The sequence below is a fragment of the Pseudomonas sp. 43mfcvi1.1 genome (genome assembly GCF_900115935.1).
In the GTDB taxonomy this organism is placed as follows: Bacteria; Pseudomonadota; Gammaproteobacteria; order Pseudomonadales; family Pseudomonadaceae; genus Aquipseudomonas; species Aquipseudomonas bijieensis.
The window spans coordinates 227010-284680 of record NZ_UETT01000004.1; the positions used below are offsets into that span (position 1 = coordinate 227010).

24 protein-coding genes (2 of these 24 cut by a window edge) are annotated in these 57671 nt (G+C 63.5%); 17 read left to right on the top strand and 7 right to left on the bottom strand.

All coding sequences use genetic code 11. The annotated features are described in order from the left end of the window. From DTP52_RS09770 to DTP52_RS09795, 6 genes are all read left to right on the top strand, one after another. Positions 1-1046, top strand: the 3' portion of a protein-coding gene (locus DTP52_RS09770; RefSeq protein WP_109753165.1) for a TauD/TfdA family dioxygenase. 1 nt of this gene lie to the left of the window's left edge; 1046 of the gene's 1047 nt are visible here — the last part of the coding sequence; its start codon straddles the left edge of the window (only 2 of its three bases are visible, at positions 1-2); its stop codon occupies positions 1044-1046. 111 nt (positions 1047-1157) lie between these two features. After that, positions 1158-4220 carry an amino acid adenylation domain-containing protein gene (locus DTP52_RS09775; RefSeq protein ID WP_109753166.1) on the top strand — a complete coding sequence of 1021 codons (3063 nt, stop codon included), beginning with the start codon at positions 1158-1160 and terminating at the stop codon, positions 4218-4220. 58 nt (positions 4221-4278) lie between these two features. Further along, complete coding sequence (locus DTP52_RS09780) at positions 4279-18225, top strand: non-ribosomal peptide synthase/polyketide synthase (RefSeq protein WP_109753167.1); 13947 nt, start codon at positions 4279-4281, stop codon at positions 18223-18225. Between the two features lie 93 nt (positions 18226-18318). Then, positions 18319-28524 carry a non-ribosomal peptide synthetase gene (locus DTP52_RS09785; RefSeq protein ID WP_109753383.1) on the top strand — a complete coding sequence of 3402 codons (10206 nt, stop codon included), beginning with the start codon at positions 18319-18321 and terminating at the stop codon, positions 28522-28524. Then, entirely contained in the window at positions 28521-32357 is a 3837-nt protein-coding gene (locus tag DTP52_RS09790; protein ID WP_109753168.1) for a non-ribosomal peptide synthetase, read from the top strand. The genes DTP52_RS09785 and DTP52_RS09790 overlap by 4 nt, the downstream gene beginning before the upstream one ends. A gap of 1 nt (position 32358) precedes the next feature. Then, positions 32359-34008, top strand: a complete 1650-nt coding sequence (locus DTP52_RS09795) for a cyclic peptide export ABC transporter (RefSeq protein ID WP_109753169.1) — start codon at positions 32359-32361, stop codon at positions 34006-34008. A gap of 178 nt (positions 34009-34186) precedes the next feature. Here DTP52_RS09795 and fhuF read toward each other — a convergent pair whose 3' ends face one another. Next, positions 34187-34876, bottom strand: a complete 690-nt coding sequence (gene fhuF, locus DTP52_RS09805; protein ID WP_109753171.1) for a siderophore-iron reductase FhuF — start codon at positions 34874-34876, stop codon at positions 34187-34189. 199 nt (positions 34877-35075) lie between these two features. Here fhuF and DTP52_RS09810 point away from each other — a divergent pair, with 199 nt between their 5' ends. The 4 genes from DTP52_RS09810 to DTP52_RS09825 all read left to right on the top strand — a co-directional run bounded on the left by DTP52_RS09810 (position 35076) and on the right by DTP52_RS09825 (position 40648). Beyond that, entirely contained in the window at positions 35076-36779 is a 1704-nt protein-coding gene (locus tag DTP52_RS09810) for an ABC transporter ATP-binding protein/permease (protein WP_109753172.1), read from the top strand. A 235-nt stretch (positions 36780-37014) separates the two neighbouring features. Then, a complete protein-coding gene (locus tag DTP52_RS09815) occupies positions 37015-38877 on the top strand; it encodes an ATP-binding protein (RefSeq protein ID WP_109753173.1) in 1863 nt (620 codons plus the stop codon). Between the two features lie 89 nt (positions 38878-38966). Then, positions 38967-40199, top strand: coding sequence for a porin (locus DTP52_RS09820; RefSeq protein WP_109753174.1), 1233 nt, complete (start codon positions 38967-38969; stop codon positions 40197-40199). Positions 40200-40210: 11 nt separating this feature from the next. Then, a complete protein-coding gene (locus tag DTP52_RS09825; RefSeq protein ID WP_109753175.1) occupies positions 40211-40648 on the top strand; it encodes a substrate-binding domain-containing protein in 438 nt (145 codons plus the stop codon). Positions 40649-40682: 34 nt separating this feature from the next. Here DTP52_RS09825 and DTP52_RS09830 read toward each other — a convergent pair whose 3' ends face one another. Continuing rightward, complete coding sequence (locus DTP52_RS09830) at positions 40683-43037, bottom strand: bifunctional diguanylate cyclase/phosphodiesterase (RefSeq protein WP_109753176.1); 2355 nt, start codon at positions 43035-43037, stop codon at positions 40683-40685. A gap of 559 nt (positions 43038-43596) precedes the next feature. Then, entirely contained in the window at positions 43597-44289 is a 693-nt protein-coding gene (locus DTP52_RS09835; RefSeq protein WP_109753177.1) for a type 1 glutamine amidotransferase domain-containing protein, read from the bottom strand. Positions 44290-44694: 405 nt separating this feature from the next. Here DTP52_RS09835 and DTP52_RS09840 point away from each other — a divergent pair, with 405 nt between their 5' ends. The 4 genes from DTP52_RS09840 to DTP52_RS09855 all read left to right on the top strand — a co-directional run bounded on the left by DTP52_RS09840 (position 44695) and on the right by DTP52_RS09855 (position 48576). Then, positions 44695-45693, top strand: a complete 999-nt coding sequence (locus DTP52_RS09840; RefSeq protein ID WP_256594249.1) for a response regulator — start codon at positions 44695-44697, stop codon at positions 45691-45693. 3 nt (positions 45694-45696) lie between these two features. After that, positions 45697-46656: a diguanylate cyclase gene (locus DTP52_RS09845; RefSeq protein ID WP_109753179.1), complete on the top strand. Its 960-nt coding sequence runs from the start codon at positions 45697-45699 to the stop codon at positions 46654-46656. An 18-nt stretch (positions 46657-46674) separates the two neighbouring features. Beyond that, entirely contained in the window at positions 46675-47205 is a 531-nt protein-coding gene (locus tag DTP52_RS09850) for a cupin domain-containing protein (RefSeq protein WP_109753180.1), read from the top strand. Positions 47206-47349: 144 nt separating this feature from the next. Continuing rightward, the gene (locus DTP52_RS09855) at positions 47350-48576 is read left to right on the top strand and encodes a zinc-dependent alcohol dehydrogenase (RefSeq protein ID WP_109753181.1); all 1227 of its coding nucleotides are present in this window, start codon (positions 47350-47352) and stop codon (positions 48574-48576) included. Between the two features lie 86 nt (positions 48577-48662). On the opposite strand, the gene treA is transcribed toward DTP52_RS09855, so the two are convergent. Next, positions 48663-50288 carry an alpha,alpha-trehalase TreA gene (gene treA / locus DTP52_RS09860; protein ID WP_109753182.1) on the bottom strand — a complete coding sequence of 542 codons (1626 nt, stop codon included), beginning with the start codon at positions 50286-50288 and terminating at the stop codon, positions 48663-48665. A 612-nt stretch (positions 50289-50900) separates the two neighbouring features. Between treA and DTP52_RS09865 the strand changes: the two genes are divergently transcribed. The 3 genes from DTP52_RS09865 to DTP52_RS09875 all read left to right on the top strand — a co-directional run bounded on the left by DTP52_RS09865 (position 50901) and on the right by DTP52_RS09875 (position 54250). Continuing rightward, a complete protein-coding gene (locus DTP52_RS09865) occupies positions 50901-51911 on the top strand; it encodes a zinc-binding alcohol dehydrogenase family protein (protein ID WP_109753183.1) in 1011 nt (336 codons plus the stop codon). Positions 51912-51925: 14 nt separating this feature from the next. Further along, positions 51926-53452 carry a UxaA family hydrolase gene (locus DTP52_RS09870; protein ID WP_109753184.1) on the top strand — a complete coding sequence of 509 codons (1527 nt, stop codon included), beginning with the start codon at positions 51926-51928 and terminating at the stop codon, positions 53450-53452. An 84-nt stretch (positions 53453-53536) separates the two neighbouring features. Next, positions 53537-54250: a FadR/GntR family transcriptional regulator gene (locus DTP52_RS09875; protein WP_109753384.1), complete on the top strand. Its 714-nt coding sequence runs from the start codon at positions 53537-53539 to the stop codon at positions 54248-54250. Positions 54251-54513: 263 nt separating this feature from the next. Here the strand turns inward: DTP52_RS09875 and uxuA are convergent, their stop codons facing one another. The 3 genes in view from uxuA to DTP52_RS09890 are tightly spaced (at most 17 nt apart) and all read right to left on the bottom strand, a layout consistent with a single transcriptional unit that may run on beyond the window. Then, a complete protein-coding gene (gene uxuA / locus DTP52_RS09880) occupies positions 54514-55689 on the bottom strand; it encodes a mannonate dehydratase (RefSeq protein WP_109753185.1) in 1176 nt (391 codons plus the stop codon). A gap of 16 nt (positions 55690-55705) precedes the next feature. Continuing rightward, positions 55706-57160: a mannitol dehydrogenase family protein gene (locus tag DTP52_RS09885; protein WP_109753186.1), complete on the bottom strand. Its 1455-nt coding sequence runs from the start codon at positions 57158-57160 to the stop codon at positions 55706-55708. Between the two features lie 17 nt (positions 57161-57177). Further along, positions 57178-57671: the 3' portion of an MFS transporter gene (locus DTP52_RS09890; protein ID WP_109753187.1), read on the bottom strand. 799 nt of this gene lie beyond the right edge of the window; 494 of the gene's 1293 nt are visible here — the last part of the coding sequence; its start codon lies off the right edge, out of view; its stop codon occupies positions 57178-57180.

A 57671-nucleotide genomic window follows, 5' to 3' on the forward strand; every position in this document is an offset into this window, starting at 1 on the left:
TGTCTATCGTGCCCCCATCGCCACGCGCCCTCGGCGCCGTGCGTCGCAAAGCCATGAGCGTCTCGGAACAACAGTTGGTGACCGAGCGCCTGCTCAGCCCGGACCACGCCCTGCCCCTGGTGATCGAGCCGGCGGTCAGTGGCGTCGACCTGGTCGCCTGGGCCGCCCGGGAACGCCAGTCGCTGGAAAAGAAACTGCTGGAGTACGGCGCCCTGCTGTTTCGCGGCTTCAACGTCGCGTCCGTCGAACAGTTCGACCAGGTGATCGCCGCCCTCTCCCCCGGCGCGCTGGAATACATGTTCCGCGCCTCGCCCCGGACACGGGTCGGCGGCAACATCTACACCTCGACCGACTACCCGGCCGACCAGATGATTTTCCCCCACAACGAACACTCCTATTCGCCGCGCTTCCCGCTGCGGCTGTTCTTCTACTGCCAACTGCCGTCCGAGACAGGTGGTGAAACACCGATTGGTTCGACCCGCGCCGTGAAGGCCAGGATCAGCCCGCAGATCGAAGCGCGGTTCCGGGAAAAAGGCGTGCTGTACGTTCGCAACTACGGCGACGGTTTCGGCCTGCCGTGGCAGACCGTGTTCCAGTCCGAAGACCGCCGCGAAGTGGAGGCCTACTGCGCCAGCGTCGGCATCGAAGTGGAATGGAAAGACAACAATCGCCTGCGCACCCGCCAACGCGGGCCGGCCGTGGTGCGCCACCCGCGCACCGGCGAAGAGGTCTGGTTCAACCACGCGACGTTCTTCCACATCAGCACCCTGCCCGAACGCATCCGCGATTCGCTGCAAAGCAACTTCAACGACCTCGACCTGCCCACCAACACCTTTTATGGCGATGGCGAACCGATCGAGCCGCACGTACTGCAATCGCTGCGTGCGGCCTACCTCGACTCGCTGGTGCGTTTCAGTTGGCAACAGGGGGACGTGTTGTTCATCGACAACATGCTCGCCGTGCACGGTCGCGAACCCTTTACCGGCAAGCGCGCCATCATGACCGGCATGGCTGAAGCCCTGCTGTCGAGCGACGTTGCCGTCTGACATTCAACGGGTCCACCCGCCGTTCACAGGAGGCTTGCCTGACACGTGTCCAGCAAGCCCCGGCGTCTGTGCGGTGATCCAGGCTCAAGCCCTTTTCCAGTCGAGATGAACATGAGCGGACTTCAAGGTTTTCGTATTTCACCGCAACAGGCATCGGTTTACCCCCACATCAACGGCGCGGCGGAGCACCCGTTCAGCTGTCATTTGCAATGGTCGCTGTCGCAACCGCTGGACGTCGACGCATTGAACAACCGCTTGCAAGCCCTGGTGGCCGGCAGCGAAATCCTGCGCACGCGACTGATGCCCGTACTCGGCCTGCGCGACCCGGTGCAGGTGATTGACGAAGCCGGCTCACTGGCGGTGAACCTGCAGGACCTGCGCCAGCACAGCCGCGCCGACCAGGACGCCGCGCTGACTCGGCTCGCCGATCAGCCCCGTGACTGGACAACCCCTCTGTGCGTGACCCTGGTGCGCCTGTCCGATGAGCAAGCAATCCTGGACCTGGCGGCGGCCAGCAGCCACTTCGACCTCGCCAGCCTGAAATGGCTGGCCGGTGCACTGCTGCAGGACACTCCCACGGACCTGTCCGAAACCCTGCAGTACGCCGATTACGCCGAATGGCGCTGGAGCCTGGTCGAGGAGGCGCCGGACCATCCGGGCGTGAGTTTCTGGAAACCTTCGGGCGAAACCGAAGCGGCCACCTTGCAGTTACCGCTCGAATCGGCCCTCGATGGCGGATTTGCGCCCGTCCGACTGGACCTGAGACTGTCGACCGACCTCGCCCGTCACCCGGCCCTGACCCCGGACCTGCTGCTGGCTGCATGGGCAGCGGTGCTGGGCCGACTGGCCGGCCAGCAACAGGTGCCACTCGCCCTGATCCATGAAAGTCGCGGTGCGGAACTGGCGGATACCCTGGGCCTGTTCGAGCAGTGCCTGCCCGTGAACATCGAACTGGATGCCCAGGCGACCCTGCTGGAGCAAAGCACGCAAGTGGCCGCCACCCTGGAGCGAGCAATCGGCTGGCAAGACTATTACACCGGCCACCTCAACGCCGACTATGCCTTTGCCTGGCGTTTGGGCGATGCCCGGGAGCGCCATGCCAGCGCGGTGATGAACCCGTTGAAGGCGTGCCTGAACGTGCGCCAGTTGCCCGACAGCCTGCACGCGCAGTTGATCTACGATCGCCATGCCCTCAGTGCCGACGCGGCGGGTTGCCTCGCCGAGCAATGGCTGCAACTGCTGCAAGGCGCCCTGGCGGAACCGCAACGGGCCTGGGCCCAACTGCCCCTGGGTGGAGCGCTGCAATCGCAGCTGATCGGCACCAATGCGAACGTGCCCTCCATCGAACCGCTGACACTGGTGGAGTTGATCGCCCGTCAGGTTCGCCAACAGCCGGACGCCATCGCTCTCAGCGGCAAGGACGGCGACCTGAGCTACAGCCGCCTCGACGCCTGCGCCACGCTGTTGGCCCATCGCCTGGTCGCTGCCGGCATTGGCCCCGGAGTGCCCGTCGGCATCCTGTTCGCCCGCAGCAACGCGGCCATTGTCGCCATGCTCGCCGTCTTGAAAGCCGGTGGCGCCTACGTGCCAATCGACCCGACCTACCCGGCCGACCGCCGCGCCTACATGCTCGCCGACAGCGCCATTGCCCACATCGTGGTCAGCGCCGAACTGGCCGACAGCGTGCCGGCCAGCCTGCAACGCTTCGTGCTGGATGACCTGGCAACGCCGGACCTCGGCGATTTGCCGACACTGCCGTTGCCAGACGCGAACGACCTCGCCTACTTGATCTACACCTCGGGCTCGACCGGTGCGCCGAAAGCCGTGGAAATCAGCCACGGCGCCCTGAGCTTCTCGACTCAGGTGCGCATGGCCGCCTATGCGACGCCAGTGCGCGCCTACCTGCTGCTGTCGTCGTTTGCCTTCGACAGTTCGGTCGCCGGGATTTTCTGGACCCTGGCCCAAGGCGCACGCCTGGTATTGCCCGCCCCGGGTGAAGAGCTGGAGATGTCTCGCCTGGCCCAGTTGATTACCCAGCATCAGGTCAGCCATGGTCTGTCGCTGCCGTCGCTCTACCAGGCCCTGCTCGATCAGTTGCAACGCAGTGGCGGAGCCGACAGCCTCGCCTGCTGGATCGTCGCCGGCGAAGCCTGTCCGCCGTCGCTGATCGCGCAACACAGCAAGGCCCTGCCCCACGCCCGGCTGGTGAACGAATACGGCCCCACGGAAGCCACCGTCTGGGCCACCTATGAGGTGTTGGAGCCCAACCGGAACGTCAGCATCGGTCGTCCGATCGCCGGCATGGACCTGCGCCTGCTGAACGAATTCGACACCGCCTGCGGCATCGGCGAGCCGGGAGAAATCATCCTCGCCGGCCCGACCCTGGCCCGCGGCTACCGCAACAAGCCCGAAGAAACCGCCAAGGCCTTCGTCACCCTGGTCGACGGTACTCGTGCCTACCGCACCGGCGACCTGGCGTGCTGGCTGGCCGACGGACGCCTGGCGTTCCTGGGGCGCAAGGACCATCAGGTCAAGGTCCGCGGCTACCGCATCGAGCTGGGCGAAATCGAACGCCAGTTGTGCAGCCACAGCGACGTGCGCGAAGCCGCGGTGATCGTCCAGGAACAGGCCGCCGGCAAGCGCCTGCTCGCCTACATCCTGGCCGCTCATGGCTACGCACCGGACTCCGAGGCGATCAAGCGCTTCCTCGGCGAGCGCCTGCCGTCATACATGGTGCCGGCCCTGGTGCTGACCCTGGCGAGCTTCCCGCGCACGCCCAACGGCAAGCTCGACACTCGCCAGTTGCCCGATCCGGACCAGTTCGATGAAAGCGCCCATGTGGCGCCGCGCAATGCCATGGAGACCACCCTGCAAGCCATCGTCGCCAAGGTCTTGAAGCTCTCGACCGTGAGCGTCACCGACAACTTTTTCGCCATCGGCGGCGACTCGATCCTGAGCCTGCAAGTGGTGGCCCAGGCCCATGAGCAAGGCATCGCACTCTCGGCCAAGCAAGTCTTCGAACGCCAGACCATCGCCGCCATGGCCGAGGTCGCGCAACCGCTGGCCCCGAACGCCGCCGAGCCGCAAGCCGACAGCACCGAGTTCAGCGCCTCGGGCCTGTCCGATGACGAAATGCAAGCGTTGCTGGCCGAACTGGACGAGGCCGACCTGTGAACGGCTCCTCCCGTCGCCACGCCATCACCGCTGCCCCTTTTTACGCAGGACGCTTTCAATGACCACCGAAAAAACCGCCGGTAACCCGATCGAAGACATTTATCCGCTATCGCCGCTGCAACAAGGGATGCTATTCCACTCCTTGCTGCACGAAGACTCCGGCGTGTACCTGATGCAGGATCGCTACCGCATCGGCGGGGCCATCGATGAAGGGGCGTTCCTCGAATCGTGGCGCCAGGTGGTGGCGCTGCACCCTTCCCTGCGCGCCAGTTTCCAATGGAAAAGCCAGAAGCAACCGGTGCAGGTGATCCATCGCCAGGTCAAGGTGCCGCTGGACACCCTCGACCTGCGCGGGCTCGCCCCCCATGAGCAGGAAGCGCGAATCCGCACGCTGCTGGAAGACGAGCAGAAAGTCGGCTTCAACCTGTCCAAGCCACCGCTGATTCGCTTCCGGCTGGTGCGCCTGGCCGATGAATCCTACGAGTTCATTCGCAGCTTCCACCACATCCTGATGGACGCCTGGTGCATTTCCCTGGTGACCGTGGACTTCCTCAAAGTCTACGAAGCACTGTGCAACGACCGCACGCCGGAACTGAAAAGCCCTCGGCCATTTCGCGATTACATCCAGTGGCTACAACGCCAGGACGCAGGCAAGGCCGAGCAATTCTGGCGCGGCCAGTTGCAAGGCCTCAACGCCCCCACGCCACTGACCGTGGACAACGGCGTGACCCGCGACCGCTACACCGATGCAGTGCTGGTGGACGACCAACTGATTCACCTCGACGCGCAGGAAACCCAAGCGCTGGCAGCGTTCTGCCGCAGTCGCCGGATCACCCCGAACACGTTTTTCCAAGGTGTCTGGTCGTTGCTGCTGTCGCGCTACAGCGGGCAGCGGGACGTGGTCTTCGGCGTCACCGTGGCCGGGCGTCCGGCCGACCTGACCGGCGTCGCGGAAATGATCGGCCTGTTCATCAACACCTTGCCGCTGCGGGTTTCGGTGGACCCGAACGCCGCGCTCGGCAATTGGCTGGGCGACCTGCAAAAGCTCAACGTCGACATGCGCGACTTCGAGCACACGCCGTTGACCGATATCCAGGGCTGGAGCGATTTCCCCCGGGGCGAAACCCTGTTCGACAGCATCCTGGTGTTCGAAAACGCCCCCATCGACGAACAGATTCTCGAAGGCGGTTTCCAGTTCAGCCTCGAAGGCATGGACCACAGCGTGCATACCCACTACGGCTTGACCGTGGTGATCCTGCCGGGCGAACAGCTGGGCATCCGCGTGTCCTATGACCGCGAACGTTTCGCGGCCGCCACCGTGCAGCGCCTGCTGGGCCATATCGCCAGCCTGGTACGCAGCATGCTCGCCGCCCCCGACGCGCCGTTGGCCAGCTTCGAGCTGCTGGCCGCCGAGGAACGCCAGCAGTTGCTGGGCGAGTGGGCGCTCAACCCCCACGCTTTCCCGCTGGATCAAAGCTACGCCGAGCTGTTTGCCGCCCAGGTGGCCCAGCGCGGCGAACAGGTCGCCGCGATCTGCGCTGGTGAGTCGTTGACCTACGCCGAGCTGGACCTGCGTTCCACGCGCCTGGCCCACGCCCTGCGCGAAGCTGGCGCCGCTGAAGATCAACTGGTGGCGCTGGTCGCCCCCCGTGGCCTGGCGTTGTTGACCATGATGCTGGCCGTGTTCAAGGCCGGCGCGGCGATGCTGCCCCTTGAAGTCAATCACCCGCCCGAGCGCCTGCGGGAAATCCTCGGGCTGTCCGGCGCGCCGTTGCTGGTCGCCAGCGAAGCTTGCAGCGGCCTGCTCGATCAGCTGCTCAGCGGCCTCGACCAGGCGCCCGAGGCGCTGTTCGCCGAAGCCTGCTGGACATCCGGCAACAACGCGCCACTGCCGGTGCTCGCGGGCCCGCACAGCCTGGCCTACGTACTGTTCACCTCGGGTTCGACCGGCACGCCCAAGGGCGTGATGATCGAACAGCGCGGCATGCTCAACAATATCTTCGGCAAGGTGCCGGCCCTGGGACTCAGCGCCACCGACCGGATTCCCCAGACCGCGTCGGTGGCGTTCGACATTTCGGTGTGGCAGTTCCTCGCCGCGCCGGTGCTCGGCGCCACCGTGCACATTCTTGCGGATGAAGTCGCCCACGACCCGCAGCGCCTGTTGCAAGTGCTTGCCAGCGAGCGCCTGAACGTACTGGAAATCGTCCCGAGCCTGATGCGTACCTTGCTCGCGCTGTGCCCATGCGATTTGCAATTGCCGGACTTGCGCTGGGTCCTGCCCACCGGTGAAGCCCTGCCGCCGACCGTGGCCCGGGACTGGTTCGCGCGCTTCCCCGACATCGCCCTGATGAACGCCTACGGGCCGGCCGAATGCGCCGACGACGTGGCCTTCCAGCCCATTTTCGAAGCACCGGGGGCCGAGGTCAGCCACATGCCCATCGGCCAGCCGACCGCCAACAACCGCCTGTATGTGCTGGACGAGGCCCTGCGCCCGGTGCCGGTTGGCGTGGCCGGGGAAATCTGTGTCGGTGGCGTCGGCGTCGGCCGCGGTTACCTGCACGACCCGCAGCGCACCGTTGAGGCGTTTATCGACCATCCTCAACTCGAAGGTCGCCTGTACCGCACCGGCGACCTGGGACGCTGGCGTGCCGACGGGGTGATCGAGTACCTGGGCCGGCGCGACCAGCAGGTGAAACTGCGCGGGCATCGGATCGAACTGACGGAAATCGAACACCGTCTCGCCCAGCACCCGAACGTCCGCGAGGCCGCCGTCCTGCTGCGGGAAAACACCGTCGGCGAAGCCTGGCTGGTGGCGTACTGGTCGGCCCATGACCAGGCCCTGGACAGCGACGGCCTGAGCGAACACCTGCGCACCCAACTGCCGCCATACATGGTGCCGGCGGCCTTCGTCTGCCTGGACAAACTGCCCCTGAACAATAACGGCAAGGTCGACCGCAAGGCCCTCGCCGCCCGCGAGCTGGACTGGCAGGCCGACACCCAGCAGAGCATCGCCCCGCGCAACGCGCTGGAAACCACGGTGGCGTCCATCTGGGCCGAGGTCCTGGGGCGCGACACGGTGGGCGTGGAAGACAACTTTTTCACCCTCGGCGGGCACTCGCTGCTGGCGACCCAGATCGTTGCCCGCCTGCGCACCCAGTTCAAGCTCGACCTGCCGTTGCGGGTGCTGTTCGAACAGCCGACCGTGGCCTTGCTGGCCGAAGCCATCGGCGCACGCCAGGCCGAGGCCGCCGCCCCGCAAGCCAGCGCGACCAGCGTGCCCAAGGCCCAGCCACGTCCGCCGCTGCTGCCGTTGTCGTTCTCGCAACAACGCCTGTGGTTCATCGAGCAACTGACGCCGGGCACCACCCTGTTCAACATCCCGTTCGCCCTGCACCTCAAGGGTGAACTCAATGTCGAGGCGCTGCACGCCAGCCTGAACGATCTGCTGGTGCGCCATGAAATCCTGCGCACCGGCATCCACAGCGTCGACGGCGTGCCGTGCCAGCGTATCAGCCCAGCCCTGGACATCGCGCTGCCTTTCGAAGACTTGTCGGGCCTGACCGCCACCGCCCTCGCCGGCGCGCAGTTCAATGCCCTGCAAGACACCTTCGAGCAACCGTTCGACCTGACCTGCCCACCGCTGCTGCGTGCGCGTTTGCTGCGCTTGGCGCCGGGCGAGCACGTACTCGGCATCGCCCTGCATCACCTGGTCTCGGACGCCTGGTCGGCCACCATCGCCCTGCGCGAACTGGCCCTGGGTTATGAAGCCCGTTGCAACGGTGCCGCCGCCGAACTGCCGGCCCTGCCGCTGCAATACGCCGACTTCGCCCTCTGGCAGCGCGAACACCTGCAAGGCGCCGAACTCAAGCGCCAGCTCGATTACTGGACCACCACCCTGGACCGCCGCGACAGCGACGCCAGCCCGCTGCTGGCCTTGCCCACCGACCATCCACGGCCATCGGTGCAAAGCTACCGCGCCGGGATCGTGCAGCGTGAACTCAGCGCCGACCTCAGCACCCGGGTGCAAGCCTTTGCCAGTCGCCTCGGCACCACGCCGTTCACCGTCCTGTTCGCCGGTTTTGCCGTGTTGATGCACCGTTTGAGCGGCGATGCCACGGTGCTGGTCGGCACCCCGGTCACCCACCGTGAACAGCCGGGCACCGAAGGACTGCTGGGCATCTTGCTGAACAACCTGGCGATCCGCGCCGACTTCGAGCCGCAAGCCGGCTTCACCGCCCTGGTCAAACAAGTGGCTGAGCGCCTGCGCAATGGCCTGCTGCATCAGGACCTGCCGTTCGAACAATTGGTGGACAGCCTGCAACTGCCACGCAGCCTCAGCCATGCGCCGCTGTACCAGGTGATGGTCGCCCAACAACTGGCCATGGAATCGCGATTGCGCTTCCCCGGGCTGGAATTCGAAGCGCTGGACACGCCGCTGCGCCACTCTGAATGCGATCTGGACCTGCACGTGCTGTGCCCGGCCAATGCGCCGATCCAACTGGAGCTGATGTTCGCCCTCGACCTGTTCGTCGCCGACAGCGCCCGCCAGACCCTCGCCCGCCTGGAGCATTTGCTCGAACACATGCTCGCCGAGCCACAGCGTCCGGTCGCCGCCTTGCCACTGCTGATGGACGCGGAGTGGCAACGCACCGTGGTCGAGTGGAACCGCACCGAGATGGCGGTGCCGACGCACCTGACCTTCGCCCAGTTGTTCGAACAACAGGCCGAGCGCACCCCGGAACGTGACGCCCTGTGTTTCGAAGGCCGCAGCCTGAGCTACGGCGAACTGAACCGGCGCGCCAACCAGGTGGCGCACTACCTGCGCAGCCGTGGCGTCGCTGCCAACCGCCCGGTGGCGCTGTGTGTCGAGCGCTCGCTGGAACTGCTGGTCGGCCTGCTGGGCATTCTCAAGTCCGGTGGCGCCTATGTGCCGCTGGACCCGACCTATCCGGTGGATCGCCTGGCGTACATGCTCGAAGACGCGCAACCGGCGCTGTTCCTCGGCCAGCAAGGCCTGTTGGAACAACTGGGGGCGGGCCTGCCACGCCTGCGCCTGGACAGCGACGCCGCTCTGTTCGCCAACCAACCGGACAGCAACCCGACTCCACTGGCCGGGCCGCAAGACCTGGCCTACATCATGTACACCTCCGGCTCGACCGGTAAGCCCAAGGGTACCCTGGTGACCAACGGCTCGGTGGTCAACCTGGCCTGGGCGCGTATCCATGGCTTGTATCGCCGCTACACCGACCAGCCGATGCGCACCAGCTTCAACTACTCGTTCGCCTTCGACAGTTCGGTGGCCGAGCTGATCCTGTTGCTCGACGGTCACAGCCTGTACCTGACCCCGGAAGAGGTGCGCTACGACCCCGAGGCCCTCGCCGGATTCTTCCGCGACACCCGCCTGGAAGCCTTCGAGTGCACCCCGGCGCAGCTCAAGGCCCTGCTCGAAAGCGACGGCGTTCGCCGTGGCGAGGTGTACCTGCCGCGCTTCGTGCTGTTCGGTGGCGACGCGGTGGACGCGCAACTGTGGCAACGCCTGCCGTCGATTACCGGCAGCCGCTTCTTCAACACCTACGGCCCGACCGAATGCACGGTGGACGCTACCGGTTGCGCGGTGGATGACTTCCCGCTGCGGCCGATCATCGGCCGCCCCATCGCCAACGTACGCACCTACGTGCTCGATGCCTTCCTCAACCCGATGCCGGTGGGCGTCCCGGGGGAGCTGCACATCGGCGGTGCCGGCGTGACCCTGGGCTACCTCAACCGCGCCGAGCAGACCGCGAAGGTGTTCATCGAAGACCCGTTCTCATCCGTGGCAGGCGCGCGGATGTACAAGTCCGGCGACCTGGTGCGCTGGTTGCCCGACGGCCAGCTCGAATACCTGGGCCGTATGGATCATCAAGTGAAGATCCGTGGCTTCCGCGTCGAGCTGGGGGAAATAGAAACCCTGATCGGCGCCCAACCAGGCGTGCGCCAGGCCGTGGTGCTGGCTCGTGAAGACGTGCCCGGCGACAAGCGTCTGGTGGCCTACGTGACATGCGACCAGCAGGCCGACATCCACGCCTGGCGCAAAGCCATTGGCGCCGCCCTGCCCGACTACATGGTGCCCTCGGCATTCGTGCTGCTCGATGAGCTGCCGCTGACCGACAACGGCAAACTCAACCGCAAGGCCTTGCCGGCCCCGGACATCCAAGCCGCGCCAGACGCCCTGGACCCACCTCGCAGCGCCGCCGAACAGCAACTGGCCGCCCTATGGGCCGAGTTGCTGAACCTGCCGTCGGCGCAAATCGGCCGTGACAGCCATTTCTTCTACCTCGGCGGCCACTCGCTACTGGCGGCCACGCTGTTTGCCCGCCTGCGCCAACAGTTCGCTAGCGTGCCGCCGTTGCGAGCAGTGTTCGAACACCCGACCCTCGAAGCCCTGGCCGCGCTGCTGGGTGATCCGCTGCAAGCCCCGGCGGCAACCTTCGTCCCGGCGGCACGTCCGGCGCGCCTGCCGCTGTCGTTCGAACAGCAACGCTTGTGGTTCCTCGAACAACTGAGCACTGGCGGTGGCGAGTACAACGTGGTCAGCGCCGTGCAGTTGGACGGCGAACTCAATGTCCAGGCCCTGCAAACGGCCCTGAACAGCGTGGTCCAGCGCCACGAAATCCTGCGCAGCCGCATCGTGCGCGATACCGATGGCGAGTTGCGCTTGGTGGTCGAACCGCAGGTCGATCTCACTCTGCGAGTTACAGTGTTGGAGGCGAGCAGCGACGCGCAGTGGCAGCAACTGACCGACACAGCGATCCACGCGGAAACCGGCCGCCGTTTCGACCTCGCCGCCGACGTGCCCGTCCGTGCCACGTTGTTGCAACGCCGCGACGGCATCCAGTCGCTGTTGTTGCTCAGCGTGCACCACTGCGCTATCGATGACGCCTCCAGCCAGAACCTGCTGGATGAACTGCGTCGGTTCTACACCGCCCAGTGCCAGGGCACCCCGGTGGCGGTGCCAGAGCTGGCGCTGCAATACCCCGATTACGCCCTCTGGCAGCGCGAACCCAGCCAACAGACCGCGTTCAGCAGTCAGCTGCAATACTGGCGCGACCAACTGGAAGACGGCGACTACCTGCTGGACCTGCCGACCGAACAGGGCCGTCCAAACCAGCTCGCCCCAGCGGCGGGCGCGGTGCAATTGCAGTTGCCGCCAGAGCTGGGGGAACGCCTGCGGCAGTTCGCCCAGCAACGCGGTGCCACTCTGTACATGCTCATGCTCGGTGCGGCGCAATTGCTCTTGGGACGCTACGCCAACCAGCGCGACGTGCGAATCGGCAGCCCGGTGGCCCAGCGGCCATTCGCCGAGCTGCAACCGCTGATCGGCTGCTTCGTCAACACCGTGGTCATGCGTGCAGACCTTGATCCGACGCTGGATTTCGAAGGTTTGCTGGGCCAGGTGCGCAACCGTGTGCTGGATGCCCAGCAGCATCAGGATGTGCCGTTCGACCAGGTCGTGGAGCACTTGAAGCCTTCACGCAGCCTCGGCCAGACGCCGCTGTTCCAAGTGCTGTTCGCCATGCAGAATGCCGATTCGTCGAGCCAGCCATGGCCGCAGTTGCAGGTCAGCGAACGCGCCGTGACCGCCCAGGCCACCAAGTACGACCTGAACTGGGAAGTGCACGACGGCGAGGTGCTGTCGGTGTTGCTGGAATACCGCGCCGCGCTGTTCAGTGAAACCACGGCCCAGCGTTGGCTGGAACAATGGCAACAACTGCTGGAAACCATGCTCGATGCGCCACAGACCCGCCTCGGGGATTGGACACCGTTGCCGGCGGCCGAGCGTCAGCGTCAGTTGGTCGAATGGAACGCCACTGAACGTCACTACAGCGGCCCGACCAACCTGCACACCGCCCTGAGCCAGCAAGCAGCCCTGAGCCCCAACGCCCCGGCGCTGGTGTTCGAAGGCCAGCGCCTGACTTATGCCGAGCTGGACCAGCGGGCACAAACCGTTGCCCGGGCCCTGCGCGCAGCCGGCGTGGGCACCGACAGCATCGTGCCGGTGTGCATGGAACGTTCCGTGGAGATGGTCGTGGCCTTGCTCGGCATCGTCCATGCCGGCGCCGCCTGGCTGCCGCTGGATCCGGAACTGCCTGCTCAACGCTTGGCCTTCCTGATCGAAGACGCCGACGCCAAGGTCACCTTGACCCAGGCGCAGTGGCTGTCGCGCCTGCCGGCCGGGCATCAAGCCTGGACGCTGGATGCATTGCCAAACGCTGAAGTGGGAGAACCGATCAGCGTCGAGGCCAACGACCTGGCCTACGTGCTCTACACCTCCGGTTCCACCGGCCAGCCCAAAGGCGTGATGAACGAACACGGCGCCTTGATGAACCGCCTGCACTGGATGCAGGACGCCTTCCCGATTGGCCCGAACGACCGTGTATTGCAGAAAACCCCATACAGCTTCGACGTGTCGGTGTGGGAGTTCTTCTGGCCGCTGATCACTGGCGCGACCATGGTGGTCGCCCGTCCGGACGGGCATCGCGACCCGGCCTACCTCAGCCAGTTGATCCAGCAGGAGCAGGTCACGACCTTGCACTTCGTGCCGTCGATGCTGCGTGCGTTTGTCGAGGAACCGAGCCTGGTCAATTGCCACAGCCTGCGCCAGGTGTTCGCCAGCGGTGAAGCCTTGCCGGTGGACCTGGTGCGGCGCTTCATGGGCCAACACCCGGCAGCCCTGGTCAACCTGTACGGCCCGACCGAAGCGGCCATCGACGTCTCGGTCTGGCGTTGCTCCGCCGACGACGTGATCGTGCCGATCGGCAAGCCCATCGCCAACCTGCGCCTGTACATCCTCGACGAAGCCCTGCAACCGCTGCCGATCGGCAGCATCGGCGAGCTGTACATCGGCGGCGTCGGCGTGGCCCGGGGTTATCTGAAGCGTCCGGACCTGACCGAGGAACGCTTCCTCGCCAGCCCGTTCGTGGCCGGTGACCGCCTGTACCGCACTGGCGACCGTTGCCGCTTCCTGGCCGATGGCAACATCGAGTACCTGGGGCGTCTCGACCATCAAGTGAAGTTGCGTGGACAACGCATCGAGCTGGGGGAAATCGACGCTGCGCTGCTGGCCCAGGCCGGTGTGCGCGACGCCGCCACCTTGTTGCTCGACCAGCGCCTGGTAAGTTTCTGGTGCGGTGACGCCGATGAAGCGACCCTGCGTGCCGACTTGAGTGACAGCCTGCCCGCGCACATGCAGCCAAGCCTGTTCGTGCAGCTCGACCGCCTGCCGCTCAACAGCAACGGCAAGCTCGACCGCAAGGTACTGGCCGCCACGCCGCTGCCCCAGAGCCAAAGCGACCAGCCGCGCACCGCGCCGCGCAATGTCACTGAAACCGTGCTCTGCGAACTGTTCAGCGAAGTACTGGACTGTTCGCAAGTCGGCATCGAGGACAACTTTTTCCAACTCGGCGGCCATTCCTTGCTGGCTACCCGCCTGGTCAGCCGGGTCCGTGAACGTCTTGGGATTTCCCTGCCCTTGCCGCTGGTGTTCGCCCAACCGACGGTAGCGGCCCTGGCCGAACATCTGCGCGCGGCCCTGCCCGGTGAATCGATCAGCGCGCAACCGCGCCCGGCGCAATTGCCCCTGGGTCTGGCCCAGCGTCGGTTCTGGATGCTCAGTCGTCTGGTACCGGAGTCTCGCGAGTACCACATGCCATTCGCCCTGACCTTGCGCGGCGAGCTACAGGTCCAGGTCTTGCGCGACGCCTTTGAACAGGTCAGCCAACGCCACCTGGTGCTGCGCAGCCGGATTGTCGAAGTCGACGGCGAGCCACAACTGCTGATCGACGACCATGGTCCGGCGCTCGCGGTCACTGGCGTCGCGACCCAGGACTGGGCAACCACCTGCGCCAACGCTCAGGACGAACTGATGACATCGTTCGACCTGGCCGCCGCCGCGCCTTGGCGTGCGCACCTGCTGCAACGCCAGGGCAGCGACGAAAACCTGTTGTTGGTGTGCCTGCATCACAGCGCCACCGACGGCTGGGCCATGCAGTTGCTCATCGATGAACTGACCCAGGCCTACGCCGCCGGCCTCAACGGGCAATCGCCCGCCTGGACGCCGCTGGAGATCGACTACGTCGATTTCGCCCTCTGGCAACAGCACCCGGACACCCAGGCCCGACGCAGTGACAGCCTGGACTATTGGAAAAACCACCTGGGCCAGGACGACTACCAGCTCGACCTGCCCCTCGATCATCCACGCGGCGCCGAAGCGGACCGGCGCGCCCGGCAACTGACCGTTCGCCTCGGCACCCCGCGCGCCGAAGCCATCCGGCAGTTCGCCCGTCAGCGCGGCACGACCAGCTATGTGGTGCTGGTCACCGCCTTGAGCGCGCTGCTGGCCCGCTACAGCGGCCAGCGGGAAATCCGCCTCGGCACCCCGGCGGACCAACGTGACCATGCGCAAACCCAGACGTTGCTGGCCTGCCTGGTCAACACCCTGGTGATCCGCAGCGACGTCGACCAACGGGCCCCGGCCGAGCGATTGCTCGCCAGCCTCGAAGCCGATCTGCGCGCCGCCCAGGCCCACGCCGATCTACCCTTCGCCACCCTGGTCGGTGCCGTCGCGCAAAACCGCGACCTGAACCGTACGCCCCTGTTCCAGGTGTTGTTCTCCCTCAACTATGGCCGCGTCGACAGCAGCCAATGGCCGGGGCTGAACGTCGAAGAGCAGATGCTGCCGGTGATCGACGCCAAGTTCGAACAGAGCTGGGAAGTCCAGGACGACGGCAGCGACATGACCCTGGCGCTGGAGTACCAATCGGCGCTGTTCGACGAAACGACGATGCAACGCTGGATCGCCCAGTGGTGCGCGCTGCTCGACGCCCTGGTAGCGGCACCGGAGCGCACCCTGGTCGAACTGTTCCCGCAACAGCAGGACCAACAGCAACTGGATCGCTGGAACGCCACTGAACGTCACTACAGCGGCCCGACCAACCTGCACACCGCCCTGAGCCAGCAAGCAGCCCTGAGCCCCAACGCCCCGGCGCTGGTGTTCGAAGGCCAGCGCCTGAGTTATGCCGAGCTGGACCAGCGGGCACAAACCGTTGCCCGGGCCTTGCGCGCAGTCGGCGTGGGCACCGACAGCATCGTGCCGGTGTGCATGGAGCGCTCGGTGGAGATGGTCGTGGCCTTGCTCGGCATCGTCCATGCCGGCGCCGCCTGGCTGCCGCTGGATCCGGAACTGCCTGCCAAACGCCTGGCCTTCCTGATCGAAGACGCCGACGCCAAGGTCACCTTGACCCAGGCGCAGTGGCTGTCGCGCCTGCCCGTTGGGCATCAAGCCTGGACGCTGGATGCATTGCCAAACGCTGAAGTGGGAGAACCGATCAGCGTCGAGGCCAACGACCTGGCCTACGTGCTCTACACCTCCGGTTCCACCGGTCAGCCCAAAGGCGTGATGAACGAACACGGCGCCTTGATGAACCGCCTGCACTGGATGCAGGACGCCTTCCCGATTGGCCCGAACGACCGAGTGCTGCAAAAGACCCCGTACAGCTTCGACGTCTCGGTGTGGGAGTTCTTCTGGCCGCTGATCACTGGCGCGACCCTGGTGGTCGCCCGTCCGGACGGGCATCGCGACCCGGCCTACCTCAGCCAGTTGATCCAGCAGGAGCAGGTCACGACCTTGCACTTCGTGCCGTCGATGCTCCGTGCGTTTGTCGAAGAGCCGAGCCTGGTCAATTGCCACAGCCTGCGCCAGGTCTTCGCCAGCGGCGAAGCCTTGCCGGTGGACCTGGTGCGGCGCTTCATGGGCCAACACCCGGCAGCCCTGGTCAACCTGTACGGCCCGACCGAAGCAGCCATCGACGTCTCGGTCTGGCGTTGCTCGGCCAACGACGTGATCGTGCCGATCGGCAAGCCCATCGCCAACCTGCGCCTGTACATCCTCGACGAGGCCCTGCAACCGCTGCCGATTGGCAGCATCGGCGAACTGTACATCGGCGGCGTCGGCGTGGCCCGGGGTTATCTGAAACGTCCGGACCTGACCGAGGAACGCTTCCTCGCCAGCCCGTTCGTGGCCGGTGACCGCCTGTACCGCACTGGCGACCGTTGCCGCTTCCTGGCCGATGGCAACATCGAGTACCTGGGACGTCTCGACCATCAGGTGAAGTTGCGCGGACAGCGGATCGAGCTGGGGGAAATCGACTCGGCCCTGCTGAACCTGCCGGCCATCACCGGTGCCTGCACCCTCGTCATCGACAATCGCCTGGTGGCGTTCTACAGCAGTAGCACCGCGCAGTCGGACCTCGACACCCAGCTCGCGGCCGAACTACCGGCGTACATGGTGCCAGCGGTGTGGGTGCAAGTCCCGGCCCTGCCCCTGAGCACCAACGGCAAGATCGACCGCAAGGCCTTGGCTGCCTTGCCCCTGCCGAACACCCAGAAAGACTACGCGGCACCGCGCAATGACCTGGAACGCCTGCTCTGCCAGCTGTTTGGCGAACTGCTCGGCGAAACCTTGACCGGCGGCCGTGAAGTCGGCACCTCGGACAGTTTCTTCGCCCTGGGCGGTGACTCGATCCTTGGCCTGAAACTGATCTCGCGTTTGCGTGAACAGGGCTATTCGCTCACGCCACGGGATCTGTTCCGCTCGCCGACCCCGGCGGCCCTGGCCCACGTGACCACGGCGCTGCTGACCCAGGCCGAACAAGGCGAGGTGACCGGGCCGATGCCGCTGATGCCATTGCACCAGTGGTTCTTCGACCAGCAACAGGTCCACGCCGCACATTGGAACCAATCGGTGCTGGCCGACAGTGACCGCCGCCTGGAACCGGCCATCGTGCAAGCCACGCTGGATCGGCTGGTGGCCCACCACGACGCCCTGCGCCTGCGTTTCACCGACGTCGACGGCCGATGGCAAGCCCACATCGCGCCGGTGGCACCGGCCCAACTGACCTGCTGCGAGCACCCGGAACAGCTGCTACACGTCGCACAAAGCCTGGACCTGCAACACGGCCCGCTGTTCGCCGCGGCCCTGCTGGAAGGCACACCGCAGCGCCTGTACCTGGTGGCTCATCACCTGGTGGTCGATGCGGTGTCCTGGACGCCGTTGCTGGAAGACTTCCAACAGCTGTACGCCGCACTGGAGCGTGGCGAAAGCCCGACGTTGCCGGCAAAAACCACCGCCTATCGGCAATGGGCCGAGCACCTGCAAGCCCATGGTGCCAAGGTCGCTGCCGAGCATCGCTACTGGAGTGCCCAGACCGGCGCGAACCAGCCGCCAATGGCCATCGTCGCTGAGCGCCAGACACTGTCGGCCCGCTGGGATGCCAGCCGCACGCACCAATGGCTGACCGAGTCCCATGCCGCATACCGCACGCAACCGGAAGAACTGCTGATCGCCGCCCTCGCCGCAACCCTGACCGAGGTCGAACAGCGCAGTGACATCGTGGTGGACCTGGAGCGCCACGGGCGTGACGCACCGTTTGCCGGACTGGACGTCGGCCGTACCGTCGGCTGGTTCACCACGCTTTACCCACTGCGCGTGAATGCCAGCGGCGGCGCCGGCGATCAGGTGCGCAACGCCAAGCAAGCCTTGCGTGACGTACCCGGCCTGGGCCTGGGCTACGGCTTGCTGCGCCAGCGCGGCGAGTTGCCGGCCAGCCATGGTGATGTGCTGTTCAACTACCTGGGGCATGAGCAAACGCCAGAGGGCTGGTTGCGCGCCAGCAGCCTGACCCCGCCGCCGGACGTGGCCCCGCAGAACCGAGTGACCCATGCCCGTGAAGTGGTGGCCTGGCTGGAGGACGGCGTGTTGCGTGTCGAATGGCACAGCGTCACGCCGAATGCCGACAGCCATTTGCCCGCGCGCCTGCTGGAACGTTTGCAGGCGCTGGTCGAACACTGCCTCGACCCACAGGCCGGTGCGCTGATGCCCGCTGACTTCCCGCTGGCCAAGGCGCTGAACCAGAAGTCCCTGGACAAACTGCTGGGCAAGCTCAAGACCAAACCCAATTCCCAAAGCTAGCGAGCGACGCGGCGCCCGCACAGGTCTGAGACCGGCGCGGCGCCTTGATCGACTCACTTGAGTTTTCAAGACTTTGAAATGGACCAAGCAAGCATGAACAACATCGAAGACATCTACTCCCTTTCGCCGACCCAGCACGGCCTGTTGTTCCACAGCGTCTATGAACCGGATTCGCGGGTCTATTACCAGCAATTGAGCCTGGACATGAACGGCCCGCTGCAACTGAGCGCGTTTCGCGGCGCCTGGCAGGCGTTGATGCAGCGCCATGCGGTGCTGCGCAGTGCTTTTCTCTGGGAAGAACTGGACGATGCCTATCAGGTGGTGCAACAGGAAGTGCCATTGCCCCTGACCGAACTGGACTGGCAGGACCGCGCCGAGCCCCAGGCCGCGCTGGAACAGTTGGCGCTGGAACAACGGGCGCAACCCCTGGAGCTCAATGACTCGCCGCTGATGCGCGTGTGCCTGGTACGCCTGGCCCCCGAGCGCTGGCACCTGATCTGGACCTTCCATCACATTCTCATGGACGGCTGGAGCGTCGGCATCGCCGTCCAGGAGTGGCTGGCGCTGTACTACGAACAAGCCCATGGCCGCCCTGCCAACCTGGCACCGACCCGTCCTTACCGGGACTACATCGCCTGGCTGGCGGAACAGGACATGGCCGCCACCGAAGGCTTCTGGCGCGAGCAGTTGCAGGACGTGAGTGAGCCGACCCCACTGCCCACCTTCGCCGTACGCCAGCCAGCCCCGGCAGGGGCACCGTTCGCCGAACGGGAAAGCCTGCTGACGGCCAGCGAAACCGAGCAACTGGCGCACTTCGCCCGCCAGCATGACCTGACCCTCAACACGCTGATCCAGGGCGCCTGGGCATTGCTGCTGGGCCAACATGCCGGGCGTGACGACGTGGTCTATGGCGTCACCGTCGCCGGCCGTCCGGAGAACCTGGCGGCGGTGGACAGCACCGTCGGCCTGTTCATCAACACCTTGCCGCTGCGCGTGCAATGGGCTGACGAACCGACGCTGGTGGACTGGCTGCAACGCTTGCAGCAAGCCAACAGCGATGTGCGCCACCACGCCTACCTGCCGCTGGGCAAGCTCAAGTCAATGACCCGCATCGCCGCGGAACAGGCGCTGTTCGACTCGATCCTGGTGTTCGAGAACTTCCCGGTCACCGATGCGCTCAACCAGGACACCGGTGGCTTGAGCTTCAGTGCCCCGAGCAACGACCAGCAGGTCGACGGCATTACCCACACCCAAGGCCGCAACCACTTCCCGCTGTCGCTGATCGTGGTGCCGGACAAACAACTGCACTACCTGATCAGCTACGACCGCAGTCGCTTCAGCGATGCCGAGGTCGCGGTGCTGTCGGCACAATTGCGCGCCATCCTGTTGGCCATGACGGCACAAGCGCAGTGCCGGGTCAGCGAGCTGGAGTGGCTGAGCCCTGAAGAACGCCAACAACTGCTCGTGCAGGGTCGCGGCGTGCAACTGCCGGTGCCCGCTGCCTGCCTGCACCAACGCTTCGAACAACAGGTGGCCGCGCACCCGGAACAATTGGCAGTCCAGGACCGCCAGGTCGCCCTGACCTACCGGGAACTGGACCAGCAGGCCAACCGCCTCAGCCAGTATTTGCGTACCCAAGGCATCGGCCACGACAGCGTCGTGGCCCTGGCCCTGGAACGCAGCGCCGAGTTCGTGGTTGCCCTGCTGGCCACCCTCAAGGCCGGCGCCGCCTATCTGCCGCTGGACCTCAAGCAACCCGCCGGACGCCTGGCCGACGTGCTGGTGGACAGCCGCGCCGCACTGCTGATCGGCGCCGCCGCCTCGCCCCTGCTCAAAGGCCTGGCCGAGCACACGCCGACGCTGTGGCTGGCGGAACAGGCCGACGCCATCGCCTCCCAGCCAGACACGCCACCGGCCGTGGCCCACAGCCCGACTGACGCCGCCTATGTGATCTACACCTCGGGCTCCACCGGCACTCCCAAGGGTGTAGTGGTCGAGCACCAGTCCATCGTCGATTACCTGACGGCGGTGCACGCGGTGCTCAACCCACCGCTGGCGGCCCGCTACGGCTTGCTGTCCAGCATCGCCGCCGACCTGGGCCACACCCAACTGTTCGGTGCCCTGTGCAGCGGCGCCAGCCTGTTGCTGGTGGATGAAGACAGCGGTTTCAGCCCCCTGGCACTGGCCGAACTCTTCGACCAACACCCAGTGGATGTGCTGAAGATCACCCCAAGCCACCTGGCCGGCCTGTTGCAGGCGCTGCCCGATGCCCGCCTGCTGCCTCGCGCCCTGCTGGTCTTCGGTGGCGACGCCCTCAGCCCGGCGCTGTTGGAGCAGATCAACCGCCTGGCCCCCGGGCTGCGAGTGTTCAACCACTATGGGCCGAGCGAAGCGACGGTCGGGGCGATTGCCACCGAGCTGCCCGCCGGCCTGCGCAGCATTGCCCTCGGCCGCCCGCTGCCCAACCGCCAACTGCAAGTGGTGGATGCCAAGGGTCGCCTGGTGCCCACCGGTGTATCCGGTGAGCTGCTGATCAATGGCGCCCTGGCCCGAGGCTACCTGCACCGCCCGGACCTGACCGCCGAACGCTTCCACCTCGACGCCGATCAGCAACGCTGGTACCGCACCGGCGACCGCGTGCGCTGGCAAGTGGACGGTCAATTGGCATTCCTCGGCCGGGTCGACAGCCAGGTCAAGATCCGTGGCAACCGCCTGGAGCTGGGCGAAGTCGAGGCGCAGCTCAAGCGCCTGTCGCCACTGATCGAACAGGCGCTGGTCCGTGCCGTGGAACTGGACGGCAGCCTGCGCCTGGTGGCCTACCTGGTCGCCAGCCAATCGCTGTCCGCCACGAAACTGCGTAACGACCTCGCTGCGCGAGTGCCGGACTACATGGTGCCGGCGCACTTCATCACCCTCGACGAACTGCCCCTGACCCGCAACGGCAAGGTCGATGTACAGCGCTTGCCGCTGCCGCAAAAACCCACGGACGACAGCGCCACCCACGTGGCCCCGCGCAATGAGGTCGAAGCGCAGTTGGCCGCTATCTGGCAGGAGGTCCTGAAGCTTGAACGTGTCGGCGTGCATGACAACTTCTTCGCCCTGGGCGGCGACTCGATCATCAACTTGCAGATCATCGCCCGCGCCAACCAGCAGGGGCTGAAACTCACCCCGCGTCAGCTCTTCGAGAACCGCACCATTGCCGACATCGCCCGGGTGCTGGGCGCCGATGCCAACCAAGGCGTCGCGCAAGCCATTGCCGATGGCTATGACCTGCCGCTGGCCGCCGGGCAACTGGCGCGCCTGCAACAAGGACCGCTGCACGCGACTTGGCGTTGCGTGGCGCTGACCCAGGCCATCGACAGCGAACTGCTGACCCAGGCTATCGTCGCCTTGCAGCAACACCATCAGGCCCTGCGCCTGGCGCTCAAGGCCCTGCCGGAGGGCGAGTGGCAGCAACGGGTACTGGTCGCGGCCAAGGCCCCGGTCATCACCATCGAAAAACTTGCAACCTGGGCCCCGGCGCAACTGCAAGCCCTGGCCCAGGCCGGTGTCGATGGACTGGACTTGGATGCAGGCCAAACCCTGCACGCCAGCCTGCTGGAAGTGGACGGCAAGTATTCCCTGCTGCTGGCCGCTCATCCGCTGTGCCTGGACGAAGCGTCCTGGTCGCTGCTGCTGACGGACCTCAACCTGGCCCTGGCGCAGTTGCGCTATCAACGCCCGGTGCGCCTGTCCTACACCGGTGGCGATTTCACCCAATGGACGCGGCACCAGCAGGCCCATGCCCAGGGCGACGCCCTGGATGACGCCTGGGAGCACTGGCTGCAATACGCTGGCCTGGAACCGCTGCAACTGCCTGCCGGCCAACAGCCGGCCAGCATGATCGAGCAGGCCCTGCCGGCCACCACCTCGGGCGAGCTCAAGCGCCTGGGCGAGGTGCTGCAACTGGACTGGCACAGCCTGTTGGCCGCGGCCGTGGCCGAACAATGCCGTGAGCTGTGCGGCGATGGCCTGGTCGCGCTGAGCGTGCACGGCGCCCGTCCGAACGCCGAACGCTTGCCGGTCACTGCGCCGATTGCCGTCGCCGACCTCGACCCGGCGCGCATCGTGGGGCCTCTGGAATTGGCGGTGCCGTACTTCCTCCAGCCCGCAGGCGACAGCCTGCTGCAACGCTTGCAGGCACTGGCCACGCAGATGCGCGCCTATCCGCAGCACGGCGTCGACTACGGTGCCCTGCGCTACCTGTCGGACAATACCTACCTGCAAGAACCGCTGCGCGAGCTGCCGGCGGCAGCGGTCGCCATTCGTTGGCTGGGCAACCTCGACAGCCACCGCGAAGAACGCGGCATCCTGGCCCAGGTCGAGGCCGCAAGCCCATCGCCGACGTCGACTTGCCCGCTGACCCTGGACGCCTGGTGGCAGGACGATTGCCTGTACCTGCGCAGCCAGGGCGCCCTCGCCGCCGACTGGGCACCGCGCCTGGCCCAACGCCTGAACGACCTCGCCGGGCTCGCTAGCGCAACCGACCTGCGGCCTGCCAGCCAAGCGTTCCCGCTGTGCCACAAGCAAGCGGCGACCCTGGCGGCCGAACCGCTGGACTGGTTGAACATCGAAGACGTTTACCCGTTGTCGTCGATGCAACAGGGCATGCTCCTGCACACCCTGTTGCAACCCCACAGCGGCATCTACCTGATGCAACAGCGCTACAGCTGGGACGGGGTATTGCAACGCCCGGCGATGGAAGCCGCATGGCAGCTGTTCCTCCAGCGCCATCCAATGATGCGCACCGCGTTCTGGTGGCAGGACGACCACGAGCCGCTGCAATGCGTGTATCGCCAGACTCACCAAGCGTTCGACTGGCAGGACCTGCGCCATCTCGACGAGGAGCAGCAGCGCCTGGCGATGGACCAGGCCCTCGAAGCACAGCGCCTGCAAGGTTTCGACATGGCCTGCGCGCCATTGACCCACCTGCGGGTGTTCCAACTCGATGAGCGACGCTTCGCCGTGGTGCGCAGCTTCCATCACATCCTGACTGACGCCTGGTGCTTCGGCCTGCTGATGGAAGATCTGCTGGCGATCTACCAGGCCATCGTCCGCCAGGAGCCGGTGGCCCGTCCGCGCCTGCGCTCGTTCCGCGGCTACATGAGCTGGCTGGAACGCCATGACATGGCCGCCGCACACGCGTTCTGGCAGGCCGAGATGGCCGGTTTCAGCGAGCCGACGCCGTTGCATGTGGACAGCCCCGTGGCCCGTCCGGAGCAGGCACCGGAACAGGTGGGTGACTTCGACCAGACCCTGAGCATCGCCCAGACCCAGCGTCTGCAGCAGCTCTGCCAGCAATACCAACTGACCCCCAACACGTGGATCCAGGGTGCCTGGGCGCTGTTGCTGTCGCGCTACAGCGGCAATCGCGATGTGCTGTTCGGCGTGACCGTCGCCGGCCGCCCGACGGACCTCGCCGGTGTAGAGGAAATGGTCGGCCTGTTCATCAACAGCTTGCCCCTGCGCATCGATGTCGACCCCGAAGCGCCAGTGGCCGATTGGCTGCAGGCGCTGCTGTCCCACAACGCACAGCTGCGCGAACACGAAAGTGCCTCGCTGGTGGACATCCAGCGTTGCAGCCAGGTGCCGCGCGGCCAGCAGCTGTTCGACAGCCTGGTGGTGTTCGAGAACGCGCCGCTGGACATCAGCAGCGTGCAACTGGATGCCTTCAGCATCGACATCTACGAAGACCGGGTGCACACCAACTTCCCGATGACGGTGGTGTTGTACCCCGGCGACCGCCTGGGCATTCGCCTGTCCTACGACAGCCAGCGCTTCAGCACTGATACCGTGCAGCGCATGCTCGGGCATTTGGTGCAGCTGCTTTCGGGCATGCTGGAAACGCCCCAGGCGCCCCTGGGCAGCCTGCACATGCTGCCCGAGGCGGAACGTCGGCAGTTGCAGATCGACTGCAACCGCAGCGCCGTCGATTTCCCGCTGGAACGCGGTTATGCGGCGCTGTTCGCCGAGCAAGTGCGCAGCCGCCCGCAACACCTGGCCGCCGTATGCCAGGGACAATCGCTGACTTACGCCGAACTGGACCGCCGCGCCAACGCCATCGCCCACACGTTGCAAGCCGCCGGTGCCGGCCCGGAAACCCTGGTGGCGCTGTTCGCCGAGCGGGGCCTGGCCTTGCTGACGATGATGATCGCCACGCTCAAGGTCGGCGCCGCGTTCCAGGCCCTGGACATCCAACAGCCCCACGCACGCCTGGCGGAGCTGCTGGACCTCGGTGAAGCGCCGCTGTTGCTGGTGTGCGAGCACGCGACGTCGACGCTGGACAACGTCCTGCCGCAGCTGCACAAGCAACCCACCTGCCTGATCGCCCAGGCGCTCTGGCAAGGCCGTGAACAGCCGCCAGTCAGCTACGTCCACAACCCTGATCAACTGGCCTATGTGATCTTCACCTCGGGTTCCACCGGCACGCCAAAAGGCGTCATGGTCGAACAGCGAGGGATGCTCAACAACATGTTCGGCAAGGTCCCGAGCCTGGGCCTGGGTGAGCACGACCGCATTGCCCAGACGGCTTCGCCGGCGTTCGATATCAGCGTCTGGCAGTTCCTCGCCGCGCCGCTGTTCGGCGCCACCGTGCACATTCTTCCCGATGCCCAGGCCCACGACCCGGTGGCCCTGCTCGATGCGGTCGAGGAGCAGCGGCTGACGCTGCTGGAAACCGTGCCGGCACTGATTCGCGGCATGCTCCAGGAAAGCCAGCCCCATCACACCCTGGCGAGCCTGCGCTGGCTGCTGCCCACCGGGGAGGCGTTGCCGCCGGCCCTGGCCCGGGACTGGTTCGCCCGCTTCCCGGCCATCGCGTTGATGAACGCCTACGGTCCGGCCGAATGCTCGGACGACGTTGCCTTCTACCCCATCACCGAAGCCCCGGGCGACGACTGCCTGCACATGCCCATCGGCAAGCCGACCGCCAATAACCAGGTGTTCGTCCTCGACTCAGAACTGCGCCTGGTTCCCATCGGCGTACCCGGTGAGCTGTGCATCGGCGGTGTCGGCGTCGGTCGCGGTTACCTGCGCGACCCGCAACGCACCCGCGAAGCCTTCGTCCCGCATCCGTTCCAGGCCGATGCGCGCCTGTATCGCAGCGGTGATATCGGCCGCATGCGTGCCGATGGCGTGATCGAATACCTCGGCCGTCGCGACCAGCAAGTGAAGATCCGCGGTCACCGCATCGAGCTGGGCGAAATCGAAAACCGCCTGATGCAACACCCGGCGGTGGACAGCGCGGCGGTACTGGCGCTGCCCGACGCCCGCGGTGCCTTGCAACTGGTGGCCTGGTATGTGCTCGACGAAGCGGCCGACCTGGGCAACGAGTCTGCCCAACAGGTCTTGAGCGCTTACCTGGGCCAGCAACTGGCAAGCTACATGGTCCCGGCCCGCTGGCTGGCCCTGGCGCAATTGCCACTGAACGCCAATGGCAAGGTCGACCGTCGCGCCCTCGCCGCCCTGGGTTTACCCCAGGACGAGACGGCACAGGCGCAAGGCATGGCACCGCGCACGCCAACCGAGAAAGTGCTCGCCGAACTCTGGCAGGAAATCCTTGGCCTGGACGAGGTCGGTGTGCACGACGACTTCTTCGCCATCGGCGGTCATTCGCTGCTGGCCACCCAGGTGTTGTCGCGGATCCGTCGACGGTTGAACGTGAACCTGCCGCTGCGCACGCTGTTCGAGCGTGGCACCCTCGAACAACTGGCCGAAGCGGTGGATCAGCAGCGCGATGCCCAGACCGAGGCCGACGGCGACACCGAGATGGCCCTGGCGCCGCGCGACCAACCGTTGCCGCTGTCCTACAGCCAACAACGGTTGTGGTTCCTGGATCGCTTCGAAGGCCCGAGCGCCGCCTACAACATGACCACCACCGTCAGGCTGCGCGGCGCGCTGGACATCGCGGCGCTGCAAGGGGCCTTGCAGGCGGTCTTCGAACGCCATGAATCCTTGCGCACCGCGTTCCACCTCCACGGCGACCAACCGTGCCAGGTCATCAGCCCGGCACCGCTGGTTGACTTGACGCCGACCGAGCTGAGCCACCTCGACAGCGCGGAACAGGGACAAACCTTGCAACGCTTGATCAATGAACAAGCCGCACGCCCGTTCGATCTGCAACAGGCGCCGATGTTGCGCGCCAACCTGCTGCGCCTGGGCAGCGATGATCATGTGCTGCAACTGGTGCTGCATCACATCGCCACCGACGCCTGGTCCATGGGCATCCTGATGCAAGAGCTGATCGTCGGGTACCAGGCCCGCACCAGCGGCTCGACACCGGTGCTGCCGACGTTGCCGATCCAGTTCGCCGACTACGCCTACTGGCAACGCAGCGAAGCGCAACAGCGCCTGCTGGCACGGGCCATCGACTACTGGCGCCGCCAGCTCGACGGCGCGCCCACCTTGATCCCGCTGCCGCTTGATCTGCCACGCCCGGCGCGCCCCGACTACCAGGGCGCGGCCCTTGAACAACGCTTCACCGCGGCCCAGACGCAAGTGCTCAAGGCCTATGCGCAAGAGCAACGGGCGACGCTGTTCATGGTACTGCTCAATGCCTTCAACAGCCTGTTGCAGCGGGCCACCGGGGCCAACGACTTTATCGTCGGAACCGACCTGGCCAACCGCGAACACCCAGCCCTGGAACACCTCATCGGGTTCTTCGTCAACGTGCTGCCGATCCGTGCTCGCCTGAGCGAGGGCGAAACCTTCGATGCCCGTCTGCAACGCTTGCGCGAGGATTGCCTGTCGGCATTCCAGCATCAGCAAGTACCGTTCGACAAACTGGTGGAGGAATTGCAGCCGCCGCGTACACCGGGGGTCAACCCGCTGGTGCAGGTGCTGTTCGTCATGCAGAACACGCCCAGCGGCAATGCCAGCCTTCCGGACCTTGAGGTGGAACATCTGGTATCGCGTCAGGAAAGCAGCAAGTTCGACCTCGCCGTGTTCGTCGAAGAAGACGAAGAACAAGGCTTGAACGTGCGCTGGGTGTATCGCACCAGCGTGTTGCAGGAACAGACTATTCAGCGTCTCGAGCAAGGCTTCGAGCACCTGCTGGAGCAGATCGTCGCGGCCCCGGCGCAGGCGCTGGACCAGTGGTCGTGGCGCCTGGAGGGCGGCAACGCCAGTGCGCCATCCCAGCCTGATTCAGCGCTGGACGAGGCTACGGCTCGCAGCGCACGCAAGCAGTCGAAACTGAGCAAGCTCAAGCAGACCCGTGCAACCGCCGTGAGCCAGGTGGCCCACGAGCAGGTCCGGACCCGCACCCTCGATGCCGGGCAAGCCTTGCCGTTGGTGATCGAGCCGATGCTCGGCGACCTGGACCCTGTGCACTGGGCGCTGCAAGCCCGGGAATGGATCAACGCACAGCTGCTGACCCACGGCGGCCTGCTGTTCCGAGGTTTCAACCTGCCGGATGCCGCCGCCTTCGAGCAGTTCGCCCAGGCCATCGAGCCCGACCTCTACGGGACCTACGGCGACCTGCCGAAAAACACTTCCGGCAAGAACATCTACCACTCCACGCCGTACCCGGAACAGCACATGATTCTCTTCCACAACGAGAGCTCCCATCTGCCGCAGTGGCCGCGCAAGCAATGGTTCTATTGCGAAACGCCGGCACCCCGTGGCGGCTGCACGCCCATCGTCGATTGCCGGCAAGTGTTGGCACGTTTGCCGGAAGACATCGTCGCCCGTCTCAAGACCCAAGGGCTGCTCTACGTGCGGCACTTCACCGACAAGCTGGATGTGCGCTGGCAGGACTTCTTCAAGACCGAACAGCGCGAGGAAGTCGAACGCCAATGCCTGGCGTCGGGTATGCGTTGGGAATGGCTGGGGGCCGACAACCTGCGGATCGCCCAGCACTGCCCGGCCATCGTCGCGCATCCCGAGACTGGGGAACTGTCGTTCTTCAACCAGGTGCAACTGCACCACACTGCCTGCCTGGAACCGGAGGTGCGCAGCAACCTGATCAGCCTGTTCGGCCCCGGACACCTGCCACGCAACGTCTACTACGGCGACGGCAGCGTGATCGAGGACGCGGTGATGCAGGTGATCGGCGAGGCCTATGAGGGCTGCGCGGTACGTTTCAGTTGGCAAAAGGGTGACATGGTGATGCTGGACAATATGCTGGTGGCTCACGCCCGGGACCCCTTCGAGGGCGAGCGCAAGATCTGTGTCGCCATGGGCCAGATGATGCGCCGTGAGCAATTGACCGGGCTGCTGCCTGAAGTACAGCCGTCGCCGGTTGTGGAGGTGCAGGCATGAGCGCTTTTGAAAAACGTGAAGAAGCCTTCGCCCTCTCACCGCAACAACGCAGCCAGTGGTTGGCGGGGTTGCCAGCGGTGCGCCTGGAACTGGAAATCAAAGGCCCGTTGGCCCTGGAACGCCTGCAGCAGCGACTCGTAGCCCTGAGCGCATGCCACGAGGCCCTGCGCCTGCGGGTGCGGCCCGAGCCGGGCTTGCTGATGCCGTTGCAGGTGGTTGAATCCACCGTCACGGCAGCGGACGCCATCGGCGTCGAGGTGCAATCGATCAGCGATGATCGGCACCGGGTGACGCTGCAACTGCCGGCACTGAGCGCGGATCGCGGGACCTTGCTGCGCTTGGCACAGGCATTGGCCTCGACGGATGCGCCATCGCTGGATGACGAGGCCATGACCTATACCCAGTACAGCGCCTGGCTCTACGAATTGCAGGCCGATGAAGACGCCGAGCCTGGCCGGCGCTTCTGGGCCAGCCAGGCCCTCGATGAGCCGGCTGCCAGCGAACTGCTCTACCGCCAGGTACGCAGCGACCGACCCGACGCCCCGGTGACCACGCGCCTGAGCGCCAATCCGCAGTTGAGCACAGCCCTGGACAGCTTTTGCCAGCGTCACGACGCAACGCCCGAGCAGGTGCTGATGGCGGCCTGGGGCGTGCTGTTGCAGCGCCTGAGCAGCGGCGACAGCCCGGCCCTGACCTTGAACTGGGTCCACGATTGCCGCGACGACTACGAAGAGCTCGCCGACTGCTGGGGATTGTTCGCCAAGCCCCTGCCCCTGCGCTGGCAACCGGCGGCGGACAGCGCGTTTGCTCAGGCCCTGGCAAACCTGCAGGTACTCTGTGAGCAAGCCACGGAATGGCAGGAATACTGCGCTGTCAGCACGACACCGCCAGCCGACGCCGCGCAGTACGGTTTCCAGTGGGCCGGGCATCTGCCCGATCGGCTCGACACCTTGGGCAGCCTGGCATCGACACTCACGGTGCTGGACGCCCAAGCCATCCCGGCGGGCATGGAGCTGCTGCTGGTAGCCGAAACTATCGCTGGCGACTATCGCCTGAACCTTTGCCACCTGCCGGGCCGCTACAGCGAGCAAGCCGCCTGGGTCCTGCTGGAGCAGTTCCAGTCGCTGCTGCTCGATGCCCTCGCCAACCCCGGCAAGCCCCTGGCCGAGCTGTCAGTGCAGGCGCCGAGCTTCACCGCGACGCTCGCCGCCCTGCAGGCGCCACTCGACGCTGCGACGCTGGCGTTTGCCAGTGTGCCGGCGAGCTTCGATGCGTGTGCCGCGCAGTTCCCCGAGCACCTGGCCCTGCGCGACCACAACGGGCAACTGAGTTACGCCCAGTTACAGGCGCGCAGCAACCAACTGGCGCATTACCTGCGCGCCCAGGGTGTGGGTCGTGAAGATCGCGTGGCGTTGTACCTGGATCGCTCGGCACAGATGGTCCTGGCCATGCTCGCCGTGCTCAAGAGCGGCGCGGCGTTCGTCCCCCTGGACGTGCATCAGCCGGCGCAACGCACCCTGGCCATCCTGCAACAGGCACAGCCCGCCTTCGTCCTCAGCGGTTCGGCCGGCAGTGCCCCGGCGTTGCCCGACATCGGCAGCCTCGACCTGCGGGATGAAGCGACCTGGCAGCAAGCACCTGCCACGGCAATCGACGTCGAGATCCAAGCCCAGGACGCGGCCTACGTGCTGTTCACCTCCGGCAGCACCGGCACGCCCAAAGGCGTCATCGTCGAGCATCGCCAGCTCGCCAGTTATGTCACCAGCGTGTCCCGGCGCCTGGCGCTGGCCGCCGGCGAACGCAGTGCGGTGGTCACTTCGCTGGCGGCCGACCTGGGTTACACGTTGCTGTTCCCGGCACTGCTCAGCGGCGGCGAATTGCACCTGCTGAACAAGGAAACGGCCATGGACGCCCAGGCCTGGACAGCCTGGCAGGCGAAGTACCCGATCGATCACTTGAAAATCGTGCCGTCGTTGCTCGACGCCTGGTTGATTCATGCCCAAAGCGCTGCGGTGCTGCCGCGCAAGCAATTGATCCTCGGCGGCGAAAGCTGCTCGCGGCGCCTGCTGCAAAGCATTCGCAGCCTCGCGCCGGCCCTGGCGGTCTTCAACCATTACGGCCCGACCGAAACCACCGTTGGCGTGGTGATGCACAAAGCCGAGCCGGCCACGGATTATCGCCGCCTGCCCCTCAGCGACCGCCTCGACGGCATGCGTCTGTACCTGCTCGACGAGCAGCAAGCGCTGGCCGCCCCCGGGCAAAGCGCCGAGCTGTATATCGCCGGTCCACAACTGGCTCGCGGTTACCTGGACGCGCAACAAAACGCCGGGCGTTTCATCGAGCTGGCGCAACTGCCTGGCGAACGCCTCTATCGCACTGGCGACATGGCCCGCTATCGCCATGACGGCAGCCTGGAAATCACTGGGCGCGCCGACCGCCAGGTGAAAATCCGTGGGTTCCGCGTAGAGCTCGATGAGATCCAGGCACAACTGACCGCTCTTCCCGGTGTGGCCCAGGCCGCCGTGGAATGCATTCCCCGTGGCGAACTCGGCCAGCAACTGTTCGCCTTCATGACCCTGGCGCCCGGGCATTCGACCACGGTCGCCAGGCTGCATGGCCAGGCCCAGGATTGCTTGCCGGACTACATGCTGCCCACCCTGCGGATCGTCGAAGCCTTGCCGCTGATGGGCAACGGCAAACTCGACCGCAAGACCTTGCAGCAATGGGCCGACAAAGTCCTCGACACGGTTGGCAGTGCCTTGCCGCGCACGCCGCTGGAAGCGCTGCTCGCCGAGGTCTGGGCACAGGTGTTGGGCCTGGAGCGGGTGGGCATCGACGATGATTTCTTCGAGCTGGGCGGCCATTCCCTGGCGGCGGTGACGCTTGCCAGTCGCTTGCAAACCGCGCTGTCGGCCCCGGTAACGGTCAATGCCGTGTTCAACGCCCCGAGCGTCTCGGCGTTTGCGGCGCTGGTGCAGGCCGAGCTGAAGCTCTCGCCGCTGGTGCGGTTGTCGGCGCCCAACACTGTCGAAGCCGCCAACCTGTTCTGCTTCCACCCCTCCACCGGCCACGTGCAGGACTACCGCACGCTGCTGGCGCCGCTTTCGGATTGGCACCTGTGGGGCTTGCAGGCCGCCTACCTGACCGACGACAGCACAACGCTGGGCGGTGATATCGAGAGCCTCGGTGCGCTTTATGTCGAGCACCTGCGCCAGCAGCAACCGCAAGGGCCTTATCACCTGCTGGGCTTCTCTCTCGGCGGCCTGCTCGCGATTGCCGCGGCCGCGCGCCTGGAAAGCCAGGGCGAGGAAGTGGCGTTCCTCGGTATCATCGACTCGCAGTACCAGCATCAAGCGCCGCAAGACAGTGTCGAAGCGCTGCTGGAATCGGCCTCCCAAGCACTGACGCCGGACAGCCAGGCCGTGTTGCGTCAGTTGCCGGCGCCGATCATGGCCGCATTGCTGGAGCGACTGGACGCCCTGCCCCCAGCGGCACGCCTGCCGGAACTGGTCCAGTGGGCCCGGCAACAAGGCCTGCAACTCGATGGCGACAGTTGGGAGCATTTGCAAACGCGGCTGCGCTACCAGCAGCATACGCAGCATCTGCTGGCGACCTTCAAGCCTGCCCGGCTAAGCTGCCCGGTGCATGTCTGGTGGGCCAGCGACACCCTGGCCCAGGCCGACTTCGCCGACCCGCATTGGGAAGGCCTGAGCAGTGGGCCATTGACCCGCGAGGTCATCTCGGCGCAACACCTCACCATCCTTGAGCAACGCGCCTTGCATGAACAATTGGCGGCGCGCCTCACGGCCATTGCTACACACGGAGCGGTTTGAAATGGATCTGTTGTTACTCATGGCTAAACGCTCATGGCGGGCACTGCTGGTGGCGACCCTGACGGGGCTGACCTGCGGCCTCGCGGCGGCCGGCCTGATCGCCAACATCAACCACAGCCTGGAGGTGTTCGATAAGCTGCGCCCGGTGGATGGCCTGCTCTTCGCCGGCCTGGTGGTGTTGGTCGCGGTGTCGCGGATCATCTCCGACATCAGCCTGCTGCGCCTGGGCCAGGCCGCGGTCAACGACATGCGCCTGCACCTGAGCGCCAAGCTGATCGATACGTCCTACGCGCAATTGCAGCGCCTGGGCAAGCATCGCCTGCTGGCGATGCTCACCGACGATACGCAAACCATCAGCCAGGCGGTGGAATTGGTGCCGATCCTGCTGGTCAATGTCGGGATCATCGCCGCGTGCCTCGGCTACCTGGGCTGGCTCAGCCTGCCACTGCTGGGCCTGACGCTGCTGCTGATCGCCCTGGGCAGTCTGAGTTTCCACTGGCCGCAACGCCGAGCACTGACCTCGATCTCCCGTGCCCGCGAGCTCAAGGACCAGTTGTTCAATCAATACCGCCTGCTCACAGATGGCAGCAAGGAACTGCAACTCAACCATCCACGCCGGCAACATTTCTTCACCCGCCTGCTGATACCGGTGAGCCAGCAATACCGTCGCGACTTCGTACGCGGCATGAGCATCTACGCCCTCGTGCTGAACTGGGGTAACGCGGTGTTCTACCTGCTGATCGGCGTGGTGCTGTTCGCCGCACCGCATTTCATCGACCTGAGCGCGAGCCTGGTCACCGGCTATATCCTGGCGATTCTTTACATGATCACGCCGCTGTCGGAACTGATGCACGCCTTGCCGACCCTCGGCCGGGCCAGCGTGGCCCTGAACAAGATCCGCGCCCTGGAAGGCCAGATGCAGACCGCTGACGAGAGCATCGACACGATCTCGCCGACCCAGGTTCGCAGCCTGGTGTGCCGCCAGGTCACCCACACCTATTACCGCGAGCGCGAGGACGGGCATTTCACCCTGGGGCCCATCGACCTGACCCTCAATGCCGGCGAAGTGGTGTTCATCACCGGTGGCAATGGCAGCGGCAAGACCACCCTGGCCTTGCTGCTGACCGGGCTGTACCGGCCGGAAAGCGGCGACATCATGCTCGACGAGCAAGTGTCCTCGAGCAACGACAACCACCATTACCGGCAGCACTTCTCGGCGATCTTCACCGACTTCTGCCTGTTCGAGAACCTGTTCGATGGCGATGACCCGCACCTGGTGAAACAGGCCCAGGACTATCTGGTGCACTTGCAGTTGGACCACAAGGTAAAAATCGAGGAAGGCAAACTGACGACGCTGGCGTTGTCCACCGGGCAACGCAAGCGCCTGGCGCTGCTCAGTGCGTACCTGGATGATCGCCCCTGCTATCTGTTCGACGAATGGGCCGCCGACCAGGACCCGGTGTTCAAGCACTTTTTCTACACCCGGATCCTGCCGGACCTGCGCGAGCGCGGCAGATTACTGATCGTGATTTCCCACGACGACGCCTACTTCGGCCTGGCCGACCGGCTGATCCGCATCGAACATGGCAAGCTCAGCGAAGTCGCTCCGCAGGCTGATGCGCCGCGCCTGGCTGAAATGCTGTCCACCTGAGAATGCGCCCACAATTCCAGGGCAACCCCCAGCCCAAATGTGGGGGCGAGCTTGCTCGCAATGGCGTCGGCATATTCAGCATTGATGCCAGCTGACCCGCCGCTATCGCGAGCAGGCTCGCTCCCACAGGGACTTGCTGTGCCAGAAAAACCAAGGGGGGTAAGGATTGAACTCGCGCTCAACCCTCCTCATAGATGTAATGCAGATAGCTCACCTGCTCTGCCAGCGGCAGGCGGTGCAGCTTGGGGCAGGATTCGCAAAGTACCGGCGGTTGGCCTTCGACCGGTTCGTGCAGTTGGTAATGCAGGCAACAATGCCGGCGCAAGGGCAGGCATGGGCAAATCTGCGGTGCCGGTGATTCGACCATGCGTTGCAGGCCGCGCAACTTCAAGCGTCCGTTGTTGACCGTGACCGGTTCCAGCCACTGGTGTGCCTCGGCGAAGCCGTCCCTGGACAGGTCGGGGTCCATCCTGGCGAACGCCCCGTCCCAGATGGCGACGAAGTTGCCCCACAGTATCTTCGGAGCCAGGCCACCGGCAGCGGCCAGGGTGCCGAACAACGGCGCCAGGTGCTCGTGGACCAACCGAGACCAATACACTGCCCGGCCATCCGCACCCAAGGCCGACAGCCCGGCGGCCAGGCCCAACGCCGAAGGCTGGCCGTCGTCGTGCAACAGCACAGCGTCCTCGCCCCAGAACTCGATCGCGCAACCACGCGTCAGCACACAGGCCAAGGTGGCCGGCAGGACAATGCTCATGTAGTTCATCGACCACTGTGAAACCACGGCGGCGCGGTTCACCCCCGGGTAACGCAAGGCAAACCGGATCAGCAAGGGTTGCAGTACCGCAGGGTCGGCAAGCTGGCTCAACGCGATGCAAGGCTGATCGCCAGGTTCCTGCCGGATGACCCGCTGTATCGGCGGCCAGGCCTGGTGAAGCCATTCTGGAAATTCGATAACGGGGCTCCCGTGGCTTTCCCTAATTAATGCAAACGATTAGCATTGGCTGATCCTATCCTCCCTCCCCTGCAAACTCAACGTCGTTAGCGACCAGGCTCACCAAGACCACATGCACACACTTCGCAATTTCTGGCGTCTCGCGCGGCCTTTCTGGGCATCCGAGGAGAAATACCCGGCCCTGTTGCTGCTGTTCGCCACCGTGGCGATGACCCTGTGCCTGGTCGGCGTCAATATCCTCACCAACTTCTGGAACCTGCATTTCTATAACGCCTTGCAGGCCCTGGACTACCACGGTTTCATCGTGGGCAGCCTGCAGTTCATCCTCCTGCAGATCGGCATGGCCGCCTTTACCGTGGGCGCATTCCACTTCCAGCAGAAGCTGACCATCCGCTGGCGGCGCTGGGCGACCCGCAACATGCTCGATCAATGGCTGGGCAGCCAGCGCTACCAGAAGCTGAAGCTGACCGAGACCGACGTCGACAACCCCGACCAACGGATTGCCGAGGACATCGACCTGTTTATCGTCAAGTCGCTCAAGTTGAGCCTCGGGTTGTTGACGTCGGTGGTGTCGCTGTTTTCCTTCCTGCATATCCTCTGGCAGGCTTCCAGCCTCGTCAGCGTGCCGTTCAACGACCAGTCGGTGGTCATTCCGGGACTGCTGGTGTGGATCGCCCTGCTGTATGCGCTACTGGGCACCGGCCTGGCCTTCTGGCTGGGTCGCGCGCTGCCCAGCCTCAATTTCATGCAGCAGCGGCGTGAAGCGGACTTTCGTTTCTCGCTCATCCGCCTGCGGGAGAACGCTGATTCGGTGGCGCAATACCGGGGCGAAGTCGTGGAGAACGAACGCTTCAACCAACGCCTGGAGGCAGCGCTGGAGAACTTCTGGGCGCTGGTGAAGAAACAGAAGCTGATCATGGGCTACTCGACCTTCTACTTGCGCAGCGCGACGGTCATCCCGATGTTCATCATGGCGCCACAGTTCTTTGCCGGCGCCTTTCCCCTCGGCCGTCTGACACAGATAAGCGCGGCCTTTGGCGAAATACACGCGGCCATCGCCTACCTGGTGAGCGTGTTCCCGGAGCTGTCGGAATGGAAATCGGTGATCGACCGGCTGGTTGGCTTCCAGGAGCGCCTGGACAACGTCGAGGTCAAGTCCCAGGTCAGGCTCGAACAGCAGGCCAGCGGCCTCGACATCAAGGACCTGGACATCTGGCTACCGAACGGTCGGCCATTGTTCAAAGGCTTCAACCTTTCCCTCAAGCCCGGTGACAGCCTGATGATCAGTGCGCCGTCCGGCTACGGCAAATCGACACTGATCCGCACGATTACCGGGCTTTGGCATCACGCTCGCGGCTCAAGCGGCTACGACCGTGAGCGGGCCCTGACACTTTCGCAGAAACCCTACCTGCCGTTGGGCAGCCTGCGCGAAGCACTCTGGTACCCCAACCCACCCCGCCGCGAAGAGGATGGCGCGCTGCGCCAGATCATGGAGCAAGTCGGCCTGCAACACCTGGCCGAACAGTTGGAAGAGGAACGGGACTGGGCGCAAACCCTCAGCGTCGGCGAACAGCAACGCTGTGCGTTCGTCAGGGCCCTGCTGGCCCGTCCCACAGTGCTGTTTCTCGACGAAAGCAGCTCGGCGCTGGATGCGGCAAACGAAGCGCGCTGCTATCAGTTGCTCAAGCAGACGCTGCCGGACACGATCCTGATCAGCGTCGGGCACAGCGCCTCCCTGGAGCACTTCCATTGGCAAGTCCTTGAATTGCGGGACGAGGCGCAGTGGGTGCATCGAAGGGTCAAGCAAGCAGTGTGAGTCCGCCAGGACAAACGCTGAACCTCTTGTGGCGAGGGGATTTATCCCCTCGCCACAAAATCCTCCGTGCCCCAGTCAATCGAAACCCTCTTCGCACATTGGCATGCAGAGTTTGTGGTCTATAGTTGCTGACAGATCCAAGATTTCGCTCGGGCCCTCAGGAGCAACACCCCCTCGAGCCGTAACCGTGTCGGGCCCACCAGCCTTCGGTAGTGAACAATGCAGGGAGCACATCATGCCGATCCAGCGGCCTGAGACACTGAGGTTGGCCCCTGGCACTGTCCATCGCGCGCAGGCCGATGGCGCTACCGAATCCGGCGTGTTTCGGCGCGGCTTCGACCAGGCCAAGGAAGCCTACATTCTGTTCCCGTTGCTGGCTGCGCTTCTGTTGCTGGCCATCTGGATCGCGACACTGTATCTGATCAAGGTCGAACATATCCGCGCACAGCAGAGCGCGGCGACGGCAAGCCTGGAGATGGGCGCCACCTACGAAGCGCAAATGTTGCGCGCCATTCACGAAATCGATCAAACCCTCAAGCTGGTCAAGTACACCTACGAAGCCGAGGGTGAGCCTAATCCCCTGCGCCGCCTCCAGGAACGAGCCTTGCTGCCGCCGGCCTTGGTGTTTGACGTCAGCGTGGTCAATCCGGACGGCAGGCTCGTGGCAAGCAGCCGGGTCAACGACCGGGAAAACATCGCTGACCCGGATGAGCAGCAAACGCTGCGGCACAGCGACTCACTGTCCATCAGTCACCCATGGAAAAGCCCTGTCACCGGAGAATGGCGCTTGCGCTTCAGCCGGCGACTCAACGCGGCGGATGGCGGGCTTTCCGGGATCGCCAGGGTCGAGGTCGATGCCGCCTATTTCGTCAGCAGCTACGACGCCTCGAAACTCGGCGACCAGGGTGCGCTCGGACTCCTGGGCACCGACGGCATCTTTCGCGTGCGGCGCACCGGGGAAACGGTACTGGCCGGTGATACGGTCGATTACACCGCCGTGGTGCCGGACACTGAAAACACCGAGGCGGTGCTCTCGGTCAATGGCTGGGACGGGGTGCGGCGCTACACCAGTGCCCGTCAGCTCTATGACTTGCCGCTGGCGGTGATCGTGGGGTTGTCCGAGGAGGAACAATTGGCCGCGGTGAACCAGCAAGCGCGAACCTATCTCTGGCGCGCCGCGGGCGGCAGCCTGGTACTGGTGCTGTTGGTGGGCTTGCTCGCCCGGATGAGCTGGCAACTGGCACAAAGCCGTTTGCGCGCCGCCGAAGCCCAGACTCAACTGGCCGCGGCCGCACGCCAGGCCGGCATGGCCGAAATCGCCACCAACGTCCTGCACAACGTAGGTAATGTACTCAATAGCGTGAATATCTCCGCCGACCTGGTCACCCGCAAGCTGCGCACCAGCAAGGCCTTGGGGCTTGGCAAGGCGGTACAAATGATGAACGAGCATGCCGAGGACCTTGGGGATTTCATCTCCCACGACGAAAAAGGCAAGCTTCTGCCCAGCTACCTGAACCAACTGGTGGACGCGCTGGCGCTCGAACAACAGAGCATGACCGAAGAACTCGGCCAACTGAGCAAAAGCGTTGATCACATCAAGGAGATCGTCGCCGCCCAGCAATCATATGCAGGCACCTCCAGCCTTGCCGAAACCGTGCAGATAAAGGAACTGATCGAGGATGCCCTGCGCATGAACGCCGGCATCATCGCGGCGCATCGAATCACCGTGGTGCGCAACCTGACCGAAACACCCTTGCTGCAACTGGACAAGCACCGGGTGCTGCTGATCCTGATCAACCTGATAAAGAACGCCAGCAGGGCCATGGATGACCGGCCGGAGTCTGCCCCTCAAATCATCCTCCAGAGCGAGATCCCCCAAGAAGACACCCTGGTGATCAAGGTCATCGACAACGGCGAAGGCATCGCGCCCGAGAACCTGACACGGATCTTTGCCCATGGCTTTACCACGCGCAAGGACGGCCATGGCTTTGGTCTGCACAGCTGCGCCCTGGCAGCCATGGAAATGGGCGGTTCGCTGGAGGCCCATAGCGATGGCCCGGGAACAGGGGCGACCTTTACGCTCAAATTGACGATCTAGACGCTTCGCTGCGTGGTAGTGCGCAGTTTCAGCCAACGTTTCAAGGAACAGACTAATGGTCATCCACGCAACGAGGTCACCTTGAGCCCATGGTGAACAAGCCCAACGCAATGGCCCTGGTAGTCGTGACGCTGTACGCCAGCGGCGCCAGTGCTGACGCGGCCGATATGTTCTCGCTGAGCAGTTTCGGCACGGTGGGGATCGTCCATTCCAGCGAGAAAAGAGCCGATTTCACCTCCAGTATCTTCAAGCCCAATGGCGCAGGGCATTCGCGCAACTGGAGCGCCGACGTCGACAGCCTGATCGGTGCCCAACTGACCGCCACCGTCACCCCGCAGCTTTCGGCCGTGGTGCAGGTCATTTCCGAGCAGCGTTACGACAACAGCTACCGGCCCTTCGTCGAGTGGGCCAACATCAAGTACCAGTTCACACCGGATTTCAACGCCCGCATTGGCCGTACCGTGCTGCCGACGTTCCTGGTGTCCGACACGCGCAAAGTGGGCTACACCCTGCCCTGGGTGCGGGCGCCCATGGAGGTCTACAGCTTGATGCCGATCTCCAGCAGCGACGGCATCGATGGCAGCTACCGGTTTCGTGTCGATGAAATCACCAACACCGTGCAGGCTCACTACGGCCAGACCGACAGCCGCCAGCCCGACGGGGCCGGCAAGGCGCTGACGAGAAATTTCTGGGGGATCACCAACACCACCGAGCTCGACGCCCTCACCGCGCGCATCACCTACATGAAAGCCGACTTGACCCTGGAGCAGTTCAACTCGCTCTTCGATACGTTCAGGGAGTTCGGTCCGGAAGGCATCGCCATCGCCGATCGCTACGACTCCGATGACACCCCCGTCGACTTTTTCGGCGTGGGCGCCAGCTACGATCCGGGCGACTGGTTCGTCATGAGTGAATGGGGCCGTCTCGACAGCCGCTCCGGCCTGGGCAGGACCAGCGCCTGGTACATCAGCGGCGGGTACCGCATCGAAGCGTTCACCCCCTATGTCACCTACGCGCGCTCCAAGACCGAAACAGAAGTCTCCAGCCCGGGCCTGACACTATCGGCCTTGCCACCGGTCCTGGCGGGCACTGCCGCCGAGCTCAACGGTGCCCTCAACACCGTCCTGGGCTCGAACGAAGGGCAGCAGACCCTATCCCTTGGCGTGCGCTGGGACTTCACCAAGAACATGGACGCCAAAGTGCAATTCGATCACACACGCTTCAAGGGCAACTCGGTCGGTCCGTTGATCAATCCCCAACCGGACTTCACGTCGGGGGGCTCGCTCAACGTCATCAGCCTAGCTGTTGATTTTGTCTTCTGATGGAGCAGGCCATGTGGGTTGTGAGACGCATCGGAATCGCTGTGGCGGGGCTCGCCCTGTGCGCCGCCAGCGCTGCCGTCAAGGCCGACGTGGTGGTGGTCGTCGCTACGTCGAGCCCAGTGAAGACGCTCGCGCGCAATCAGGTGGCGGATATTTTTCTGGGCAAGACCAGTCGTTTTCCCGGCGGTGGACAGGCGACTCCCATTGACCAGACAGAAGACTCACCGACCCGAGATGAGTTCTACACAACGTTCACCGGCAAGTCCGCGTCCCAGCTCAAGGCCCATTGGTCAAAGATCATCTTTACCGGTCGGGGCCAACCGCCGCAGGCGGTTTCAAGCAGCGCAGAAGTCAAGAAACGTGTTGCCGAGAATCCCGACACCATTGGCTATATCGACGCTCGGGAGGTGGACGGCAGCGTCAGGGCACTGCCGATCGAGGCGCAATGAGCATCATCGTGGCTCAAGCTGTCGAGCCTCTTGCCTATCCCGGCTGTGCTTGTAGCAACATCGTGAACTGATCGGCGGGCACCGGCCGGTTAAAGTAAAAACCCTGAAATTCGTCGCAGGCATTTTCCCGTAGGAAATCGGCCTGTTCCTTGGTTTCCACACCTTGGGCAACCACGGTCAAACTGAGGGTTCTACCCATTGCGATAATGGCCTCGGTCAAGGCTTTGTCTTCCGACACACTGGTGACATCACAGATGAATGAGCGATCGATCTTGATGGAGTCGAGCGGAAATTGCTTGAGGGCAGAGAGCGAAGAATAGCCGATACCGAAATCATCAATGGCGATCCGGATCCTCAGGTGCTTAAGTCCGGTCAACACACTCAACGCTCTTTTGACATCCTGCATGAGCAGGCTTTCGGCGATTTCGAGCTCCAGCAGACTGGCCTCCATACCGGTTTCAGCCAGTATCGCAGCGAGGTCCGTGAGTAAATTCTCATCGGCGAACTGGCGCGCAGTCAGGTTCACGGCCATCCCCAAATGCGGCAGGCCTTGTTGTTGCCAGGCAACGTTTTGCAGGCAAGCGGTCTTGAGTACCCATTTGCCGATCGGCACGATTAAACCGGTCTCTTCGGCAATCGGAATGAACTGCATCGGCGCGACGATGCCCAGGTCGGGGTGATCCCAGCGCAAGAGCGCTTCCATGCCGGTGATCTGGCCGCTGCGAATATCTCGCTTGGCCTGATAGTGCAGCTGGAACTCCTGGCGCTCCAGGGCATGGCGCAAGCTCAGTTCCAGTGTCAGTCGTTCCAGTGAATCCGCGTTCAGCTTCTCGGAATAGAATTGGAAATTGTTCTTGCCTTGTTGCTTGGCCTGATACATCGCGATATCGGCATTTTTCTTGAGTGTCTGCTCATCCAGGCCATCCTGCGGAAAGACACTGATACCGATACTGGCGGTCACACGGAACTCATGGTCCTGGAGGTTAAAAGGCCGGGCAATGGTGGACAGGACTTTCTGGGCGGTGATCGCCACGTATTTGTCCTCGGACAGCTCTGGCAGCAATATCACGAATTCGTCGCCGCCCAGTCGGGCGACGGTATCGCTGGCGCGCAGACAGGCCGTGATTCGCTGTGCGACTTCTTGCAGCAACTGGTCGCCGGCATCATGCCCAAGCGTGTCATTGATGTGCTTGAAACGGTCGAGGTCAAGGAAAAGCACCGCCAGTTGCCGATGATAACGGCTTGCCTCGCTGATACTCTGACTCAACATCTTACTGAACAGACTGCGATTGGGCAGCGACGTCAAGCCGTCGTGATAAGCGAGGTACTCGACGCGTTCGGCGTAGGCTATTTTCGCTTCGGCGGCTCGCAAACGGCTTTGCACCAGTTGCCAGCTCATCCGGCTCAACAGACTCACCAACAATACCAGCAACAGGCTTGCTCCCGCCGCCCTCCACAGATAGGTGTGTGCTTGTCGATTCACCGCCGACAGTTGCTCCTCCTCGGATAACCCGACAATGATCGCCAGCGGATAATCGTAGAGTTGGCGGGCACTGGTGTAGCGCCGTACGCCGTCCCATCCATTGATCGCGAGCACCGCCTCGGTGGTTTCATTGTCCGGCACCACTGCCGTGTAGTCGACCGCGTCACCGGCCAATACCACCTCCCCGGTGCGCCATACCCGGAAGATGCCATCGGTTCCGAGGAGCCCGAGTGTGCCCTGATTGCCGAGTTTCGAGGCATCGTAGCTACTGACGAAATAAGCCGCATCGACTTCGACCATCGCGATCCCGGAGAACGCGCCGTCCGCCGAATTGAGCCGCCGACTGAAGCGCAGCTTCCATTCCCCCGTTACAGGATTTTTCCAGGGGCGACTGATCGACAATACATTGTCACGCCTCAACGTTTGCAGCTCATCCTGAGCGACCCTGCTTCCAGCCTCGCTCGGCTGCGTACTCGCGACGACCATGCCGTCAGCATCAACCACGCTGACGTCAAACAGGAAAGGCGGCGGCAACAACGCCCGCGCCTTGAGTTTGGGCAGCGGGTTTTGTTCCCCTTCGGACTCGTAGGTGTATTTGACGAGCTTGAGGGTCTGATCGATTTCACGCACGGCCCGCAGAATTTGCGCTTCGTACGTGGCCGCGATTTCCACACTCGCCGCGGCGGCGCTCTGCTGCGCGCGCACCTGTTCGACCTTGATCAGGTACAAGGTGGCCGCCCAGATGCTCAGCAACAGGAAAACCGCCAGCAGCGGAAATAAAATGTAAATTTCTTTGGCTTGGTCAAACCCGCGCCGAAACAGGCTGTTCGTGGTAACTGAAACAGAGTTTGCAGAATGGGCAATATCAGTGGCCGACCTCAGTATATTCGACCGTTGGACCGGCATGGTGTGCTCCCTGCATCGCTTCACTGCTGACGGCTTGCGGGAATCCGACGCGGTTACGGCTCAAGGAGTCAATTGCTCCTGGTCGGCCACACGAAAGGATTCCGGGTCTGGTGAAAACTATAGACTACAAACTGCGTCTGTCAGGGCCAGGGCTTACTAGGGGCCAGAGCGCTATTTTCAAGCAATCGCATCAATGTGATGTTGGCGGTTATCAGGCTCCCCCCAAGGAGCCCCCTGCTGCCAGGATTTTATTGTCGGGTTGAATGGCCACAGCCCATTTTTTGGTTTCGTAACCTTGAAAGCTGAAGCATTGACGCCCGCCGTGAGAATTTTTCCATCACTGAGTAATTTCGATGAGCCGCCAAAGAGGCTTTGGTCGAGCGTGAAAAATGCCCTCCCCTCATGACCAAAGCCCGGGTCAAGACCCCCAGCTACGTGAGTTGTCTTTGCGTAGCCATATCCATTTCTCTTTTAAAGTAAGGATGGGGCTACAGATATAGGGTGAAAGCCTCTCGCCTCACTACTGTCAGAGATGACAGTAGTGACAAGCGGCGTGTCCTCAGGCCGTCTCTTCCTGCACCAGCCGCTTGAGCAGGGCTTTGGCAGCAGCTTCGGATGAAGCCGGATTCTGACCCGTGATCAAATGCCCATCCTCGACCACATAGCTCGCCCAGTCGGCAGCCTTGGAATACTCGCCGCCTTTGGCTTTGAGCATGTCCTCCACCAGAAACGGCACCACGTGCGTCAACCCCACGGCCTCCTCCTCGGAGTTGGTGAACCCGGTCACCTTCTTGCCTTTCACCACAGGCTGGCCATCCGGGGCTTGAACGTTCTTGAACACGCCAGGGGCATGGCAAACGGCGGCCACAGGTTTATTCGCGGCATAAAAGGCTTCGATGAGGGTCTTCGAATCCGTGTCCTCGGCCAGGTCCCAGAGCGGCCCATGACCTCCAGGGTAAAACACCGCATCGAAGTCGTAGGGGTCAATCTCACCCAGCGGCACCGTACTGGCCAGTACCGCTTGGGCCTTCGGATCGCTGCGAAAACGGCGTGTAGCCTCAGTCTGGGCGTCCTCTTCATCGCTTTTGGGGTCCAGCGGCGGCTGTCCGCCCTTGGGAGAGGCAAGCGTGACGGTTGCCTTGGCGTCGACAAACACGTAATAGGGAGCAGCGAATTCTTCCAGCCAAAACCCGGTTTTCTTGCCGGTATCGCCCAACTGATCGTGGGATGTAAGGACCATTAGAATGTTCATATGAGCCTGTCCTCCAAGTGTTGACGGGCAGCGAGATCGCCACCCTGCACTACTTTCAGAGGTCGCCCGGGAGCAGACGTTCAGTGGGCGTCGCGATGCCCCTTCCAACTGGCCGGTCCCGATGAACTTTCCGGGACTCTCGTTTTACCAGCCTCGGGAGCTTGCCGGCACGCCATCCAGTTCACCAGTTGCATGCCACCGGGGCGCAATTCGATCCGGGCAACCGGTTTCGGAAGGAGCTTTGGGACGAGTACTACGGGGCCGGGCAAACCGCGTAACAACCCATCCGGGCGGCCTGCCGGGTGTTTTTCTTGGTAAATCCTGTGCATTCGCGGGTCTTTGCTACCCTATGGTATGACGCATGCAAGCGTTTCCCTGATATCCAACTCCAAAAAGAGTGCATTTGTGTCAGTGATTCCCCTAGTGGTGTGTGACGACTCCAACATGGCCCGTAAACAGGTCCTACGTGCTCTGCCCGCGGACTGGCCGGTGTCCGTTACCGAGGCCGTCAATGGTCGCCAGGCCATGGACGCGATACGCCAGGGCCTGGGCCAGGTGGTACTGCTCGATCTGACCATGCCGGAGATGGACGGTTATCAGGTGTTGAGCGCCTTGCGCGACGAAGGGTTGAAGGCGCAAGTCATCGTGATCTCCGGTGACGTCCAGGATGAAGCGGTACGCCGCGTGCTCGAGCTAGGCGCGCTGGCGTTCCTGAAAAAGCCTTTCGACGAAAACGAACTGCGCCAGACCCTCACCCGGGTGGGACTGTTGACCCAACCCGGCAAGGTGCCGCTGCAGAATCGTTCGGCACCGGACGCGGCCATCAGTTTTCACGACGTGTTCCGCGAGACCGTCAACGTTGCCATTGGCCAGGCAGCCGCCCTGATCGCCAAGGTCTTGGGCGTCTTTGTGCAACTGCCGGTGCCCAATGTGAACATTCTCGAAGTCGGTGAGCTGCATATGGCGTTGAACGATGCCAGCAGCTCACAGCAACTCACGGCTATCTGCCAGGGTTTTATTGGCAGTGGCATCGCGGGTGAAGCCCTGCTGATGTTTCACGACTCGGAAATCGCCGACATCGCACACCTGATGCAACGCCAGAGCAGCGACTATTCCGACCTGGAAATGCTGCTGGACCTTTCCAGCGTCCTGATCGGAGCTTGCCTGACCAGCATTGCCGATCAGATCGATGTGGGATTCTCTCAAGGTCACCCACAGATTCTCGGCCAACACGCGGCGATCGATGAGCTGATCCGAGTCAACCGCAAGCGCTGGAAAAAAACCCTGGCAGTGGAAATCAGCTACAGCCTGGAAGGGCACGATATTCGTTTCGACCTATTGCTGCTGTTCACGGAGGACTCCATCGAACGGTTGACCCACAAACTCGCCTATCTGATGAACTGAGCCATGAACGATTCCATTGATCTGAACGAGTTTCACTGGTTGCTTGCCGTGGTTCAGAGCATCGATGTCGGTGTGGTGGTGCTCGACCGCGACTACCGCGTGCAGGTCTGGAACACCTTCATGGAGAACCGCTCCGGGGTGCAGCCAAAGGATGCCCACAATCAGCTTATCTTCAGCCTGTTCCCTGAAATCGATCGCCAATGGTTCAGCCGCAAAGTGGAAAGCGTCGCGACCCTCGGCACGCCAGCCTTCACCGTCTGGGAGCAGCGGCCGTATCTGGTGCGGTTCGAGAACTATCAGCCGATCACCGGCAATGAAGAATTCATGTACCAGAACACCACGCTGTTACCGCTGCGCTCGCCCGACAACAACATCAAGCATATCTGCCTGGTGATCTATGACGTCACCGATGTCGCCACCAACCGGCATCAGTTGCAAGCCGCCAATGCGCAACTGCAACAGCTCTCCAGTACCGATCGCCTGACGGGCCTGTACAACCGCGGCCATTGGGAGGAAAGCCTCAGGGCCGCCTATGCCCGGCACCAGCGCTATGGCAATGCGTTGAGCCTGGTGATGCTCGATATCGACCACTTCAAGCGGGTCAACGACACCTACGGTCACCAGGCCGGCGACAAAGTCATCGAGCAGGTCGCCAGGCTGCTGCGCGAGCACGCGCGCGACTCCGATGTGGTCGGGCGGTATGGCGGTGAAGAGTTTGGCGTGGTGCTTTCGGATACCGACAGCACCGGTGCGCAAACTTTCGCCGAACGCATGCGTCACTCCGTAGAGGCGCTGGAGGTGGTGTACAACGACCAGCGCATCCGTTTCACCATCAGCCTGGGGGTGGCCGACCTGAGCCAACCCTCGAACAGCCACGCCGACCTGATCGCCTGGGCGGACCAGGCGCTGTATACGTCGAAGAAGACCGGGCGTAACCGGGTGACGGTGTACGAGCAGGTTTAGCCTGCGGAGATTGGTTCAATGAGCACATTTAACGCAGTCTCGGATTCCGTGCAGGCCCTGATATTGGAACGCAACGGCTGGGTACCCAACAACCCGCGCCTGCCCGTGCTCGTCTACCCCGGCGCCATCGCCGTTCGGGACGGCGATGCGGCGGCGTTGATCGAAGAGACTTTTCGCGCCAATGGCTGGCCCCCGCAATGGCGTTACGGGATTTACAACTATCACCACTACCATACCGAAGGCCATGAAGTGCTGGGCGTCGCCAGTGGCCAGGCGCGCTTGATGATTGGCGGTCCGCAGGGACATGTCCTCGAGGTGAAAGCCGGTGACGTATTGCTGCTCCCCGCCGGTACAGGCCACTGCAACCTGCACGCCAGCGAGGATTTCCTGGTGGTCGGCGCCTACCCTCCCGGTCAACAGGCCGACATCTGCCGTGAAGCACCGAGCGAAGCCCAACTGGCGAAGATCGCCAGCCTGCCATTTCCCGACAGGGATCCGGTGCAGGGGCGCGAGGGAGCTGTCGTCCGGTATTGGACAAGCCGGCGATAGCACCCAGGCGGCGCTACCAGACCCTGTCCAAAAGTACCTTCGCCGCACTGAACGACCGCTAGTCCCACGGCCCGTCATCTCTCTGAACTTCCGTCCGGAATCGCCCCTCTGCCCTTTACCCACTATCGAGAGAGGCAGGACGTCATGAGAGCACTCACCTATCACGGTGCCCACAGTGTGAAAGTCGATACGGTCGCCGACCCCATCCTGGTGGACAGCGACGACATCATTCTGCGCGTTACCGCAACGGCGATTTGCGGTTCCGACCTGCACCTCTATCGCGGGAAAATTCCCGCCGTCGAGCACGGCGATATCTTCGGACATGAGTTCATGGGCATCGTCGAGGAAACGGGTTCAGCGGTGACCGCGGTGCAACCCGGCGACCGTGTGGTGATTCCGTTCGTGATCGCCTGCGGCAGCTGTTTTTTCTGCCAGATGGATCTGTTCGCCGCGTGTGAAACCACCAACACCGGGCGTGGCGCGATCCTGAACAAGAAGGCCATTGCACCGGGCGCGGCGCTTTTCGGTTTCAGCCATCTGTACGGCGGCATACCGGGCGGCCAAGCCGAGTACGTACGTGTTCCAAAGGCCAACACCGGGCCGTTCAAGGTACCGGGGGCCCTGTCGGACGAAAAGGTCCTGTTCCTCTCGGACATCTTGCCGACTGCGTTTCAAGCGGTCACCAACACCGGGATCGGCAAGGGTTCGAGTATCGCGATCTACGGCGCCGGGCCCGTCGGTCTGTTGAGTGCCGCTTGCGCGCGGATGCTGGGCGCCGACCAGATCTTCATGGTCGATCATCATCCCTATCGCCTGGCCTACGCGCAGCAAACCTACGGCGTGATTCCGATCAACTTCGATGAAGACGACGACCCTGCCGACACGATCATTCGTCAGACCAGAGGCATGCGCGGCGTGGACGGTGTGGTCGATGCGGTGGGCTTCGAGGCCAAGGGCAGCACCACCGAAACGGTACTGGCCACGCTCAAGCTCGAAGGCAGCAGCGGCAAGGCGCTGCGCCAATGCATTGCTGCAGTCAGGCGCGGCGGCGTGGTGAGCGTGCCGGGGGTGTATGCCGGCTTCATCCACGGCTTCCTGTTTGGCGATGCGTTCGACAAAGGCCTGACCTTCAAGATGGGCCAGACCCACGTGCAGCGTTATCTGCCCGAACTGCTTGGCCATATCGAGACCGGGCGCTTGTCCCCTGAGGTGATCATCAGCCACCGGATGTCGCTGGAGCAGGCCGCCGAGGGCTACAAGCTTTTCGACAAGAAGCAGGAGGATTGCAGGAAGGTCATTTTGACGCCGGGCAGCCCGCACGTGGCGTTGCCGGAGGGTGATGTTCCGAATGGTGCGATGGCGCTGACTTGAGACTTGGCGGGTTCATTGTGGTGAGGGGAACTCAAGGGCTGCTGCGCAGCCCGGCGGGAGCAAGCTCCCTCGCCACGGTGTTCAGTCTACGGCCTGGTGGTGAGAGGGGTTGCGCCATACTTGCCCATCAGTTTCAGCGTCACCCCGTTGGTCCAGCCAAAGCCGTCCTGCAACTCATATTCGCCGCCTCCTCCGCCATCGCCACGCCCGGATAAATCGTATTTCTCTACCAGCTTGTTCTCCTTGCGGTAGAGGTTCTGGACCTGCTGCAAAAAACCACTGCCAATCTGCTGCGCCAGTGCCGTTTGCTGGTAGCGGTCGAGCCCCTCCACCGCCACCCATTGCAGCGGTGCCCAGCCGTTGGGCTCATCCCACTGCTGGCCATTGCTGACCTGGGTGGTGGCGATGCCGCCGGGGCGCAGCAGGCCTTCGCGTACCGCATCGGCGGTGCGATTGGCGTGCTCGCCGGACGCCAGCCCCGAGTACAGCGGGAAAAGCGTCGCGGCCGTGAGCTGTTGGCGTTGTTGGTTGCGTTGCCAGTCGTAGTCCACATAGAAGCCCTTGTCGGCATTCCACAAGTGCTTCTCGATGGCACGCTGGCGCAGCTCGGCGCGCCGACCGTAAACCTGGACGCAGGGGCTGTTCTGCACCGTCTCGCAGGCTTTGGCGATGGTTTTTTCGAGATGATAGATCAGGCTATTGAGGTCCACAGGCACGATGGCCGTGGTGCGTATGCTCGCCAGGTCCTGGCTATCGTCCAACCAGCGGGAACTGAAATCCCAACCGCTTTCGGCACCGGCACGCAGGTCACGCCAGACCTCTTCCCTGGGCCGGTGCGGCGCTCGCTCGGCGGTGCTGACATCTTGCAACCAGGACTCCTGTCGAGGCGTCGCGCTGGTATCCCAATAGCGGTTGAGCACACTGCCATCGGCGAGTTTGACCACGTGTTGCGCGGCCGCGCCCGGCTTGAGCGCCTGGGCGCCCTCCATCCAGTAGGCATACTCTTTCTGCAACTGTGGCAGGTATCGCCCATAGGCCTGATCGCCTTCGATACGTGCCTGCAACTCCACCATATAGGCAAAGAATGGCGGCTGCGACCGGCTCAGGTAGTAGGTGCGATTGCCATTGGGGATATGGCCGTAGGTGTCGATCATGTAGGCGAAATTGTCGGTCATCTGGCGAACCCGGGCTCTCTCACCGCTTTGCTCGAGCCCCAGCATGGTGAAGTAGGAATCCCAGTAGTACATCTCGCGAAAGCGCCCGCCCGGCACCACATAGGGTTGCGGCAACGGCAGCAAACTGCTGTATTGCGGCACCTGGCTGTAGCTGCGGCTCAACACCGGCCAGAGGTTGTCGATGTGTTCTTCGATCGAAGCGCCAGGTTTCGATGCCGGGCTTTGCGCCTCGCCGGATTCGATGAAATTGTCTTGCACGAAAGTTTTCAGATCAAAGCCATCGCTGCCCCGGCGAGCCAGGTAATCGGCGCGGATTTTCGCAGGATCACGCTTGGGCAGCGCATCCACGAAGTGTTTCTGGTCAGTGAAAAGCTGCCCGCGTTGCACCGCTTCGAACAGCTCAGGGTAGGCCTGGTCGGGCGGCAGATTGGCTCGCCCCTGGGCATCTTCATAACTCCATGTCGCGGCCGGTTGGCTTGAGCAAGCCGCGCAGAGCAACGCGGCGAAGGACAGGCTGGTGAAATCCATAGGTCGCATAGACAGCTCCATCATGTTGTCGATCCTGACAAACGACTGACATGAAGGAATGGCCTGGGTTCATAAAAAGCCCTCCTACTTGAAGGCCTCTGGATATAACGCTCGCGCCTGCTGCTCAGAAATAATATCGGCATAACGCTCCGACTGCTCCCAGAAGGCTGCGCACGATGAACATCGATGCAGACGGGAATGGAGAACGATGCTCATGGCAAGTTCAGGGGGATGCTGGCCGGACTCCCATAGCGCCCGGCAAACCGGGCAACCTTTTTTCTGCCATTGTGTGCTCATCAAAACTCCCCGCAGCAATCCACCCGCTATTCGGCCCCGAAACGTTTTCCGGTCCACTGTTGCCTTTTTCCCCATCAGCCTGGCGATGGTAATAGAGAAGCTGGGGCCCCCCTCGTAAATTTCATATTGGTCTGTCCAATTAGAAAAACAACAAATTGGTCTTGCCAATATTTTCCTCGGCGTGTAGTTTTTGGGCGAAGCTCGTCCGAACGGGTCACGGCCCGTCTACAACAAAAAAGAGCTCCGGTCGCGGCAACCGGGCGCTCGCAACCCTCCTGCGCGTGTAGGCACCCGTTGTCTGCGCGCCAGCCAAGGAGCATCGACATGTTGACCGTCATCTGTAACGAACCCGGCTCGCTAAGCAGCATCGAACGTGACAAACCGGCCAGGAATCCAGGAGAGGTGCTCATCCGGGTCAAGCGCGTCGGGGTCTGTGGCACCGACCTGCATATATTCACCGGCAATCAGCCCTACCTCGAATACCCACGTGTCATGGGTCATGAGTTTTCCGGGGTTGTAGAAGAGCCGGACAGCGCCAGCGACCTCGCCATCGGTGATGTTGTCTACGTGATGCCCTACCTTTCCTGCGGAACCTGCATCGCCTGCCGCCAGGGCAAGACCAACTGCTGCACCCGTATTCAAGTGTTGGGGGTTCATTGCGATGGGGCTTTCACTGAGTACCTGAGTGTTCCCCACCAATTCGTACACAAGGCCGTGGGGGTTACCCTCGATCAGGCGGCGATGATCGAGTTCCTGTCCATCGGCGCTCATGCTGTGCGGCGCTCAAATGTCCAGGCGAGTAAACGCGCACTGGTGGTCGGCACCGGGCCGATCGGCATGGCGGCGGCGATCTTCGCCAGCCTGCGCGGGGCGCAAGTCACTGTCCTGGATACCCGTGAAGATCGTCTTGCGTTTTGTAAGCAACACTTGGATATCCACGCTGCCGTGCAAATCGGCGAAGGTGACAAGCAGGCCCTGGCCGAACTGACAGAGGGCGATTTTTTCGACGTGGTGTTCGATGCCACGGGCAATGCCCGGGCCATGGAGCGCGGGTTCGAGTTCATCGCCCACGGCGGCACCTACGTGATGATTTCGGTGGTACGGGACTCCATCACCTTTTCCGACCCGGAGTTTCACAAGCGTGAAGCCACGCTGATGGGCAGTCGCAACGCCACCCAGGAAGACTTCCGGCACGTGGAAGAATGCTTGCGCAACGGATTGATCCCGGACGCCGCCCTGAACACCCATCGACTGACACTCAGCGACGTCGCCCATTCGTTCAGCACCTTGCTCGACCCCAAGCAGGGTGTCGTCAAAGCAATCATCGAGTGCTAGGAGGAAGACGCACCATGAACCCGCCGTCTTCTTTGCTTGTTTTAACCCCCGGTGATGATGTTGCCGTAGCTCGAGGCGATATTGCCGAAGGGCAACAGCTGAACGCCGACGGCGTCGCGCTGGTCGCCCGGCAGCCGATTCCGTCCGGCCACAAGATCGCCCTGCGCCGGGCGCTGGCAGGCCAACGAGTACTCAAGTATGGCCAGACCATCGGCCAGGCGACACAGGACATCGAGCCTGGCGATCATGTCCACGTGCACAACCTGGACATGCCCACGACCAATGCCGAACAGAGCGTGCAGAACGTTTATATACCCACCGTGCTCAACGGTGAGCCGGCGACGTTCGAGGGTTTCGTGCGCGATGATGGGCGCGTTGGTACCCGCAACTACATCGGGGTTGTTTCCAGCGTCAACTGCTCGGCAACCGTGTGCAAACACATCGCCAATGCCTTCTCTGCCGAGCGCCTGAAAGACTTTCCCAACGTCGATGGCGTCGTGGCAATTACCCATGGCAGCGGCTGTGGCATGGGGGCCACGGGTGAAGGCATCGATATCCTCAAGCGTACCTTGCGCGGCTATGCCGATCACCCCAACTTCGCTGGCGTGCTGTTGATCGGCTTGGGTTGCGAGGTCAACCAACTCACCCCCTTGATGGATGAACTCGGCGATCGCTCAGCGCTGCTGAAGGCCAGCCTGATCATTCAGGACGCTGGCGGTACTCGCGAAGCCGTGCAGCGTGGCATCGCCCATATCGAGCAGATGCTGCCGATCATCAACGACTTCCAACGTACTGCCGTGGCGGCCAGCCACCTGAAGGTCGGTCTGCAGTGCGGCGGCTCGGATGGTTACTCGGGGATTACCGCCAATCCGGCACTCGGCGCCGCTGTCGACCTGCTGGTGCGCAATGGCGGCACCGCCATTCTGTCGGAAACGCCGGAAATCTATGGCGCCGAACACCTGCTGACAGCCCGCGCCGCCTCCGCTGATATCTCGGCAAAATTGATGGCGCGGATCCATTGGTGGGAAGCCTACGTACGCCACAACGACGGTGACATGAACAACAATCCCTCGCCTGGCAACAAGGCCGGAGGCATCACCACCATCCTGGAGAAATCCCTGGGTGCCGTGGCGAAGGCCGGCGCCAGCGGACTGATGGGCGTTTACCAATACGCTGAAACGGTGGATGCCCGAGGCCTGGTGTTCATGGACACGCCCGGCTACGACCCGGTGTCTGCGACCGGCCAGGTGGCGGGCGGCGCGAACCTGATCTGCTTCACCACGGGCCGCGGTTCGACCTACGGGTGCAAGCCCACACCATCCTTGAAAATCGCCACCAACACCCGCCTGTTCCAACGCATGGAGCTGGACATGGATTTCAACGCCGGAGGCATTGTCGATGGCCTGGAGTCGGTGGCCGAGGCCGGTGAACGGTTGTTCCAATTGATGCTCGATACCGCTTCCGGACGCCGCACCTGCAGTGAAGAAAACGGCTTGGGCGACAATGAGTTTGTGCCTTGGCAGATTGGCGCGGTGATGTGATTGCCGCACCACCGCGCCCACATGAATGAACAGCATCAAGCGCCTATGGTAGCCTTCGCAGACTATCTGATGGACACCGTTGCCATGGTCTCACCGATCAACGCCGCTGAGCGAAAGCCGTACCAGAAAATCGCTGACCAACTGCGAAACTACATCGTCCAGGAGGACTTCAAGGCAGGCTCCAGGCTTCCTCCCGAACGCGATTTGACTCAACTGCTGGGGGTTTCCCGGCCTTCGCTGCGCGAGGCACTCATCGCCCTGGAAATCGAGGGCGACATTGAAATCAAGATGGGCTCGGGCGTGTACGTGCGCACCCGGTCCATGGACGGGAAAAACAAGGGCGAAACCTTGGGCGAGAGCCCGTCGGAATTGATGCAGGCGCGCGCCTTGATCGAAGGCGAGTCGGTGGTCCTGGCCTGTTTGCACGGCAAAAAAAGCGACTACCGCTATCTGCAGGAATGTATCGACGCCATGCGCGCCAGCATCGCCAACGGCCAGCCCCCTCTGGAGGACGACCGCAGGTTTCATCAGCGCCTGGCCAAAATGAGCGGTAACTCTGCTTTGGTCCGGATCATCACCGCGCTGTTTGATGAACGACATAACCCTATTTCGGCACACCTGAGCAAGCACTCCGAGAACGCGTTGACCTGGGAAGCCGCCGTCATCGAGCATGAGGCGATCCTGCACGCCGTCGCCAACAAGGATGTGCTCGGTGCTCAAACCTCCATGCGCCAGCATCTGAGCCGCTCGGAGAACCGTTGGTTGCAGGCGCTGGGGCCGGAAGACATGAGCGATTAGACCGGCGGTGGATGGGCGTTGATGTGGATCACTCAAACTCACTCAACTGCACACCGAACCTGTGGCGAGGGGATTTATCCCCGTTGGGCTGCGCAGCAGTCCCCAAGCCAGTCACTGCGGTGTGTCAGGCTGATCGCATTCAATCCTTGGGGCTGCTTCGCAACCCAACGGGGATAAATCCCCTCGCCACAAAAGCCCTCGGTAACTGACGCATCGCCACAGGCTTTTTGGCCTGACAGATTTCCCCTGTTTATTTTCAAGCCTCAGCCCAACTGTTTCCGCACGGCCAGTTCCACACCACGGATTTCCGCCAGGCCTTTGAGGCGACCGATCAGCGAGTAGCCGGGATTGCTTTTGCGGTGCTGGTCATCGAGCAGTTGATGCCCATGGTCCGGTCGTAGCGGCAAGCGCGGGCCACCTTCGCGCTCACGCCTGCGCTCTTCGGCCACCAAGGCACTGATGACCCCGACCATGTCGACGTCGCCACCCAGGTGATGGGCTTCGTGAAAGCTGCGTGGGTCGGCCTCCCGGCGGGTTGAGCGCAGGTGGGTGAAGTAGATGAACGGCGCAAACTGCTTGGCCATCGCCACCAGGTCGTTGTCTTCGCGCACACCATAGGAACCGGTGCAGAACGTCAGGCCATTGGCCGGACTCGGGGCGGCATCCAACAACCATTGGGCATCTTCAGCGGTGGAGAGGATGCGTGGCAGCCCCAGCAGCGCCCGAGGTGGATCGTCCGGATGGATCGCCATGCGTACCCCCACTTCCTCCGCCACCGGGATCACCGCACGCAGAAAATACCCCAGGTGTTCACGCAACTTGGCCTCGTCGATGTTGGCGTAGGTGCGCAGCAAGTCACGAAAATTGTCCAGGCTGTAGTGTTCCTCGGCGCCGGGCAAACCAGCAATCAGGGTGTTGACCAGGGTTTCGCGTCGGGCTGGCGTCAGTTGTTCGAAGTAGACCTTGGCCTGCTGGATATCCTCGGCGCTGTATTCAGCCTGCGCCCCCGGGCGCTGGAGGATGAACAGGTCGAAGGCGGCAAACGCGGTTTGATCGAAACGCAGCGCCCAGCCACCATCCGCCAGCTCATAGGTCAGGTCGGTGCGAGTCCAGTCCAATACCGGCATGAAGTTGTAGCACACGATATCGATGCCGCAGCTCGCCAGGTTGCGCACGCTTTGCTGGTAGTTGGCAATGTACTCGTCACGCCGCCCGCAGCCACGCTTGATGTCCTCGTGCACCGGAATGCTTTCCACCACTGACCAGCTCAAACCGGCCGCTTCGATCATCGCTTTACGAGCCGCGATAGCCTCCACCGGCCACACCTGGCCATTAGGGATTTCGTGCAATGCGGTGACGATGCCGGTCGCACCGGTTTGGCGAACGTCCGCCAGGGAGATCGGGTCTTTGGGGCCAAACCAACGCCATGTCTGTTCCATGTTGTTCTCCTTTTTGTTAGTTGGGTGCGGCAAAGGTCTGCAAAAGGCTGCCGATGCCGTCGCGGGTCAGCGCGGTATAAGCACGGTGCACGGCCTCGCGAAACGCCGGACGCTCCGACAACGCGGCCGGGAAGACTTCGTTCAAATCGAGAAAGGCCTCCACCAACGATGCGCCGTCGAAGCGACCCGCCAGATCGGCAAAAGTCGCACTCAAAGGGTCATCAATCACGTGCATCGGATGACCAGGCAAAGGTCGTGTGCAGTAATGAATCCATGCCGCGATGCCCAGCGCGGTACAGCCGATACCTCGCCCCTGGTCGAGCAATTGCCGGGCGCCGAGCAACCAGCGTTGCGGCAGCTTCTGCGAACCGTCCATGGCGATCTGGCGCAGGCGATGTTGCAGGCTGTCATTGGCAAAGCGCGCCTTCAGATCGCGGGCATACAGCGAAAGATCGATGCCCGCCGGCATGTCCAGGGTGGGCGCCGCTTCCTCAGCCATGTAACGCTCGAAGAGCCGTGCCAGATTCGCGTCACTGACGGCGTCGAACACCGACTCATGGCCGGCCAGCAACCCCACGTAGGCCAGCAACGAATGGCTGCCATTGAGCATGCGCAGCTTCATCGTTTCAAACGGGCGCACGTCTTCCACCATCTGCACGCCTTCCACTTCCCAGTCCGGACGGCCCAGGGGGAAGTGATCCTCGATCACCCATTGGCTGAAGCTTTCACAGACCACTGCCGCCGGGTCGTGACAGTCCAATTGTTCCAGCCGTCGAAAGGACTCGCCGTCCATCGCGGGCACAATGCGATCGACCATGCAGCTGGGAAACGCCACCTGTTGGTCGATCCACTGCGCCAGCGCCTCATCCTGCCTCGTCGCCAACGCGCTGACCGCCTGGCGGGTGCGTTGACCGTTGTCGGGCATGTTGTCGCAGCACAACACGGTGAATGGCGGGATGCCGGCGGTACGACGGCGACGCAGGGCCTCAAGGACAATGCCAGGCGCTGAGCGCGGCGCTTGCGGATGAGCGATGTCATGGGCAATCAGCGGATCTTCGCTGCGCAACTGCCCGGAGGATGGGCTCAGGCAGTAGCCTTTTTCGGTGACGGTGAGCGTGACGATCCGCGTTTGCGGCGCAGCCATCCGCTGTAATAGCAACTCCAGGTCGTGGCCGCCCTCGCCCACATACAAGGCCTGGCGCAAGACCGCGATCTCGCGCAGGGTCACCTGCTCGCGGTCGCGGTACTCGGCAACGTGGTAGCGACCGTCCTGCTCGCGCAATTGATCGACCAAGGTGCGATTGGAGCGCAGGTTGGCGCTGCACAGCCCCCAGTCGCTTTCACCATGACGGTTGAGATGGCGTTGCAGGTAGACCGCCTGGTGGGCGCGATGAAACGCGCCCAAGCCCAGATGCACGATACCGATCTGCGCTGCTGCGCCAGTGGAAAGCACTCGTTTCACAACAGGCATCAATACGCTCCTTCTGTTCAGGGATGGCTCAGGGCCGAAGCCGGTTGCGAACCTTGTGCCGCCGAGTCGCCGGTATTAGCTAGCGCCAGGGGTTTCACATAGCGTGCCACACACACGGCACCGATCACGGTCAACAGTCCCGCCAGCAGGAACGCACTGGTGAACGAGCCGGTGAATTGCACCAGAAAGCCGGTCAAGGTTGGGCCGACAATGCCCGAGGTGTTCGCCAGAAAGTGCATGAAGCCACTGACCCCACCCACCCGCGCCGCCGGGACGGTGTCCTGGATGATCGCCCAGTAAATAGCGCCGGTGAGGTAAAGGAAGAACACTGCCAAGGCGACGAGGATGACCGCCGGATACAAGGTCTTGACCATCCCGGCACAAGCGATACAGACGGCGCAGGCCAACAGGCATGTCACCAGCACCACTTTACGCGAGAACATCATCCGCCCGGTTTTCTTGAACACGAAGTCGGAAATGAAACCGCCCAAGGCCAGGCCGAGGAAACCCA

Bases quoted from the DNA above. Each gene is read 5' to 3' on its own strand.
- DTP52_RS09870 (WP_109753184.1), top strand. From the start codon at position 51,926: ATGAACCCGCCGTCTTCTTTGCTTGTTTTAACCCCCGGTGATGATGTT.
- DTP52_RS09815 (WP_109753173.1), top strand. From the start codon at position 37,015: ATGCCGATCCAGCGGCCTGAGACACTGAGGTTGGCCCCTGGCACTGTC.
- DTP52_RS09885 (WP_109753186.1), bottom strand. From the start codon at position 57,160: ATGCCTGTTGTGAAACGAGTGCTTTCCACTGGCGCAGCAGCGCAGATC.
- DTP52_RS09835 (WP_109753177.1), bottom strand. From the start codon at position 44,289: ATGAACATTCTAATGGTCCTTACATCCCACGATCAGTTGGGCGATACC.
- DTP52_RS09865 (WP_109753183.1), top strand. From the start codon at position 50,901: ATGTTGACCGTCATCTGTAACGAACCCGGCTCGCTAAGCAGCATCGAA.
- uxuA (WP_109753185.1), bottom strand. From the start codon at position 55,689: ATGGAACAGACATGGCGTTGGTTTGGCCCCAAAGACCCGATCTCCCTG.
- DTP52_RS09810 (WP_109753172.1), top strand. From the start codon at position 35,076: ATGCACACACTTCGCAATTTCTGGCGTCTCGCGCGGCCTTTCTGGGCA.
- DTP52_RS09875 (WP_109753384.1), top strand. From the start codon at position 53,537: ATGGTCTCACCGATCAACGCCGCTGAGCGAAAGCCGTACCAGAAAATC.
- DTP52_RS09830 (WP_109753176.1), bottom strand. From the start codon at position 43,037: ATGCCGGTCCAACGGTCGAATATACTGAGGTCGGCCACTGATATTGCC.
- DTP52_RS09780 (WP_109753167.1), top strand. From the start codon at position 4,279: ATGACCACCGAAAAAACCGCCGGTAACCCGATCGAAGACATTTATCCG.
- DTP52_RS09855 (WP_109753181.1), top strand. From the start codon at position 47,350: ATGAGAGCACTCACCTATCACGGTGCCCACAGTGTGAAAGTCGATACG.
- DTP52_RS09775 (WP_109753166.1), top strand. From the start codon at position 1,158: ATGAGCGGACTTCAAGGTTTTCGTATTTCACCGCAACAGGCATCGGTT.
- DTP52_RS09785 (WP_109753383.1), top strand. From the start codon at position 18,319: ATGAACAACATCGAAGACATCTACTCCCTTTCGCCGACCCAGCACGGC.
- DTP52_RS09845 (WP_109753179.1), top strand. From the start codon at position 45,697: ATGAACGATTCCATTGATCTGAACGAGTTTCACTGGTTGCTTGCCGTG.
- DTP52_RS09795 (WP_109753169.1), top strand. From the start codon at position 32,359: ATGGATCTGTTGTTACTCATGGCTAAACGCTCATGGCGGGCACTGCTG.
- DTP52_RS09790 (WP_109753168.1), top strand. From the start codon at position 28,521: ATGAGCGCTTTTGAAAAACGTGAAGAAGCCTTCGCCCTCTCACCGCAA.
- DTP52_RS09820 (WP_109753174.1), top strand. From the start codon at position 38,967: ATGGTGAACAAGCCCAACGCAATGGCCCTGGTAGTCGTGACGCTGTAC.
- DTP52_RS09825 (WP_109753175.1), top strand. From the start codon at position 40,211: ATGTGGGTTGTGAGACGCATCGGAATCGCTGTGGCGGGGCTCGCCCTG.
- DTP52_RS09850 (WP_109753180.1), top strand. From the start codon at position 46,675: ATGAGCACATTTAACGCAGTCTCGGATTCCGTGCAGGCCCTGATATTG.
- treA (WP_109753182.1), bottom strand. From the start codon at position 50,288: ATGCGACCTATGGATTTCACCAGCCTGTCCTTCGCCGCGTTGCTCTGC.